Annotated in this window: 40 protein-coding genes, 1 tRNA gene and 1 pseudogene (1 of these 42 running past the window's edge); 27 read left to right on the top strand and 15 right to left on the bottom strand. The window is 71.4% G+C overall.

Annotated elements, in window-relative coordinates:
• Positions 1–108 (top strand): annotated as a pseudogene (locus ACIOC0_RS12965) (IS481 family transposase); the annotation flags it as partial.
• Between the two features lie 203 nt (positions 109–311).
• Here the strand turns inward: ACIOC0_RS12965 and ACIOC0_RS12960 are convergent.
• From ACIOC0_RS12960 to ACIOC0_RS12950, 3 genes are all read right to left on the bottom strand, one after another.
• Positions 312–1,922, bottom strand: coding sequence for a DUF262 domain-containing protein (locus ACIOC0_RS12960; RefSeq protein ID WP_402155069.1), 1,611 nt, complete (start codon positions 1,920–1,922; stop codon positions 312–314).
• Between the two features lie 202 nt (positions 1,923–2,124).
• Complete coding sequence (locus tag ACIOC0_RS12955) at positions 2,125–3,345, bottom strand: IS110 family transposase (RefSeq protein WP_402155068.1); 1,221 nt, start codon at positions 3,343–3,345, stop codon at positions 2,125–2,127.
• Positions 3,346–3,861: 516 nt separating this feature from the next.
• Positions 3,862–4,314 carry an NUDIX hydrolase gene (locus ACIOC0_RS12950; protein WP_402155067.1) on the bottom strand — a complete coding sequence of 151 codons (453 nt, stop codon included), beginning with the start codon at positions 4,312–4,314 and terminating at the stop codon, positions 3,862–3,864.
• 30 nt (positions 4,315–4,344) lie between these two features.
• Between ACIOC0_RS12950 and ACIOC0_RS12945 the strand changes: the two genes are divergently transcribed.
• The 12 genes from ACIOC0_RS12945 to ACIOC0_RS12890 all read left to right on the top strand — a co-directional run bounded on the left by ACIOC0_RS12945 (position 4,345) and on the right by ACIOC0_RS12890 (position 11,888).
• A complete protein-coding gene (locus ACIOC0_RS12945; protein WP_190154420.1) occupies positions 4,345–5,124 on the top strand; it encodes a GntR family transcriptional regulator in 780 nt (259 codons plus the stop codon).
• 139 nt (positions 5,125–5,263) lie between these two features.
• Positions 5,264–5,626, top strand: coding sequence for a hypothetical protein (locus tag ACIOC0_RS12940; RefSeq protein ID WP_402155066.1), 363 nt, complete (start codon positions 5,264–5,266; stop codon positions 5,624–5,626).
• Positions 5,627–5,628: 2 nt separating this feature from the next.
• Positions 5,629–6,984 (top strand): FtsK/SpoIIIE domain-containing protein, encoded by a 1,356-nt coding sequence (locus tag ACIOC0_RS12935; RefSeq protein ID WP_402155065.1) that lies wholly within the window; start codon positions 5,629–5,631, stop codon positions 6,982–6,984.
• Between the two features lie 87 nt (positions 6,985–7,071).
• Entirely contained in the window at positions 7,072–7,230 is a 159-nt protein-coding gene (locus ACIOC0_RS12930; protein ID WP_215207556.1) for a hypothetical protein, read from the top strand.
• Positions 7,230–7,892: a DUF2637 domain-containing protein gene (locus ACIOC0_RS12925; protein WP_402155064.1), complete on the top strand. Its 663-nt coding sequence runs from the start codon at positions 7,230–7,232 to the stop codon at positions 7,890–7,892. The genes ACIOC0_RS12930 and ACIOC0_RS12925 overlap by 1 nt, the downstream gene beginning before the upstream one ends.
• A 20-nt stretch (positions 7,893–7,912) precedes the next feature.
• On the top strand, positions 7,913–8,107 hold the full coding sequence (locus ACIOC0_RS12920; RefSeq protein ID WP_402155063.1) for a hypothetical protein: 195 nt from the start codon (positions 7,913–7,915) through the stop codon (positions 8,105–8,107).
• A 1-nt stretch (position 8,108) separates the two neighbouring features.
• Positions 8,109–8,300, top strand: coding sequence for a mobile element transfer protein (locus ACIOC0_RS12915; RefSeq protein WP_266717818.1), 192 nt, complete (start codon positions 8,109–8,111; stop codon positions 8,298–8,300).
• An 11-nt stretch (positions 8,301–8,311) separates the two neighbouring features.
• Positions 8,312–8,470, top strand: coding sequence for a hypothetical protein (locus tag ACIOC0_RS12910; RefSeq protein ID WP_190154412.1), 159 nt, complete (start codon positions 8,312–8,314; stop codon positions 8,468–8,470).
• 11 nt (positions 8,471–8,481) lie between these two features.
• Complete coding sequence (locus tag ACIOC0_RS12905; protein ID WP_402155062.1) at positions 8,482–8,799, top strand: SpdD-like protein; 318 nt, start codon at positions 8,482–8,484, stop codon at positions 8,797–8,799.
• A 91-nt stretch (positions 8,800–8,890) separates the two neighbouring features.
• On the top strand, positions 8,891–10,300 hold the full coding sequence (gene repSA, locus ACIOC0_RS12900) for a replication initiator protein RepSA (protein ID WP_402155061.1): 1,410 nt from the start codon (positions 8,891–8,893) through the stop codon (positions 10,298–10,300).
• A complete protein-coding gene (locus tag ACIOC0_RS12895; protein WP_257564444.1) occupies positions 10,297–10,494 on the top strand; it encodes an AlpA family transcriptional regulator in 198 nt (65 codons plus the stop codon). The genes repSA and ACIOC0_RS12895 overlap by 4 nt, the downstream gene beginning before the upstream one ends.
• Entirely contained in the window at positions 10,494–11,888 is a 1,395-nt protein-coding gene (locus ACIOC0_RS12890; RefSeq protein ID WP_402155060.1) for a tyrosine-type recombinase/integrase, read from the top strand. The genes ACIOC0_RS12895 and ACIOC0_RS12890 overlap by 1 nt, the downstream gene beginning before the upstream one ends.
• Positions 11,889–12,067: 179 nt before the next feature.
• On the opposite strand, the gene ACIOC0_RS12885 is transcribed toward ACIOC0_RS12890, so the two are convergent.
• A tRNA-Arg gene (locus ACIOC0_RS12885) sits at positions 12,068–12,140 on the bottom strand.
• A 321-nt stretch (positions 12,141–12,461) separates the two neighbouring features.
• On the opposite strand from ACIOC0_RS12885, the gene ACIOC0_RS12880 reads away from it, so the two are divergent.
• The 4 genes from ACIOC0_RS12880 to ACIOC0_RS12865 all read left to right on the top strand — a co-directional run bounded on the left by ACIOC0_RS12880 (position 12,462) and on the right by ACIOC0_RS12865 (position 19,116).
• Complete coding sequence (locus ACIOC0_RS12880) at positions 12,462–14,072, top strand: dynamin family protein (protein ID WP_402155059.1); 1,611 nt, start codon at positions 12,462–12,464, stop codon at positions 14,070–14,072.
• A gap of 3 nt (positions 14,073–14,075) precedes the next feature.
• The gene (locus ACIOC0_RS12875) at positions 14,076–16,538 is read left to right on the top strand and encodes a GTPase (RefSeq protein WP_402155058.1); all 2,463 of its coding nucleotides are present in this window, start codon (positions 14,076–14,078) and stop codon (positions 16,536–16,538) included.
• 266 nt (positions 16,539–16,804) lie between these two features.
• Positions 16,805–17,305, top strand: coding sequence for a single-stranded DNA-binding protein (locus ACIOC0_RS12870; RefSeq protein ID WP_402155057.1), 501 nt, complete (start codon positions 16,805–16,807; stop codon positions 17,303–17,305).
• Positions 17,306–17,709: 404 nt separating this feature from the next.
• Complete coding sequence (locus ACIOC0_RS12865; RefSeq protein ID WP_402155056.1) at positions 17,710–19,116, top strand: Cys-Gln thioester bond-forming surface protein; 1,407 nt, start codon at positions 17,710–17,712, stop codon at positions 19,114–19,116.
• 21 nt (positions 19,117–19,137) lie between these two features.
• Here the strand turns inward: ACIOC0_RS12865 and ACIOC0_RS12860 are convergent, their stop codons facing one another.
• Both ACIOC0_RS12860 and ACIOC0_RS12855 read right to left on the bottom strand, forming a co-directional pair.
• Positions 19,138–19,740 (bottom strand): hypothetical protein, encoded by a 603-nt coding sequence (locus ACIOC0_RS12860; protein ID WP_402155055.1) that lies wholly within the window; start codon positions 19,738–19,740, stop codon positions 19,138–19,140.
• 188 nt (positions 19,741–19,928) lie between these two features.
• Complete coding sequence (locus ACIOC0_RS12855) at positions 19,929–20,186, bottom strand: hypothetical protein (RefSeq protein WP_351090910.1); 258 nt, start codon at positions 20,184–20,186, stop codon at positions 19,929–19,931.
• A 571-nt stretch (positions 20,187–20,757) separates the two neighbouring features.
• Between ACIOC0_RS12855 and ACIOC0_RS12850 the strand changes: the two genes are divergently transcribed.
• The 4 genes from ACIOC0_RS12850 (at position 20,758) to ACIOC0_RS12835 (ending at position 24,123) form a co-directional block, all read left to right on the top strand.
• Positions 20,758–21,075, top strand: a complete 318-nt coding sequence (locus tag ACIOC0_RS12850; RefSeq protein WP_402155054.1) for a hypothetical protein — start codon at positions 20,758–20,760, stop codon at positions 21,073–21,075.
• Between the two features lie 262 nt (positions 21,076–21,337).
• Positions 21,338–23,002: an energy-dependent translational throttle protein EttA gene (ettA, locus tag ACIOC0_RS12845; RefSeq protein ID WP_130436729.1), complete on the top strand. Its 1,665-nt coding sequence runs from the start codon at positions 21,338–21,340 to the stop codon at positions 23,000–23,002.
• Positions 23,003–23,008: 6 nt separating this feature from the next.
• Complete coding sequence (locus ACIOC0_RS12840) at positions 23,009–23,419, top strand: acyl-CoA thioesterase (RefSeq protein ID WP_402155053.1); 411 nt, start codon at positions 23,009–23,011, stop codon at positions 23,417–23,419.
• Positions 23,416–24,123 carry a hypothetical protein gene (locus tag ACIOC0_RS12835; RefSeq protein WP_402155052.1) on the top strand — a complete coding sequence of 236 codons (708 nt, stop codon included), beginning with the start codon at positions 23,416–23,418 and terminating at the stop codon, positions 24,121–24,123. Before ACIOC0_RS12840 ends, ACIOC0_RS12835 begins: the two co-directional genes overlap by 4 nt.
• A gap of 90 nt (positions 24,124–24,213) precedes the next feature.
• Here the strand turns inward: ACIOC0_RS12835 and ACIOC0_RS12830 are convergent, their stop codons facing one another.
• The gene (locus ACIOC0_RS12830; protein ID WP_402155051.1) at positions 24,214–24,627 is read right to left on the bottom strand and encodes a globin; all 414 of its coding nucleotides are present in this window, start codon (positions 24,625–24,627) and stop codon (positions 24,214–24,216) included.
• Between the two features lie 101 nt (positions 24,628–24,728).
• Here ACIOC0_RS12830 and ACIOC0_RS12825 point away from each other — a divergent pair, with 101 nt between their 5' ends.
• On the top strand, positions 24,729–25,823 hold the full coding sequence (locus tag ACIOC0_RS12825) for a methyltransferase domain-containing protein (RefSeq protein ID WP_402155050.1): 1,095 nt from the start codon (positions 24,729–24,731) through the stop codon (positions 25,821–25,823).
• On the opposite strand, the gene ACIOC0_RS12820 is transcribed toward ACIOC0_RS12825, so the two are convergent.
• From ACIOC0_RS12820 to ACIOC0_RS12785, 8 genes are all read right to left on the bottom strand, one after another.
• Positions 25,804–27,555, bottom strand: coding sequence for an FHA domain-containing protein (locus ACIOC0_RS12820; RefSeq protein ID WP_402155049.1), 1,752 nt, complete (start codon positions 27,553–27,555; stop codon positions 25,804–25,806). The genes ACIOC0_RS12825 and ACIOC0_RS12820 overlap by 20 nt on opposite strands.
• A gap of 47 nt (positions 27,556–27,602) precedes the next feature.
• Entirely contained in the window at positions 27,603–28,949 is a 1,347-nt protein-coding gene (locus tag ACIOC0_RS12815) for a VWA domain-containing protein (protein WP_402155048.1), read from the bottom strand.
• 142 nt (positions 28,950–29,091) lie between these two features.
• Positions 29,092–30,663: a protein phosphatase 2C domain-containing protein gene (locus ACIOC0_RS12810; RefSeq protein WP_402155086.1), complete on the bottom strand. Its 1,572-nt coding sequence runs from the start codon at positions 30,661–30,663 to the stop codon at positions 29,092–29,094.
• 12 nt (positions 30,664–30,675) lie between these two features.
• Positions 30,676–33,147: a tetratricopeptide repeat protein gene (locus ACIOC0_RS12805; RefSeq protein WP_402155047.1), complete on the bottom strand. Its 2,472-nt coding sequence runs from the start codon at positions 33,145–33,147 to the stop codon at positions 30,676–30,678.
• Positions 33,144–34,466: a hypothetical protein gene (locus ACIOC0_RS12800; protein WP_402155046.1), complete on the bottom strand. Its 1,323-nt coding sequence runs from the start codon at positions 34,464–34,466 to the stop codon at positions 33,144–33,146. The genes ACIOC0_RS12805 and ACIOC0_RS12800 overlap by 4 nt, the downstream gene beginning before the upstream one ends.
• Positions 34,467–34,524: 58 nt before the next feature.
• On the bottom strand, positions 34,525–35,556 hold the full coding sequence (locus ACIOC0_RS12795) for a glutamate ABC transporter substrate-binding protein (RefSeq protein WP_402155045.1): 1,032 nt from the start codon (positions 35,554–35,556) through the stop codon (positions 34,525–34,527).
• Between the two features lie 14 nt (positions 35,557–35,570).
• On the bottom strand, positions 35,571–36,974 hold the full coding sequence (locus tag ACIOC0_RS12790; RefSeq protein WP_402155085.1) for a hypothetical protein: 1,404 nt from the start codon (positions 36,972–36,974) through the stop codon (positions 35,571–35,573).
• A gap of 248 nt (positions 36,975–37,222) precedes the next feature.
• Positions 37,223–38,326, bottom strand: a complete 1,104-nt coding sequence (locus ACIOC0_RS12785) for a mechanosensitive ion channel family protein (RefSeq protein ID WP_402155043.1) — start codon at positions 38,324–38,326, stop codon at positions 37,223–37,225.
• 314 nt (positions 38,327–38,640) lie between these two features.
• Here ACIOC0_RS12785 and ACIOC0_RS12780 point away from each other — a divergent pair, with 314 nt between their 5' ends.
• From ACIOC0_RS12780 to pepN, 5 genes are all read left to right on the top strand, one after another.
• Positions 38,641–39,177: an HNH endonuclease gene (locus tag ACIOC0_RS12780; RefSeq protein WP_130436740.1), complete on the top strand. Its 537-nt coding sequence runs from the start codon at positions 38,641–38,643 to the stop codon at positions 39,175–39,177.
• 401 nt (positions 39,178–39,578) lie between these two features.
• Positions 39,579–39,812: a hypothetical protein gene (locus ACIOC0_RS12775; RefSeq protein ID WP_130436744.1), complete on the top strand. Its 234-nt coding sequence runs from the start codon at positions 39,579–39,581 to the stop codon at positions 39,810–39,812.
• A complete protein-coding gene (gene malQ, locus ACIOC0_RS12770) occupies positions 39,813–41,927 on the top strand; it encodes a 4-alpha-glucanotransferase (RefSeq protein ID WP_402155042.1) in 2,115 nt (704 codons plus the stop codon).
• Between the two features lie 71 nt (positions 41,928–41,998).
• Positions 41,999–42,280: a hypothetical protein gene (locus ACIOC0_RS12765; RefSeq protein ID WP_402155041.1), complete on the top strand. Its 282-nt coding sequence runs from the start codon at positions 41,999–42,001 to the stop codon at positions 42,278–42,280.
• 168 nt (positions 42,281–42,448) lie between these two features.
• On the top strand, positions 42,449–43,499 hold the beginning of the coding sequence (gene pepN / locus ACIOC0_RS12760; RefSeq protein WP_402155040.1) for an aminopeptidase N. Its footprint extends 1,517 nt past the window's final position; only the first 1,051 of its 2,568 coding nucleotides appear in the window; its start codon is at positions 42,449–42,451; its stop codon lies beyond the right edge, outside the window.

The raw sequence follows: 43,499 nt of genomic DNA, 5'->3' as shown, positions 1-43,499 counted from the left end.
GCCCTCGACGACTTCCTCCACGGCTACAACTACCATCGCTGCCACACCGCACTCGGAGGCCAGCCACCCATCAGCCGTGTGAACAACGCTGCGGGTCAATACAACTAGGGCGTGCTCTGACGGCCAACCTGTGACCGCGGCGCTCCAGCCCCCAGCTTGGAGTTTGGGCGGCCCTGAGGGAGCGGCCCGTCTAACCTGCGGTGTGCCTGGTCTGCTGTCGGCATGGTCCCCGGTATTGCTCGTGGTTCTCCAACGTCCTGGCACGGGGTCGGCACCTTGACCGACCCCTATCCCACGAGGAGGAAGACAGCTCAGTGCGCGCCTGAGCACAGTCGAAAGATTTCACGTCTGACGATATCTACGCGAGCGTCGAAGAAAGTACTCAACTCGGCCATAGTGTAGTCGTATTCGTCTGCTGTGGGCATGAGATTGGACCGTAGGACATCGTCGGCATGAAGCCCCAAGTCGCCAATCAGCTCCGGCAAATAGTCCTTAGGGTTCCTGTCGCTGATCAGATTGTTATCTGCGGCTGCCAGCATGCAGAAGTTCAGCAGATTACTACGCTCTACCCCTGGTGCTGTGCGCTTTAGAAAGGCTTCCGGGAAGATGTGATGGAACTGCTTGCGATTGTAGACGGAAAGCGCCTCGGCGGTATCAATTGTATTTCCATTGGTCAGGTTCTTGGGGTTGTTTTTTGCTAGGGTCAGGATGAACGCCCTGGAGCGTGAATTGTTTTTCCGGAAGACCATTTTCTTGATCTCTGTATTGGTCAATCCAGTGCCGAAAATTTCCTCGCTCCCGTCCTCTCCTTCAAGGACAAAGTTCTTGATCGCCTGAAGGTCGCGGGTCACGAAGTCGTCAGGCGCACCGCGGTAGCGCTCGGAAAATGATGTGCGCCAAAACCATTGCCGGACCCTGCGAAGTGCCTGTGCGGAGAGATTTGGGTTGTTGGCGTAGATGTAAGTGAGGATTACTAGGTGTGCTTCGTAAGGGAGGAAGCTCAGAGAGTGGATCTTGAAATCGGTTGCCAGCTGGTCTACCGCTCGAAGCAGGGCCTTGCGGGTGCGGTCTACCAGGGAGTCCATCTTCTGTGGGTCCCCTTTGAAGCCGCGTAGCGCAATAACGCGCTCACGGTTTGCGGACTCATACTGGACCACGGAAAGACACTTGAGTACTGTGGTTCCCTTGATTTCGCCATAGTTCTTAGGCTCCAAGGAATAGGAAATCTCCTCAACTTTCTCGTTGAGGTCGAATCCCTTGGACCATGTAGCGGCTACCATCAGGTCGAAGGTCGAAAGGTCGGTCCCCGAACTGTTGATGCGCTCGAAGATCGGACAGACTTCCTCGATTGTGAGGTCTCTCAAGGTAACGACCGGGATTTGATAACCGCTGAATACTTCGATCAATGCATCAAATCGCTCTTGCAGTAGGTCTGCATTTTTGTGCGACTGGAGCGCGGTTCTGAAGTTGAGCAGCTTAGTCGTCTGATAGAGCCAGCGCATCGGAAAATGGTGCAGAGGTCGCTCGCCCGGCTTCTCCTCCAAAAACTTTTCTGCCTCTAGGTCGTAGACGGCGGAAAAACCTAGGCCCTCGTCCTCGGCTCCAAGTGCAGAATAAAGGACGGTCATGCGTTGCTGTCCGTCCAACACATAGTCAGTGGGAGTGAGATCTTCGGTTTCCGGTAGCTTAAACTCGCCGATATTCCTCTCTGTGGCAAGTTTGTCCGCAGTGCGCCAGAGGAGAAGGCTTCCGATGGGATAATTGTTGGCGACGCTATCAAGTAGGTCCAGTGCTTGAGCTACGCCCCACACAAATGGGCGCTGGAACTGCGGAACTTTGATCTCGCCTTTCCGTACCTGAGTGTTGAGGTCCTTGATGTACGGAGTGGCGGTTGAGAGACGACTACCTACGTGAGCGGCCATGATCGTAGGCTACGGTCAAGAGGCCGGAAGCGTGAGCTAGTTCTTCAAGTTGGGCGAACCAACGTTCTCTAGCGGACCCCCTCAGCCCTGAGCCGCGATGTATCCCTATCTTCGGCCTCAGGCGGCTGCTTTCTGAGCGCGCGGCACGGACGCCGGCCGGGCTGGAGCGGGGCGGAGACAGACATCCGATGCGGTTGATCAGTCAAGCGGTGTCGGGGAAGGCGGTCTGCTCGTCGTAGGGGATGCGGTGGGTGAGGCAGTGGTGCAGGCAGCCGAGCATGCGGTTGAACAGGTTGCGTTGTGCTGCGACGTGTCGTTCTTCGGTTGCTCGGCGGCGGTCGTAGTGGGCTCGTGCTCCGGGGGATGCTGTGAGGGCGGCGAAGGCCCAGTTGTAGCCGGCTGAAGCGAGGCGCTGGTTCTTGATGTGCCTGGCCAGGACGGTGGTCTTGCGTCCGGAGGATCTGGTGATGGGTGCGGATCCGGCGTAGGCCTTGAGTGCGCGGGCGGTGGCGAAGCGGGTGTGGTCGTCGCCGAGTTCGGCCAGGACGCGGGCGCCGGTGAGGTGGCCGAGGCCGGGGAAGCTGGTGATGATCTCGGCGTCCTTGTGGGCGGTGAAGGCGTCGACGACCGCGGCCTCCAGTTCGTCGGCGCTGGTGCAGGCGGCGTTGAACTGCCGGAGCAGGGCGAGGGTCTTGGTTCCCATCGCCTGTTCGACCACGGGTGGTTGGTGCATCTGGGGTTCGCGCAGTAAGCCGTGGAGGCGTTCGACCTCGTCGGTGATCTCGCGTTGGCGGCCGGCCTTTTTGAGGATGGCCCGGAGCTGGGGGCGGGTGAGCTGGGCGGCCTGCGTGGGCGTGGGGGCCGTGGCCAGCAGGGTGCGGCTGACGGGTGAGGCGAGGCCTTCGCGGAAGTGGCGGAAGACGGTGAGGAAGGCGGGGAAGTATTCGCGCAGGTGGGAGCGCAGTCGGTTGCCGGTCTGGACGCGGTCCCAGACGGCGTCCTGCTGGGCTCGGGCCAGGACGGTGATGGCCTGGGCGAGGTGGCTGTCGGCGGGCAGGGGGCGGTGTTCGGCCGGGTCGGTGCGCAGGATGTGGGCCAGGACTTTGGCGTCGAGGTGGTCGGACTTCTTGCGGCTGAGTGCGTAGCGGTCGCGGTAGCGGGCGGCGGTGAGCGGGTTGATGACGTAGATCGGCCGTCCGGTGGCGCGCAGGCAGGCGACCAGCAGTCCGTGGGAGGTCTCGATGGCGACGGGGATCGGGTTGTCGGGGGTGTCGCCGTGGCGGGCCAGGAGGTCGAGGAGCTGGGTGAGGCCTGTGGGGCTGTCGTCGATGCGGAGCTTGGCGAGGAGGGTGCCGCTCTCGTCGAGCAGGGCGATGTCGTGGTGGTCGGTGGCCCAGTCGATGCCGCAGAACACGCTGGTCATAGGGGTGTCCTCTGATTGGCGGTGGTGTGCTGGTCCTCGCTGGGCAGGGGTTGCGCGTCTTCCTAATGGCAGGGCTCAACGGCCCGTCATCCGATCAGTCGTTCGCAATCCCAGCGGTCGTCAGGGGTCTCGGTCAGCTGCGGAACTGGGCGTTCGCCGAGCGGTGAGAGGTGTTCCCTGGCGGCGGCTTGGACCACGGACCAACGATGCCGCTGTTGTGTCTTTCGGTGGAGGGGGCGGGGGCGGTCCGCGCGGGACGAAGGCAGGAGCGCGGGCCGCCCCCGCCCCCTCCACACGATGAGGAACGAACGAGCAGGCTGGCATGCGGGGCCGACTCTGTCTTGGGAGGTCAGGCCTCAGGAGCGGCTACGGATCACCGCATGCCAGCTCACTCAAGACGTTCGCCAGCAGGATCAAGACCAACGTCTTACGACGCCATTAGGAGCGCAGGCCCGGCCGGGGGCCGGGTCGCGCGCGGGGAGCGTAGCGAGCCGCCTTGATGAAGGAGAGAAAGTCTTATCCCGCTGGGATGAGGTGCTGTCCGTCATGGCTCCGTACGTGGGGGCCGTTGCCGTCCAAGGCGTCCAGGAGCCTGACTGCGTAGACCTCGGTCATGCGCTCGCTGACCTCGTCCGGAGTGAGCCAGGAAACGGCGCTGGACTCGCTGGAGGTGCGTTCCGTGCCGCCGGAGGGCTTGCAGCGGAAGACCAAGGCGACGACTCCGCGGATCATGTTCTTGTAGACGCCGGTGAGTTCGTCCACCTCGACGTGGATGCCCGTCTCCTCCAGGACCTCGCGAGCGACGCCGGCCTCTGGGGTCTCGTCGAGTTCGAGGATGCCGCCGGGGAGCTCCCATGTGCCGTTGTCGGCTCGGCGGATCGCCAGGAGGCGGCCGTCCTCGCGCACCACCACTCCCGCTACGGACACGGAGTGCAGGGGAGGCGGTGTCGCTTCCTGTGGTTGACTCATGTAGAGGAGCTTAGGAGGCAGAGAAGGACTATGGGAACTGCTGCTGGAGGGGGCACGGCCGGACCTCGGTACGTGCAGATCGCGGAAGAGATCGTGCAGCAGATCCGGGCGGGGGTCCTAAAGCCTGGTGACATGGTGCCGAGTGAATCCGAGCTGGTGGATCGCTACGGCGTGTCTGGCGGGACGATCCGTAAGGCGATGGCCGAGGTGCGGGCGAGTGGGCTCGTCGAGACCCGGCACGGCAAGGGCTCGATCGTGAAGAACCGGCCTCCTGTGCGGCACCGCTCCTCCGATCGCTTCCGGCGCTCGCTCCGGCAGGGAGGGCAGGCGGCCTACCTTGCCGAGTCCGCCCAGTCCGGCGCCACTGCAAAGGTGAGCGTCCTCTACATCGGGCCCATGGAGGCTCCCGAGGACGCAGCCCAGCGGCTGGGTGTCCCCGCCGGTACGCAGGTGCTGGCCCGCCGGCGCCTCTACTTCCGCAACGGCGTTCCGGTCGAGACCGCCACGTCCTACCTGCCGTGGGACGTCGTGAAGGAGATTCCGGAGCTGTTCGCCGAGAACCCCGGCGGCGGTGGCATCTACGCCCGGCTCGAAGACCACGGACACGAGTTCGCGGAGTTCGTCGAGACGCTGCAAGCGCGGCCGGCCTCGAAGGCAGAGGCCTCGGAGCTTGCGCTGAGCCCGGGTGCTGCCGTGGTTCATCTGATCCGGGAGGCCCGTACGACCGCGGGTCTCGTGGTCGAGGTGTGCGACACGCTCATGGCCGCTGACCAGTTCGTTTTCGAGTACCGCATCCCTGCCGACGACTGACGCCCGCTCAACTCCTCACAGCCCGTCGCGACTTCTTCTTCGCGGCGGGTTGACTCATGTATAGGAGTGATGCACTCTTCTTCATGTCACTCATATACATGAGTGACGGAGTCCAGCATCTATAGAGGAGTGCTCCGCTATGCGTCAGATTCCCGTCGACACCTCCGCCGCGATCGTGATGGTCGCCAAGACCCCGCAGCCCAAGGTCAAGGACCGCCGTACGGGCGAGATCGCCATGGACATCGAGTCCGGTTCGAAGCTGATGACGGTCGACGTGATGTTCGCGGTCAACGAGGAGGTGGAGATCCTGTCCATCACGGTCCCCGAGCCGGGGATCAGCGGTGAGCTGGCCATGGGAACGCCGGTCGCGCTCACCGGCCTGGTCGCGCGGCCGTGGGAGAACGACTTCAACGGCCAGAAGCGGCACGGCATCGCGTTCCGTGCGGTCGCGGTCACCTCGCTCGCCAACGTCAACGCCGCCGCAGGGCCGAAGGCGGCCTGATCATGACCGGCTTCACGGTCGCTCTGGTGCTGGTCGTCGCCGCCGCGGGGCTCCTGCGGTGGCGGCGTCCCACCTGGTACTGGCTGGTCTTCGGGGTCGCCCTGGCCACGCTGCGGGTTCTGGTCCGGTACGGCTCCGTCATGGACGCGTGCGGGCTGACCGTACCGCCCCCGAGATGGCGGCTCGCCCTGGCACGGGCCACGAACCGTCCTATGCCGGAGTCCCGTCCGCCGCGCATTCTGCGGCTCCGGCCGACTCGCACCGGCCTGGTCTTACGTCTCAAACTGCGCCCCGGACAGGACGCCTTCGACATCGCCGCTGCCTCGGACCGACTCCGGCACTCGTTCTCGATGTACGGCGTCACCTCGCGTGAGCTGCGGTCCGGCGTCGTAGAGGTGCGGATGACCGGCTATGACGTGCTCAAGCGGGTGCAGATGCCCGCCACGGCCGAGACCCGGCCCATGCGGGTTCCCGTAGCCCTACGGCAGGACGGTTCGGTGCACTACCGCGACTACCGGGCGATACCCCACGCCCTCACCCTCGGAGCCACGGAATCCGGCAAGTCCGTCTACCAACGCAACCTGGTTGTCGGACTCGCCCCGATGGACGTCGCGCTCGTCGGCATCGACTGCAAACAGGGGGTCGAGCTGTTCCCGCTGGCCCGCCGGTTCTCCGCCCTCGCCGACAACCCCGACACCGCCGCCGAACTGCTCGACGCGCTCGTGACTCGGATGGCAGACGTCTATCAGCTCATCCGTGCCCAGCAGCGGATCACGGTCGACGTGCCGGACGCGGAGATCGCCGCCGACATCTGGGATCTGCCCGACGAACTGCGTCCGACCCCGATCGTGGTCCTGGTCGACGAGGTCGCCGAACTCGCCCTGTTCGCCGGCAAGGAGGAGGAGAAGCGGCGCGACCGCATCATCACCGCCCTGGTCCGCCTCGCCCAGCTCGGCCGCGCGGCCGGCATCTATCTGGAGATCTGCGGACAGCGCTTCGGCTCCGAACTCGGCAAGGGCATCACCATGCTCCGCGCCCAGCTCACCGGCCGCACCGCCCACCGCGTCAACGACGAGACCAGCGCCAACATGGCCTTCGGCGACATCTCCCCGGACGCCGTCCTCGCCGCCATCCAGATCCCGGCCGAGTTGCGGGGGATCGCCATCGCGGGTGACTCCTCCGGTGGATGGCACCGCATCCGGGCTCCGCACACCTCGCTCCGCCAAGCCGTGAACCTCTGCAACCGGCACGCCGACCGCACCCCGACCCTGCCCGAACTGGCACCGTTCCGGCCCGCCTTCGCCGGGCCCGCCACCGAACCTGTGCCGTCGGTCAAGCCTTCTCCGGCCACCGCCTGATCTCTCGCTTGCCACTTCGGCCGACGCGACCGCACTTCGCGCCAAGTCCCTACCCCTGCCATGCCTGATGAAGGGAGAACCCGCGTCATGTGCCCCGACTGCGAGGACTTTGCCCGCACCGTCCTGCTCCTGGGCCAGCTCGCCCTCTACGCCGACACCAGCGGCGCCGACCTCGACTTCGTCGACGTCGTCAGCCCCTCCCTGGCCGCCTCGCTTCCCGAGCCGCCGACCGGGGAGGAGTCCTGATGGCCGCCCGTCGCGTCCTGCGTGTCGACGCCGTCCTGGTCCAGGCCGTGATTGCCGGTGCCCTGTCCTTCGCCCACCTGCACGACTTGGCCGCCGCTGCCGGACAGGACGGCTGGAAGGCCTGGGCCTACCCGGTCAGCGTGGATCTGCTCATGGTTGCCGCCTGGCGACGCCTCCGCGCTGACGGACCGTCCCGGCTGGCCTGGTGCTGGTTCCTCATCGCCCTGTTCGCCTCCCTCGGTGCCAACGTCGCCACCGCCGGATTCCTCGACCTGGCCGACCCGCCCGCCCTGCTGCGCCTGGGCATCGCCGGATGGCCCGCCCTCGCCTTCCTCGGCGGCACCCTCCTCGCCCACTCCGCCGACCACCGCCCCCCGGATGAGCAGGCACCCGCACCGGAAACCGACTCCGTCACAGACCCCGAGCCGGAAGCCGAACCCGTGCCGGACCCGGCGCCCACCCCGGCCCCGGTGGCGGAACCGCCGGCGCTTCCGCCCGCCGACCCGGCCCCCGCGGTTCCCGCCGTCCTCGTCGACCACGCCCGCAAAGTCGCTGCCGACTACCGCGACCGCACCGGTGCCCCGATCGACACCGACACCCTGCGCGCCCGCCTCGGCGTCCCGCCCCACCTCGCCGACGCCATCGCCGCCCAACTCACCTGACCCGGAAGCCAGGACGACAGATGACCTCCGACCCCGCCGACCTGACCGTCTCCGACTACCTCGACGGTGCCCGCGAGATGACCGCCGCCGACCGGCCCTACCTCGCCCACCTGCTCGCCGAGGAAGCCGCCCGGCGCACCACCGACCCGGCCACCGCCGCCGGCATCCGTGCCAGCTTCCCCGATCCCACCGCAACCCGTGAGGAGACCGACTGACATGCCCGCCCGCGACAACTTCCACTCCGTGATGCGGATCGGCCCCGTGCAGATCGGCACTCACCGCGACCGCAACGGCAGGACCGTGCACGCCGCCGTCTGCACCGCCGACCGCTGCGGCTGGTCCGCCGACTACTCCAGCGGCACCGCCGCCCAGCTCGCCGCCCGCACCCACCGCTGCCGCGTCCGCTAGGAGACACCGCAATGCAGGTCCCGCTCTGGTTCGCCCTCGCCGCCGTCGGCTACCTCGGCTGCAAGCTCTTCCGGCCGCCGCTCTGGCTGGTCCTGGTGCTGCTCCTCGGCGGCTATCTCATCGCCGACAGCCTCCTCGCCCCCGTCATCGACACCGCCATCACCAAGTAGGGAGCCCTGCCATGCTGCGCCCGAAGATCCCTACCATGCCCACCCCGACCGGACTCGTCTCCCGGCCCGTGATCGCCGAGCCGACCACCATCACCTCGTACACCCCGGTCCCGCTTCCGGCCCCCGTCGCCCCGGCCCCGTCCCGCCCGGTCGTCCAGCTCACCCCCGGCACCACCCTCGCGCTCGTCGGCGCTGGCACGGCTGTGGTCTTGGTCCTCGGTGCCGTCCTGGTCTCGCTGCTCCTGGCGGTCGCCGTCACCGGCGCGTCCGTCGCCGTCTGCGCCCTCGTCCTGCGTTCCCTGATCACCGCCGACGCCAAGCGTCGCTGACCGGCCCCCGGGCGGCCCTGATACCGCCAAGCATCCGCCGCCCGGGAGCCGTCCCCACCGATCGATCTCGCAACCGGAAGGAACCCTCAGCATGGCCCACCGGGCCTCATCCGCGACACCCAAGGTGCCCACGTCCGCCCACCCACTCGACCCGATCACGCTCGGAGACATCCTCCGGGTGGCCTCGGCCTCCGACTACACCCGCTGGGAGGACCAGATCCGCCGCACCGGCGGCTGCTCCGACCCGATCCACCTCACCGGCTGGACGCTCACCAAGGACAAGACCACCGGCGAGACGCTGCACCACTACTCCACCGAGAACGAGCCGGGCGGACGTCTTCGCCTCGCCTGCGGCAACCGCCGTGCCTCCCGCTGCCCGTCCTGCGCGTGGACGTACGCGGGCGACACCTACCACCTCATCCGGGCCGGCCTCGCAGGGGATGACCGCCGGGACATCTCCGCCGCCGTCCGCGATCACCCGCGCGTCTTCGTCACCCTCACGGCCCCCTCGTTCGGCCCGGTCCACAACCGGCCCGATCACGGCGGCCCCTGCCGCTGCGGCGACCGGCACGCGGCCGACGCCCCGGAGCTGGGCACCGCCCTCGACCCGGACGCCTACGACTACGCGGGCGCCGTCCTGTTCAACAACCACGCCGGACAGCTCTGGCAGCGCTTCACCACCCGGCTCCGCCGCGAACTCGCCGCCCGCCGCGGCCTGGCCCGCCGGGAGCTCGCCGATCACCTGCGCGTCTCGTATGGCAAGGTGGCGGAGTTTCAGAAGCGCGGGGCCCTGCACTTCCACGCCGTCGTGCGCCTCGACGGTCCCGAAGGCCCCGGCACACCGCCGCCCGCCTGGGCCACGGTCGACATGCTCACCGACGTGCTCCGGGCCGCCGCCGTGCACTCGTACACGTCCGTCTCGGTTCCGGCCGCCGCCGACCAGCCGGCCCGGACGTTCCGCTGGGGCCGACAGCTCGACGTCCGCCCGGTGAAGGCCTTCGGGGACGGCTCCGACATCACTGAACAGGCCGTCGCCTCGTACGTGGCCAAGTACGCCACCAAGGCCGCCGAGAACACCGGCACCCTGGACCGCCGCATCGGCGAACTCTCCGAACTCGACCGCCACGGCGTTCCCGACCACACCCGGCGGCTCATCACCGCGTGCCGCGACCTCGACGCGCTGTATCCGGACCGACGGCTCTGGGCCTGGGCGCACATGCTCGGCTTCCGCGGGCACTTCTCGTCCAAGTCGCGCGCCTACTCCACCACCCTCGGCGCCCTCCGCCAGGAACGCGCCGACTTCCGCGCCGCGCAGGAGGCGTCGGCCCTCGGCCTGGACGACCGCGAACCGGACACCGTCCTCGTCCTGACCGACTGGCAGTACGCCGGCCACGGCCACACCCCGGGTGAAGCCGCTCTCGCCGCGACCATCGCGCGCGAACTGCACACCAACCGAGAGACCGCCCGCGAGGCGCTCCGAAGCGAAGGGAACACGGAATGACCACGGCCGTCCGGTCGCGCACCATGCTGACCCTCGCGGAGGTCTGCGAGGAACTGGGCGTCTCGCGCTCGACCTTCTACGACTGGCGGGCGAAGCGGCGTGCGCCGCGCTGCATCAAGCTCCCGAACGGCGACCTCCGGATCCGGCGGAGCGATCTCGACCACTGGCTCGACGACCGCGAGGACGCCGCCTGATGGAAACCACGTACGACGTGAAGGTCTACAAGATCCTCACGTACAAGGGTGCCCGGAAGACCACGTACACCGTGCGCTGGGAGGTCGCGGGCAAGCGCTGGCGTGAGCCCTTCGGCACCGTCGCGCTCGCCGAGGGCTTCCGCTCCGAACTGATCCGGGCCACGGGCAAGGGCGAAGCCTTCGTCATCGCGACCGGGCTGCCGGTGTCCCACCGCTCCAAGTCGGCTTCGATGAGCTGGTACGCGTTCGCGGTCGGATACGTGGACGCCCGTTGGTCGGAACTCGGCGGCAACAGCCGTAAGAACACCGCCAAGACCCTCACTGCGGTCACCATCGCACTGCTGCGCGTCCAGCCGACCCAGTTCGCCCCGGTGGCCGTGCGGACCGCGCTGCGCGAGTGGGCGTTCAATGCGACACGCCGCGCGGACGCCCCGCGAGACGTGGTGACCATCCTCAGGTGGGTGGAGCGAAACTCCCTGCCGGTCTCGGTCTGGGAGGAGCCGGAAAGGGTCGATGAGGTCCTGCGAGCCGTCGATACGCGCCTCGACGGCAAACAGGCGGCGGCCTGGTCCCGAAAGCGCAACCGCCGGATCCTCAACGTCGTCATGAAGCACGCGATCCGGCGGCGCGTCCTGCGGACCAACCCCCTTCCCAAGGGGAAGGAGTCGACGGCCGTCACCAAGACCAGCACCGCCGTGGACAAGCGGTCCCTGATGAACGCGGATCAGGCGGCGGCGCTCCTCGGCTGGATTCGGTGCCGGCCGCGCGGGGGACCGCGGCTGCACGCGTTCTTCGCCACGCTGTACTACTGCGCTCTACGGCCGGAGGAAGCCGTAGCCATGCGAGTGCAGGACGTGACGCTTCCCGACCCCGACGTCCGGGACCAGTGGTGTGAGCTGCTGATCCACACGGCGACTCCGGAGGTCGGCAAGCAGTGGACCGACACCGGAGAGATCCACGAGGAGCGCGATCTGAAGGGCCGTGCCGAGGGTGAGACGCGCACCGTGCCGGGGCATCCCGCCCTGACGCGCATCCGGCGGCAGCACATTGAGGACGAACAGCTCAAGCCCGGTGATCTGCTGTTCCAGGGGGAGACGGGCGGCATCCTCGCCGGCTCGGTCATCCGCCGGGCGTGGCGCGGCGCGCGCAAGGCCGTGCTGCCCCCGCACGTCTTCGATTCGCCCACGGGGAGGCGGGTGTACGACAACCGGCACACGCGCCTCACCAAGTGGCTCAATGACGGGATCCCGCCCGCTCAGGTTGCCGAATGGGCCGGGAACAGCGTGCCGGTCCTGCTGGCCACTTACGCACGGTGTGTCGAGGGGCAGCTGCCTGACCTGAAGAGGCGGCTGGAGGCCGCGGGAGATCTCCCCGAGCCGGCCGACGCAGGCTGAGTCTTCTCGCCGAAAACTTCGACACGTATTCGACACAGCCACCCGCGAAAACCCGGTGACAGCCGGGCAGCCCCGGAACCTCCCCATGATCGTCGGGGGAGTGTCCGGGGCTTCGGCATGATGAGTGAAACGTGCGCTGACCAGCAAAAAGCCCTCCCCGGGGGGAGGGCGGAGACTTGCGCCCCCGGCAGGACTCGAACCTGCGGCCAAGCGCTTAGAAGGCGCCTGCTCTATCCACTGAGCTACGGGGGCCGGGTGTGTGGCCGCGTACCTGGTGCCCTGGTGGGGGCTGATCCGTGACGTTGCCGGGGACAAGGATAGGGCTCCCGGTTCCTTGTCCTGAGTGCTTCGCCTCCGTGGCTCGATGTGGAGGTTCAGTGAAGCGGTCCTGATAATCGCAGGCAGGTGCGAATCGTGCATCGCTTTTTGGTCCCCGGGGCCCCGGGTGTTGTGCACTCGTTATGCCTGCGCTGCGCCTCTGTCCCAGTCGCACCTTCCGTCCCTTGTGTCCTATCGGCGCGCAGGCATGTCTATATGCTTCATAAATCCCCCGAAATTGGGCATTCTTCGCATGTGGTGACCTTGGACGTACGGCCTCAGCTGCTCGACGCACTCTCCGCCCTGCGCGACCGTGTCGCCGACGCACGCTTCCCGCTGCCCCTGGCGGGGGCGCCACGCGCGCGTGCCAACCGCGACGAACTACTGGCCCAGCTGGACGACTACTTGGTGCCCCGGCTGCGGCAACCCGAAGCGCCGTTGCTGGCCGTGGTGGGCGGTTCCACCGGCGCCGGGAAGTCGACGCTCGTCAACTCCCTCGTCGGACGGCGCATCAGCGAGGCGGGCGTGCTGCGGCCGACGACACGGACCCCGGTGCTGGTGTGCCACCCGGAGGACCATCACTGGTTCAGCGGCATGCGGGTGCTGCCCGACCTCACCCGCGTGTGGATGCCCCATCAGGAGTCGAGCGACGACGACCTGTTGCTCCCCGGGCAGGACAGCAGACGGGTCCTGCGCATCGAGACCGCCGAGACCCTCCCGCCCGGCCTCGCCCTCCTCGACGCGCCCGACATCGACTCCCTCGTCGCCGACAACCGCTTCCTCGCCGCCCAGCTCCTCTGCGCCGCCGACATCTGGGTGATGGTCACCACGGCCGCGCGGTACGCCGACGCCATCCCCTGGCATCTGCTGCGTACGGCCAAGGAGTACGACGCGACGCTCGTGACCGTCCTGGACCGGGTACCCCACCAGGTCGTCGGCGAGGTGTCCCGCCAGTACGCGGCGCTGCTCACCAAGGCCGGACTCGGCCACCTCCCCCGCTTCACGGTGCCCGAACTGCCCGAGTCCGCCTGGGGCGGAGGCCTGCTCCCCGCCACCGCGGTGGCCCCGCTGCGCACCTGGCTCGTCGAACACGCCCAGGACGCCGCCGCCCGTAACGCGGTGATGGCGCGTACGGCGTACGGCGTCCTCGACTCGCTCAAGTCCCGGATGCCCGAGCTGGCCGGCGCCGCCGCCGCGCAGTACGCGGCCTCCCTGCGGCTCACCTCGGCCGTCGAGGGGGCCTACGACAGTGAGTACACGCGCGTGCGGGGCCGGCTGCAGAACGGGTCCGTCCTCGCCGGCGACGCGCTGAAACGCTGGCGCGCCTTCCCGCTGGACTGCACCGCAGGCGAACTCCTCGACGCCCTCATGGAGAGCCTGGCCGCGCTCCTGGTGTGCGCCGTCACCGCCGCCGACGAACGCGTCGACGAGGCCTGGCGCCGCGAACCGGCCGCGGCCGCGCCGGTCCTGCTGGACCGAGGCGACTCCCCGGAGACCGCCGAACACCGTATCGGCATGGCCGTACGGCGCTGGCGGCGGGAGCTGGAGGAGTGCGCCGAGGACGAGGTGCGCCAACTGGACCGCAGGGCCGCCTGCGACCCCGAGACGGTCGCCGCCCTCGTCGCCACCGCCCTGCTCGGCGCCCGCAGGGCTCGCACCGCGGGCGAGAGTCTCGCCGAACGACTCGGGGCGCACGGCGCGCTGCGGCTGCGCGACCGGGCCGGACGGCTGCTCTCCGAGTACCTCGACCGAGTGATGCACAACGAACGCGAGCGCCGCCTCGCCCCGCTCGACGGCCTCGACGTCCATGTCGAGCCGCAGGCTGAACTCATCGCCGCGCTGTCCGTACTGCAGAAGGAGAGGTGACCGGTGACCGCCGTCACAGACCAGGACCACACGGGAAACGCCGATCACGGTCCGGCGGGGTCCGGCGAAGGCGCCTCCGGCGGGGAAGCCGGGACGCAAGGCGCACCCGCGCGGGGCGAGGAAGCGCACGAGGGGGAGGAAACGGTCTCCGATGGTGACGGCGGCGAGGGCGCAGCGGACGCCGAGGGGCCGTCAGGTGCGGACCAGGACGCCTCACCGCCAGCGGACGACCATCCGTCCTCGCGGAAGGGCAAGGAGCACACCCGGGGACGGATGAGCGTCGGGTGGGCGCGCTGGCGTGAGGGCGACCGCGCCGCACGGAAGGGCGCGAGCGACCGCCAGGCCCGGACCCCGGCCGCCGACCGCGCGGCGCCGGGAAGCGACCGCCGTGAGGAGCGCTCCGCACACGCCCGGGACGACAACGGTTCCGTACGCGCCAAGGACGACGACCGCCACGCACGCGCGCGTGAGGGCGACGGCGACGTACGCATGAGGGACGACAGCGGCGGCGTACACGTGCGGAAGGTCGAAGGCGGCGCCCACGCGCGGAAGGTCGAAGGCGGCGTCCACGCGCGGGACGGTGCTTCCTCCTCCCGTGGTCGGAGCGACGAGCGCCCCGCGCGCGTGCGCCAAGGCGGCGGGCGGGTTCCCGCGGCGGTGCAGCCGTCGGCCGGAGATGCCTCCACGCCCCAGGACGGCGGCGAGTTCTGGGACGACGGACTCATCGCCCGCCGGGTGAACGAGGCCACGGCCGCCGAGCAGATCACCACCGCCACCGTCACCGCCCCCGGCGTCAGCGAGGTCCGTCCCGGCGGCGGCCCCCAGGCCGTTCCCCCACTCGCCTTCGACGGCCACCTGCGCTCCCGGCTCGAGGCCCTGCGCGAACTCGTCGGGCTCTCTCGCGCCCGGCTCGACAGCAAGACGCTCGCCGAGGCCGGCCGGGTCCTCGACGAGGCGGCGGCGCGCCGCAAGCTGTCCGGGCAGCACACGGTCGTCGCCATCGCCGGAGCCACCGGCAGCGGCAAGTCCCAGCTGTTCAACACACTCGCCGGGGTGAACATCTCGGAGACGGGCGTCCGCCGGCCGACCACCGCCGCTCCCATCGCGTGCAGCTGGAGCGACGGCGCGGCGAGCCTCATCGACCGGCTGGGCATCCCGGGACGGCTGCGCAGGCGTCCGGTGCAGAGCGCGGACGCGGAGGCGCAGCTGCAGGGGCTCGTCCTGATCGACCTGCCCGACCACGACTCGGCGGCCGTGCAGCACCGCGAGCAGGTGGACCGGATCCTGGCACTCGTGGACGCCGTCATCTGGGTCGTCGACCCGGAGAAGTACGCCGACGCCGTCCTCCATGAGCGCTATCTGCGGCCCATGGCGGGTCACGCGGAGGTCATGTTCATCGTCCTCAACCAGATCGACCGGCTGCCCGGCGAGGCCGCCGAGATGGTCCTCGACGACCTGCGGCGGCTGCTCGACGAGGACGGTGTGGCCCTCGGCGAGTACGGCGAGCCGGGCGCGACCGTCCTCGCGCTGTCCGGGCTCACCGGGGACGGTGTTGGCGAACTGCGCGAACTGCTTGGCCAGTTCGTCGCAGAGCGAGGTGCGGCGGCACGGCGGATCTCCGCCGACGTGGACGCCGCCGCGGGGGAGTTGCGGCCCGTCTACGTGACCGGGCGGAGCACCGGACTCAGCGAGGAGGCGCGGGACGAGTTCGCCGCCCGGCTCGCCGACGCGGTGGGCGCGGTCGCCGCGGGCGAGGCGGCTGAACGCGCCTGGCTGCGCAACGCCAACCGGGCGTGCGGCACGCCGTGGCTGCGGCTGTGGCGCTGGTACCAGGACCGGTACGACCCTCCGACCGGCCGGATGCCCTTCCGAACGCAGGCCGACGAGGAGGCTACGGCGCGGCAGCGTGTCGAACAGGCGGTGCGCACGGTGTCCGAGCGGGCCTCGGCGGGGCTGCCCGCGCCCTGGGCACAGGCGGTACGGGAAGCGGCCGTGCGCGGTGCGCAGGGGCTGCCGGAGGCGCTGGACGAGCTCGCGGCGCAGGCCGGGCTGCCACCGGGGCGTCCGCCGCGGCCGGGGTGGTGGCCGGCGGCGGTGATGGCGCAGGCGTCCATGACCATCCTTCAGGTCATCGGCGGCCTGTGGCTGTTCGGCCAGATCATCGGGGTGATGTCCCCGAACCTGGGCGTGCCCGTGCTGCTGATGCTGGCCGGGATCATCGGCGGGCCGCTGGTGGAGTGGGGCTGCCGGATGGCGGCGCGCGGCCCGGCGCGCAGATACGGCCAGGACGCGGAACGCAGACTGCGGGAGGCCGCCGCGAGCTGCGGCCGGGCGAGGGTCCTGGACTCCCTGGCCGCCGAGTTGCTGCGGTACCGGGAGGTCCGTGAGCAGTACGGGCGGGTGACCGGAATGACGAGTGCGACGGGAGTGACGAGCGCGACGGGGGTGGCCGCCGGGGCGGGGTGACGCACTCCTCGGCTCCGGGACCTCTGGTTTCACCGCTCGATCCCTCGATCGGGTGAGGGAGTTGTCCACAGGCGGACGGTGGTCCACAGAGCCCGGCGGGCCCGGCTCGGCGGAGGCAGTCTGGTTTCGCGGCGGTCGCGGTGACACGGCCGTCGCGGTGGGTGCGGCAGCCGCGGGAGTGCGGCTGGTGCGGCCGGACGCTTTCCGTACGGGACGGGCCCGTACGTGTGTCGGCCCGGCGTGGGCCGGGCGAGGGAGGGGCTCGAATGAACGAGACGATGGTGTGCGCGGTGGGGAACGTGGCGACGCAGCCGGTGTTCCGGGAGCTGGCGGCAGGGGCGTCGACGAGGTTCCGGCTGGCGGTGACCTCGCGCTACTGGGACCGGGAGAAGAGCGGCTGGACGGACGGGCACACCAACTTCTTCACGGTGTGGGCCAACCGACAGCTCGCCACGAACGCGATGGCCTCGCTGAACGTCGGCGACCCGGTGATCGTGCAGGGCAGGCTGAAGGTGCGCACGGAGACGCGTGAGGGGCAGCAGAGCTGGACCTCGGCCGACATCGACGCCGTGTCGATCGGCCACGACCTCGCACGGGGGACGGCGGCCTTCCGCCGCACGGTCAGGCCGGATCCGGCGGCCGCGGTGGCAGGGATGCCGGGGCCGGCGGCAGTGCAGCCCGAGCCCGAGCCCGACTGGTTGACACCGGCCGCGGACCACACGGAACGAGACGGCACCCGACACCGTGAACCGGCGGCGGTGACGTGAGCCGGCGGCGCCGACGTGAGCGGACGGCGGTGACCTGAACCGGCGGCGGTGACGTGAGCCGGCGGCGGTGACGTGAACCGGTGGCACTGACGTGAGCGGACGGCGGTGACCTGAACCGGCGGCGGTGACGGGATGTCAGCAGGCGCCACCTTCTGACCGCACACGGGCGAACAGCGGCTTATCGACCGGTCCGTGCCGGCCCGCTCCGGTGGATTTGTCGATAAGCCATGCCTGTTGACGATCTTCGGGATAACGATTCCGAGTCGGATCGCCCATCGGGTGAGCTTGTCGGGAAGGGTGGTGTGCCGCGTCCATAGGATGCCGAACAAAGCACAAGGGGCTCCTGATTCTGCTGGTGGGACCGTATCCCCCACGACAACCGGTCCTGCTCGAAGGGGAATTGCGTGATTTCTTCGTTCGCCGCGCCGTTCACGCGAGGTCGGGGCGCGGTGCGCCTCGCCGCCGGGACACTGGTGTCCGGTGTGGTCGCCGCCGGTGTCGTCGCCACCGCCGCGGGCACGGCGGTCGCCGACGAGACCCCGCAGGGCCAGGGCGGGGCGACGGCGACCATGGGAGGACTCAAGACCTACGGCACCGCCGTCCTCCATGCCGACGGCGGGGACCAGGAGGTCCCGGCGGGGCTCTTCGAGATGTCCGTCGAGGGCGGCGGCACGCTGCAGACGTACTGCGTCGACCTGCACACGCCCACGCAGCGGGACGCCAAGTACGGCGAGACGCCCTGGAGCGGCACCTCGCTCGGCGTCAACAAGCACGCCGGCAAGGTCCGTTGGATCCTGCAGAACTCCTACCCCCAGGTCAACGACCTGGCCACGCTGGCGAAGAAGGCCGGCATCGGCGGTGGCCTCAGCGAGCAGGACGCCGCCGCCGGTACCCAGGTGGCCATCTGGCGCTACTCCGACGGCGCGGACGTGGACGCCGTCGACCCGCAGGCCGAACGGCTCGCGGACTACCTTCAGAAGGCCGCCCGGGACGCGGCGGAACCCAGGGCCTCGCTCACCCTCGAAGGGGCCGCGGTGTCAGGCCGCCCCGGCGCACCGCTCGGCCCGGTGACCGTGCGCACCGACGCGAGCGCGGTCACGGTCGCGCCGCCGCCGGACGCCGCCATCAGCGGGGTGCGGATCGTCGGCAAGGACGGCAAGGCCGTCACTTCGGCGCAGGACGGCAGCCAGCTCTTCTTCGACGTGCCCGCCGACGCCGCCGCAGGGACGGCCGAGCTGACCGTGCAGGCCTCGACGACCGTCCCCGTCGGACGCGCCTTCACCTCGGAGAGCCGCAGCCAGACTCAGATACTGGCCGGCTCCAGTGAGTCCACCGTCTCCGCCGGGGCGAGGGCCACCTGGGCCGCCGGCGGTCCGATACCGGCGCTGTCCGCGGCGAAGAACTGCGCCGCGAACGGTGTCGACATCGCGGCGGCCAACCGGGGCGACGCGCCGTTCACCTTCGAGCTGATGGGCTTCGAGTACACGATCCCGGCAGGCGCCTCGCGGACGGTGACGATCCCCCTCCAGGAGGACCAGGCCTACGACTTCACCCTCCGCGGCACCCGCTTCACCGGTGTCCTCGACTGCCGGACCAGGTCCGCCGAGACCAGGACGGGCCTCACCACCCAGACCCTGTCCCAGCCCAGCCCCGCCACCGTGGGCGGCGGCTCCATCACCGCCACCAACCTGGCCGAGACGGGCGGCTCCAACGCCACCCCCTACATCGCGGGCACCGCGATAGGCCTGGTGGTGATCGGTGGAGCAGCCCTGGTGCTGGTCGGCCGCAAGGAGAACGAGGCGCGGGACTGAGAGGGTCCGCGCACCTCGGCGCTACGGACGGCGTCGCGGCCGGGGCGAGCTCTGCCGGGGCGCAAGGGTCAGGGTGATCTGCCGGACGAGTTGCTGCAGGCACGCCAGGCACGCGAGGGCGGGCAGGGCGGCCGCGGCGACGCCGGTGAAGGTCCTGTCGGCCTGGGCTACGCACAGCATCATCGCGACAGAGGAGAACATCAGCACGATCAACCAGGAGTGCCAGGCGCGGCGCTGGTGCAGGGCGGTGCGCAGAATGGACAGGGAGGCCACCGTCCAGGGCCCGTACACCAGGAGAGGCCACCAGGGAGTGACCCCGCTCTCCGGGTCCGACGTGATGTTCTGCAGAGGTTTGTAGGCGACCACGCCGCAGAAGACGCTGACCGCCGCCGCGATGACGGCGACGAACGCGATGATCACCAGGCTGCCCGTCTGCAGCCAGCCGCGCCGGAGCCTGTGCGCCCGGATCTTGCGATGTCCGGCGGGGGAACGCCGGATGGGCGGCAACTGGGCGGTGATGTGCGCCAGGTTCTCCATCGGGTCGGCGCTGTCGCCGCCGGGCGGCGACTCGCTGCGAGGAGCCGGCACCGTGGCCGTCTGCTCGGCCGGAACCGCCTCCTGCAAGAGGTAGGCGAGTTCCTCCACCGGGTCCCAGCCCGGGTCGGGAGGGGTGAGAGGAATGCCCGTGTGCGGCGCATCGACAGGACCGCCGGGCTGTCCGATACCCGGCCCATATGAATATGGGTCGGCATACCATTCATTCCGCAGAAAAGAGGGATCCGCGTACTCGTGATTCATGCACATCCGCCCCGTTACACGTGGTCCGCGCGGCAGCCGGGGTTCCCCTGCCTGTTCCACCGCTGATCGAGTTCGTTCTGCGCGGCCTCCAGGAGAGTCATGAACTCGCGCAGCAGCGAATCGGTGACCCGCGGTTCGGTCCGCGCGGCGCTCCCGCGCAGGATGCCGCACGCCTGGAGCGCCGAGCGCGTCACATCGGCGTACGCACGTCTCCCGGCCGCCGCGTCACGGGTCGCGGGCGGATCGCCCTCCCCCACCCCCCGGTGAGGCAAGCCATGGAACCTAGCTTTCGTCATGCCCCGCTAACGCGGCCCGCTGCGCTCCGGATACGTGGCGAATGAGTGACCCTGACGGTGAAAACATTGAGGATGGCGTTTCTTCATTAATGTCAGATTCACCGCCAGTAGGCCCGTCCCGCAGAAAAATCCTCACGTATGACACACGCCCGGCGCCGCCCGCCCCCCGGGGTCTGCCGGGGGGCCTTGAGGAACCGGCCGGGCCCCCGGGACCGCTCGACGACGCCCCTCAGTGACCGCCGCCGGACAGCCGCCCCCACCTGCGGCGGCGAAAGCCCAGGTCGGCGCCCACCTCCCCCAGGGGTGGCCGTCCGACAGGATGGCGCCCGGGCCTCGTGGCGCCTGATCCGCCCCCCGCAGTAGGCCGGCGCGGGACAGTCCGCCGGATCCTTTGACCACCTCGCATAATCGGAGTAGTCATTGCAAACAGGACCGGTCAACCACGACAGGGCTCCCTCGAGGAGTACCTGTCGGGCACCGGCCAGGTCCCCGGCGACTTCTGAGATACGAGTAGTGGGTTGATCGGAAATTTCCGGGGACCGTCTGTGTGCACGATGCCCTCAGTAGCGAGCGTGCGGCCGACGTCATCCGCCGGGCAGACGCCGAGATCGCGCTGCACCTCGAGGACCGCGACCAGGCTGTGGCCTCCATGTGGTTCTACGAGCACGTCCTCGGCCTGGCCCGCGCGACTGACGTCACGAACACCGCCTGCCGGGAGATCCTGAGCAAGGCGCTGTACGGCATCGACCGGAGGCGCACCGAGAGCGGGCACTACGAGCTGTGGCCCGTCCCCGACGTCACCGGCCCGGAACTGGTGAAGCTCGCCGAAGGGACCGGGGTGCCGCGCGTCGGTGTCGTCGGCTGAGGTTCAGGCGGGCGGCGTCGAAGGTGTCCGTCGTCGACAACCGGCCGAACGGTGATGATCAATCCTGGGCCGTCTCTGGGCCGTGCGAGGTTGCCCGAGGCCGACCGACGGTGACCGAAAGTGACAGGCGAGCCGGAGGGGCCACCAGCGAAACGCCAGCTCACAGCCCCCGACCCGGACGGGTTTCCCCCCAGGGGTGGCCGTCCGGCAAGATGGGGTGTATCTGCCCACTGCCAGATTTCAAGCTGCCGGACGGTTTCTCTTGGCTGAGTACATCTACACCATGCGCAAGACGCGCAAGGCACACGGCGACAAGGTCATCCTTGACGACGTCTCGCTGAACTTCCTGCCCGGCGCGAAGATCGGTGTGGTCGGCCCGAACGGCGCCGGTAAGTCGACCGTTCTGAAGATCATGGCGGGGCTGGAGCAGCCCTCGAACGGTGACGCGTTCATCTCGCCCGGGTACAGCGTCGGCATCCTGATGCAGGAGCCCAAGCTGAACGACGAGAAGACCGTCCTGGAGAACGTCCAGGAGGGCGTCGCCGAGGTCAAGGGCAAGCTCGACCGGTTCAACGAGATCGCCGAGCTGATGGCGACCGACTACTCCGACGCGCTGCTCGACGAGATGGGCAAGCTCCAGGAGGAGCTCGACCACGCCAACGCCTGGGATCTCGACGCCCAGCTCGAGCAGGCCATGGACGCGCTCGGGTGCCCCCCGGGCGACTGGCGGGTCGTCAACCTCTCCGGTGGTGAGAAGCGCCGCGTCGCGCTCTGCAAGCTCCTGCTGGAGCAGCCCGACCTGCTGCTTCTCGACGAGCCCACCAACCACCTCGACGCCGAGTCCGTGAACTGGCTGGAGCAGCACCTCGCCAAGTACCCGGGCACCGTCGTGGCGATCACCCACGACCGGTACTTCCTCGACAACGTCGCCGAGTGGATCCTCGAGCTCGACCGCGGTCGCGCCTACCCCTACGAGGGCAACTACTCCACCTACCTGGAGACCAAGCAGACCCGTCTGAAGGTCGAGGGCCAGAAGGACGCCAAGCGCGCCAAGCGGCTCAAGGAAGAGCTGGAGTGGGTGCGGTCCAACGCCAAGGGGCGTCAGGCCAAGTCCAAGGCGCGTCTCGCCCGCTACGAGGAGATGGCGGCCGAGGCCGAGAAGATGCGGAAGCTGGACTTCGAGGAGATCCAGATCCCGCCGGGCCCGCGCCTGGGCAACGTCGTCGTCGAGGTCAGCAAGCTGAACAAGGCCTTCGGTGAGAAGGTCCTCATCGACGACCTGAGCTTCACCCTGCCGCGCAACGGCATCGTCGGCGTCATCGGCCCGAACGGCGCCGGCAAGACCACGCTGTTCAAGATGATCCAGGGGCTCGAGACGCCCGACGCCGGCGACATCAAGGTCGGCGAGACCGTCAAGATCTCCTACGTCGACCAGAGCCGCGAGAACATCGACCCGAAGAAGACCCTCTGGGCGGTCGTCTCCGACGAGCTCGACTACATCAACGTCGGCCAGGTGGAGATGCCGAGCCGCGCCTACGTCTCGGCCTTCGGCTTCAAGGGCCCCGACCAGCAGAAGCCGGCCGGCGTGCTCTCCGGCGGTGAGCGCAACCGCCTCAACCTCGCGCTCACTCTCAAGCAGGGCGGCAACCTGCTGCTCCTCGACGAGCCGACCAACGACCTCGACGTCGAGACGCTGTCCTCGCTGGAGAACGCGCTGCTGGAGTTCCCCGGCTGCGCCGTCGTCGTCTCCCACGACCGCTGGTTCCTCGACCGGGTCGCCACGCACATCCTCGCCTACGAGGGCGACTCCAAGTGGTTCTGGTTCGAGGGCAACTTCGAGTCGTACGAGAAGAACAAGATCGAGCGGCTCGGACCGGACGCCGCGCGTCCGCACCGTGCCACCTACAAGAAGCTGACCCGGGGCTGATCGGTCTTGCGGCACATCTACCGCTGCCCGCTGCGCTGGGCGGACATGGACGCGTACGGCCACGTCAACAACGTGGTCTTCCTCCGCTACCTGGAGGAAGCCCGTATCGACTTCCTGTTCCGCCCGGAGAAGGACTTCCAGCAGGGGTCCGTGGTGGCGCGCCACGAGATCGACTACAAGCGACAGCTCGTACACCGGCACACGCCCGTGGACATCGAGCTGTGGGTCACGGAGGTCAAGGCGGCGTCCTTCACCATCGCCTACGAGGTGAAGGACGGCGACCACGTCTACGTCACCGCCTCGACGGTGATCGTGCCGTTCGACTTCGCGGCACAGCGCCCGCGCCGCATCACGGCCGAGGAACGGGAGTTCCTGGCGGAGTACCGGGACGACGCCGAGGAGGCCGTCGCCGCATGACGGTGCTCCACCTCGCAGACGAGGGGGAGGCGGCGGACCTCGCGGCCTTCCTCTCCCGGCTGCTCCACTACGACCGTTCCGCCGCGGTCCGCCTCCAGGCGGCCGGCACCGCGCTCGCCGTCTTCGGACGGCCGCCGTCCTTCGAGGTGCTGGCGGTGCGCGCGGTGGGGCTGGCGAAGCCGTTCGAGAGCGGGCTGGACGTCACGCTCGACGTGACGGTGTCCGCCGGTGAGCTGCTGGAGGGCGTGGCGGAGACGGCGGCGACCGCGGCCGTGCCCGCCGCGGTCACAGGACCGCCGTGGGCGGGCGTGCTGCCGCCGCGCGGCGACTGGCGTCCCGAGGCCGGGCTTCCGGCGGCCGGCGAGCTGCGGGCGATGGTCGGCGCGGCGGTCGGCGAGTTCCGGCGGCGCACGGAGGAGCTGGCGCCCGAGCGGCGTACCCGGGCCGAACTCGACCGGATCGGCCGCGACATCTGGTCCCGGACGGTCGGCGACACCGGGCTCCCCGTGCGGGCGGTGCACGCCGCCCAGGCCCTCGGCTTCCTGCGGCCGACCGTCGGCCCGGCCGCCGCGGGCGGGACACGGGGCGCTGCGCAGGACGCGGGACTCTTCTCGTCCGGGGCATGGCTGCGGCTGCGGACGCCGTACGGGTCGATCGCCGTACGGCGGGCGGGGACCGGGGGACTGGGCCTCAGCGTGCGCTGAAGCGGGCGCCCTGACGGGTTCGTTCAGCCTCGGCCCCAGCCCGGCCAACCCCAGCCCGGCCAGTCCAAGGCCCGGCCGGTCCCGGCCCGTTCACTCCGGGGTGTTCACCATCGACGCCGCCGCGTACGTCAGGTAGTTCCACAGCGTCTGCTCGTGCTCCTCGGAGAGCCCGAGGCTGTCCACCGCGTCCCGCATGTGCTTCAGCCAGGCGTCGTGCGCCGCCCGGTCGACGGTGAACGGGGCGTGGCGCATCCGCAGCCGCGGATGGCCGCGGTTCTCGCTGTACGTCGTCGGGCCGCCCCAGTACTGCATCAGGAACAGCACCAGGCGCTCCTCCGCCGGGCCCAGGTCCTCCTCGGGGTACATGGGCCGCAGGACCGGGTCCTCGGCCACTCCCGCGTAGAAACGGTGGACCAGCCGGCGGAAGGTCTCCTCCCCGCCGACCTGCTCGTAGAAGGTCTGCTCCTGAAGCGTGCCGCGCCGAATCTCTTTCACGCCCTCCATGCTCTCAGACGCGCCGACCGAGGTCTCCAGCCCTAGGACCCGGCGGTCCTGAGCGAGCTGCAATGTTCGCGCGAGGCCTTCCGCCGCAGGACAGTGGAGGCATGGGCATGGACGCGCTCGGCGACGGCGGCGGGGAGTTCGCGGTGCTCGCCGCGTCGGAGCGGGCGGCGATGGTGCGTCGGATCGAGGCCGACGGGGCCTTCGCGGCCGACCCGGGGTGGATGGAGGCCTTCGCGGCGGTGCCGCGCCACCTCTTCGTGCCGTACTACTACGTGGCCGGCCCCCGCGGCTACGAGCGGCGGTGGGCCGGGAGCCCGGACCCGCGCAGCCGTGAGCGCTGGCTGCGGGGCGCGTACGAGGACGTCCCGCTGGCCACCCGGGTGCGTGACGGCGAGCTGCTGTCCTCCAGCAGCCAGCCCTCCCTGATGGCGCTGATGCTGGCCGCGCTGCGGGTCGGGAACGGCGACCGGGTGCTGGAGATCGGCGCCGGCACCGGCTACAACGCGGCGCTGCTGTCGTACCGGCTCGGCGAGGAGAACGTGACCACCGTCGACCTGGACCCGGAGATCACCGAGTCGGCGCGCCGGCATCTCGCCGAGGCCGGCCACCATCCGGCCGTCGTCACCGGTGACGGGGCGCGCGGGGTGCCGGAGCGGGCGCCCTTCGACCGGATCATCGCGACGTGCACCCTGACGACGATCCCGCGCGCGTGGACGGCCCAGTGCCGTCCGGGCGGGCTCGTGCTCGCGCCGCTGGCCACCGGCCTGGTCGCGCTCACGGTCCACGACGCCGCGCACGCCGAGGGTCGCTTCCTGCACACCCCGGCCTACTTCGTGCCGTTGCGCGGGGGCGGGCGGCCCGAGCCGGAACCGGTGCCGCTGGGCGGGGTGCCGCAGCGGGCCCGGGAGAGCGACCTGTTCCGGTTCCTGCTGACCCTGACCCGGGGCGCCCTCGACCCGCAGGCGGCGTACGCGCTGTGGGAACGGGAGGACAGGCCCGGGCGGGAGCGGTACGGCGTCACGGTCGACGGCGAGCACGCGTGGGCGTGGCTGGACGCCCCCGACGGTCCGTACGCCTGGGCCCTCCCGGCACCGCTCGGGTCGGAACCGCTCGGGTCGGAACCGGTCGCCGCGCAGGGGTCGGACCCCGGCCAGGGACCCGACCCCGGGAAGGGACCTAACCCCGGCGGACCGTGATCGTCGTCCACGCGCCGACGTGCACGCGGTCGCCGTCCCGCAGCGGCACCGGCACGAACGGCTGGATGGGCTCCTCGCCGCCGTTGACCGTCGTGCCGTTCGTCGAGTTCTGGTCGACGACCGCCCAGCTGCCGTCCGGCTGCTGCACCAGCACCGCGTGCTGGTGCGAGACGCCCGGGTCCTCCGGCGGCACCGACAGGTCGATGTCTGGGGTCTCGCCGGTGGAGTGGCGCCGGCGGCCGATGGTGATCTGGTTGCCGGTGAGCGTGCGCTGCTGCTCGGGGGAGTACGCGGGCAGGTTCAGGCCGGCGGCCTCGGGACCCGAGCGGTGCATCATCGCCATGAAGTACTCGCGGTCGGGGCCTATCGTCGCCGTCCACGTCGCAGGCTGCTGCGGGAACGCCGGGCCGGACGGGGGCGGGGCCTGCGTCGCGCCGGTCTGGGGGTAGCCGTAGCCGCCGCCCTGTGCACCGCCGGGACCACCTGGTCCACCGGGTCCGCTCGGGCCGGTGTGCGACGGCGGGGAGAGCACCCAGTCGTCGTCACCGCCGCCGAAGGGCTGCCCGGGGGGAGCGGACGGACCGCCGCCCGGCTGCGTCCGGCCGGTCTCCTGCGGGAAGCCGGACGGCTGGTAGGCCTGCGGAATGCCGGGACCGCCGGGACCCGTACCCGGGCCGCCCGGGCCGCCTGGGCCGCCCGAACCGCCCGGGCCACCGGGACCGCCGAAGCCGGACGGACCGCCCGGGCCGCCGCCGGGACCGGAGGGACCCGCGCCGGGCGGACCCGGAGGACGGCCGCCCGGCGCGGACGGCCCACGCGAGAAGAGGTCGCCGGACGGGCCGCCCGAGGGCTCCCGCCGGAACGGGTCACCGGGAGAGGGGGCGGAGGGATCGCGCCGGAACGGATCGCCGCCCGGACCGCCGGAGGGCTCCCGCCCGAAGGGGTTGCCGGAGGGGCCGGAAGGACCGCCCGGGTCGGCGGGGCCGCGCCTGAAGGGGTCGCCGCCCGAGCCGGAGGGCTCGCGGCCGAACGGGGGCTGTCCGCCGCCCGGGCCGCCCTGGCCCTGCGGGCGCGACGGCTCGCCGCCGAACGGCGGGCCCGGCGGGATCGGCTCGGCGGGACGGTTCACCTGGGAAGGACGGGAGCTCTGGTACTCGAAGGAGTCGCTGCCACCGAACGACGGGGGCGGCGGCTGGAACCGCTCACCCGGACCACCGCCGGGACCACCGGGACCACCGGGACGCCCGGGCCCGCCGGGACCGCCGGGACCACCAGGCCCACCGGGACCGCCGAAGCCTGGGCCCCCGGGCCCGCCGGGGCCGGCCCCCGGACCGCCGAAGCCCCCGCGGGGCCCGCCCGGACCCGCGGGGCCACCAGGCCCACCAGGTCCACCCGCGCCACCAGGACCACCCACGCCACCGGGCCCGCCCGGACGCGGCGCGGCCGGGGTGTACGAGGTCGCCGTGTTGGTCAGGAAGTTCCAGCGGCACTCCTCGCAGAACGGCGCACCGCCCTCACGCGGCGTGCGGCACTGCGGGCACAGCTCGGGCTCGGTCGGCACACCGGGCTGCTGACGGCCGCCGGGGCCGGGCGGGGCCGGCGGGAAGCCGTACCCCCCGCCGGCCGGAGGGGGCGGGGGCGTAGGCGGGGGTACGGCACCGGCCATGCGGTGACCGCAGACCTCGCACCAGTCGTCGGAACCCGACTGGTGTCCGTTCGGGCAGGTCGGCATGTCGGCGCGTCCCCCTTCCTTCTGCGTCCCACTGGCGTCGGACCAGGTCACTTCTTCACACGGACAGTCTTGGTGGACCGGGTTTCGAGCGTCATCTCGTCGGCCTCCGCGACCTTCGTCTTCAGTCGCACAGTACCTGTCGTGGCATCGACCACGTCCACCACCTTCGCAAGCAGTTTCGCAGTATCCGCGTTGCCCGACGCGCTCGCGAGCTGGACCGCCCTGCCCAGTTTGGCCGTCGCTCCATCCATATCACCCGCTTTGCGCAGGTCCAGTCCCTGCTGGATCGCCTGGGCCAGTTCCGCCTGACCCGTGTAGTGCGCGACCTGCGGGTTGATGGAGGTGGAGGCGGCCATGTCGTCGGTCCACACGGCTCTCACGAGGCCCTGCGCGCCCAGGCTCTGCGCCGCCCCCTCGGGCTGCGGGATGACCAGGGAGACCCGTGCGGCCAGCATCTCCTGGCCGATGTGGGCGGCCGGGACCTCGACGCACACGTGGTAGTCGCGGGACTCGTCGCCCCAGGAGCCGGTGGGGTAGTCCCCGGAGCGCGGACCGGACTCGGTGCGGCGGTCGGTCAACTCCGCGACCGTCGGGGCGACTTGCTTGACGAACTTGATCGTGGTGCCGACCGGGGTCCACAGCCGCAGGGCGACGTCCGCGACCTCCTTGCCCATCGCCGTCTCCATCATCTGCGTGAAGTCGGCGGCGAGGCCGGCCGGGTCGGCGACGATGTCGGCGGTGCCGAGCAGGGCGGAGGCGATCCCTGTGACTTCTTTCACTTCCCAGTCGGTGCCCACGCCGCGGGCGTCACACGTGAAACGGCCGGCGCAGGAGTCGAGGGCCGCCTTGAGATCCTTGGGCGACTCGTGCTCGTTGCGGCCGTCGGTGAGCAGGATGCCGTGCCGGATGGCGACGTCGGTGGTGGACAGCAGCCGGTCGGCCAGCCGCAGCCAGGTGCCGATCGCGGTGCCGCCGCCCGCGCTGAGCCGGCGCAGGGCCTTCTTGGCCTCCTCGCGGGTGCGGGCGTCTGCGACCGCGAGACGGCCGCCGCCCGGATACACCTCCTTGGCCACGTGCGTGCCGCCGATCACCGCGAAGTGCACGCCGTCGCGCAAGGTGTCGACCGCGGCGGCCGTGGCGTCCCGGGCGTTGCGCATCTTGGTGGGCGGGTAGTCCATCGATCCCGAGCAGTCCACCATGATCGCCACGGCGGCGGACGGGCCCTCGCCGGGCGAGTACAGGTGCGGCGCGGAGACGGCGGTGCCGACCGTGCCGCCGCCGGTGGCGCTGACCGTCACGATCGCGTTGACCTCGCGGCCGCCCTCCGGCAGGTACTCGTTCTGGTAGACGTCCACCGAGAACTGCGGCACGTTCGACTTCGAGAAATTGGCCATGCCTACTCACATCCCCCTCGCGAACCCCACGGCCGTGGGGTGACGACTGTGGGCGGACCGGTCCCCTCCGGTCCGCCCGGCTTCCCCGTGTCATGAGCCAGGTGTACGGCTGTGCGCGCCGAGTCGCGTCCAGCGCGCGGCCTCAGGCCGATCCTGCCCCCTGGGCGGGGGCGGGGAACGGGACGACGGCCACTGTTACGTTGTCGTGCCCGCCCCCGTCGAGCGCGTGTCCGACCAGGACGCGGGCGCTGTGCAGCGGCCGTACCGAGGCGTCGAGGGGCAGCGCCTCGGCCATCTCCTCGGCGGCCTCCGCGTAGTTCCACAGGCCGTCGGTGCACACGACGACCACACCGGGCCGGTCGGGTTTGAACGCGGCCGTGTGCGGCTCCAGTTCGTAGGCGTCCGCGCCCAGCCAGCCGGTGATCGCGTGGGCGCGGTCGTCGGCGTACGCCTCGGCCTCGTTCATCAGGCCCGCGGCGACCATCTGGGCGGCCCAGGAGTCGTCCTCGGTGAGCCGGGCCGGGGCCGAACTGCGGTCCGCCGGCACCCAGTAGACGCGGCTGTCGCCGACCCAGCCGACGACCAGCAGGCCTGCGGTGACGATCGCGCCGACGATGGTGCAGGCGGGGGCGTTCTGGTGCGGGGCGTGCTCGCGGGCGGTGGCCGGTTCCTGGGCGAGGGCGTTGACGGCGTGGGAGGCGGCGACGATCGCCTCGTGCATGGCCTGCTGCGGGTGCGTGCCCTGCGGCAGGGCGGCCAGCACCGAGCGGCTGGCCGCCTGGGAGGCCGCGAGCGAGGCGTCGTCGGGGCGGGTCGCGGAGGACACGCCGTCGCAGACGATCGCGACGAGCGCGGGGGCGCCGTCGGGCAGCGCGGTCCGGCCGATGCCGAAGGCGTCCTCGTTGCGGTGGTGGCGCAGGCCGCGGTCGCTGACGGCGGCGACCGGGCCCGCCTCCTGCTCCATGTGGTCGCGTTCGCGGGGCTGGGCGTGGCCGCAGTTCTCGCAGTAGCCGTCGTCGTCGACCCGGCCCGCCCGGCAGGCCACGCACACCTTGACGGCCTCGGCGGCCACCCGGGGATCGGGGGCCTGCAGCGGGTATTCCTCGGGCTCGGCCGGCCGGTCGAACCGCACCCCGGAGCCCTGTCCCGCGGCCGGCACGGCGGGGGCCCCGTCCGCCCCCGGGGGCACCTGCCCGCCGTGCGGCACGACACCGCCGGGCGACGTGTGCGGCCCCGGCCCGGCCTGCCCGCCGGCCGGCGCCGGGGAACCGGGCGGCATCGGCGCCCCGCCCTGGGGCGACCCGCCTCCCGGCGCGCCCGCTCCCGACGACGGCTCCCCGTGCCCGCCCGCATCCGACTGAGCCAAGCCACTCACCTCCGACCCTGCAGACGGCGCTCGGGTGGACCCCGCTCCCGCCGCGTCGTGGGACACGTCCCGAAGTTGCGCCCGAGCCGCCGGCACTCCCCGGACCTGGAACTCCGCGCCCGCGCCCGGCGGTTGCGGGAGATCGGTCCCCGGCGACGGGGTCCCCGTGTACGGCGCCCCGTCGAACCCTCTGCCCGCTCCCCGCCCGCTCATGGTCAGCGTGGGACTGTCGACCGCGTGCGGTGGCGGGGAGGACAGGTCGAAGCCGCAGGCGCCGCAGAAGCGGTCGGTCGCTTCGAGCGGCTCCGTGCAGCTCGGACAGGTCGGCAGGGCGGCCTGCCGGGGCATCTGGGACATCAACTACACCCACGTCCGGGGGCGGTAACGGTTGGCACGTTCCACCAGGTCGATTCTCTCCTCACCGCCGGTCGCCAGCCGGGCCAGCGTGCGGTACGAGCGCTCCAGGCCGAAGCGGAGCCCCCGCTCGTCCAGGTCGCTGCCGAGCAGCACCCGCCGGGCGCCGGGGCCGCCCTGGCCACCGGAGAGTATCCAGTCCAGGGCCGAACCGAGCACCTCGGCCGACAGCTGCTCGCGCCGCGTCGCGTCCAGCCCGTACGCGTCCAGCGCCTCGACCTGTGCCGCGGCGGCGGTGAGGTCTTCCAGGAAGGGTACGTCGGACGCGGCCGCCGTCCGCTGCCGGAGGCGGGCCCGCACGGCCGCGACCCGGGCGGCGGTGTAGTGGATGGAGGACTCCGGCACCGACTCCAACGTCCTCACGGCGCGCCCGCGGTCGCCCGCCGCGAGCTGCACGCGGGCCAGCCCGAACGCCGCGCTCACATAGCTCGGGTCGGTCGACCAGACGAGGCCGTAGTACTCGGCTGCGTTGTCCAACTGGCCCAGCACCTCCGCGCACAGCCCGAGCGCCAGCTTGGGCGCGGGCTCGCCCGGGAAGGCGTCGTAGATCGCGTCGAAGGCGAGCGCGGCGCCCTCGTGGTCGCCGGTGACCAGACAGGCCACGCCCCGGTACCACACCACCCGCCAGTCGTCGGGCCGTTCGCCCTCCAGCTGGGTCAGGGCGGCGACGGCGGCGTCGAAGTCGCCGTTCTCCAGCCGCGCGCGGACCTGCCGCAGCCGGGTCTCCACGGACGGCGCCGGCGCGGCCGCGAGAGCGGTGATCAGCTCACCCGGCGCGGAGGTCAACAGGCCTGCCAGGAAGCCCGCGTTGGGGTCGGACGGGTCGACGTGCGGGACGGGCAGTGCGAGCGCGGCGGCGGGCGCGTCCACGGCCCGGACCAGGGACGGCGCTGCGGCGGAGGCGGTACCGGGCCCGACGGGGGACGTCTTCGCGCGCGCCCCCAGCCGGCTCACCTCTGTGTCCAGTCGCGGGAACAACTCCGTGTCGGTGGCCCTGATCTCGGACCCGAACAACGTGGACAGCGCGGGCCTCGCCCGCCCGGTCTGCAGCGAGACGACCTCGCGCAGCACGCCCGTCAGCTGCTCGGCCATCTCCTGCGCGGAGGCGAACCGGCGGGCCGGGTCGGGGTCGGTGGAGCGGACCAGCAGCCGGTAGAACGACTCGTACCGGCGGAACACCTCGATGCTGTCCGGGTCCGGCAGCGAGTCGGCGTAGGCGGTGGTGTAGCCCTGGAAGTCGAAGGTGAGGACGGCGAGCGTACGGCCGACGGTGTACAGGTCACTGGCGACGGACGGGCCGACGTCGGCGACCTCGGGCGCCTGGTAGCCGACCGTGCCGTAGATCGCCGACTCGTCGTCGTCCATGCGGCGCACCGCGCCCATGTCGATCAGCTTGAGCTGGTCCTCGGTCTGGATGGCGTTGTCGACCTTGAAGTCGCAGTACAGCAGGTTGCGGCTGTGCAGATGGCCGAGCGCCTCCAGCGCCTCGATGCCGTACGCGCACGCCTGTTCCACCGGCAGGGGGTCGCGCTTGCCGTCCGCCGTGCGGCGGGCGTTGGCGATCTCCTTGAGGGACTTGCCGCCGACGTACTCCATGACGATGTAGCCGTCCAGCGAGCCGGTGCGCTGGTCGAGGTGCTCGACGAAGTTGTAGATCCGCACGATGTTGGCGTGCTCGATCTCGGCGAGGAAGCGCCGCTCCGAGATCGCCGCGGCCATCGCGTCCTGGTCGCCGGTGTCCAGCAGGCCCTTGAGCACCACCCAGCGGTCGGAGACCGCGCGGTCCACGGCGAGGTAGATCCAGCCCAGACCGCCGTGCGCGAGACAGCCCACGACCTCGTACTGGCCGTGCACGACGTCGCCGGCCTTCAACTTCGGCACGAAGGAGTACGGGTGGCCGCACTTGGTGCAGAAGCCCTCCGTGCGCCCGGGCCGCTCACCGCGCGAACGGCCCACCGGGGCACCGCAGTCGGAGCGCGAGCAGAACCGCTTGCGCTCGGGCACCTCGGGGTTGTCGAGGACCATCGCGCGCGGGTCCGGCCTCGGCACCTGCGGCACCGCGACCAGCCCGACGCCCAGCCGAGCCCGCCCCGAGGAGCCCGCCGTGGAGCCGGAGCTGCGCACCGACACCGAGCGGCCCGTCGAGGCCCCCGAGAGCGAGCGGGAGAGCCGCCCGGACACCGAGCGGCGCGACTTCGACGACTGCGAGGACGTACGCGAGCTGCGGGCGCTGCGCGCGCTGGAGCGCGAACTGCCGCTCCCCGCGCCGACCTTGCCACCGCCCGCCGAGGACGCCGGCGAGCCCGCCGAGACGACGGGGGCCAGACCGCAGGTGTCGCAGTACAGTTCGCCGCCGCCCACGTCGTCGTACGACCCGTCGCAGCCCGGCCGCTGGCATGTCTGGCCTGCCTGACTCATGACCTCGCCCCCCTGTGGTCCTCGGGCTCGCCCTGCTCCGGCACGCTCGGCGCGGCGAGCAGTTCGGCGGCCGCCTGCTGGTAGCGCAGCACGGCCTGTTCGGCGACGCGCAGATCGCAGGGCGCGCTCCACAGCATCCGCCGGGCCGCGTCGTAGCGCTCGATGAGGAACGGGTCCTCCGCGAGGCCGTGCCGGGCGACCTTCGCCTTGTACGCGTCGAGACGGCCGCGCAGCTCCGCGCGGACCGCCAGCGGCGCGGTGACCGCGGTCAACGACTCGCGGGCGCGCAGCAGTTCGTCGTCCGCCTTCTCCTCCAGCGACTCCAGCAGCGGGGACAGCCGGTTCCACTGGGCCTGCCTGCGGTACTCGGCGGCCGTCGCCAGCTGCTCCTGGAGCGCGGTCGGCGGGCCGCTGACCACCGGCACCTCCGTCGCCGCGATCTTCGCCAGCACCTCGCCGCGCGCGGTCCGCGCCTCCGCGAGCGTGCGGTCCGCGCGCGAGAGGACGTCCCGCAGCCGCACCAGCCGCTTCTCCGCGTCCTGACGGACCGTCAGCACGGCGTCGATCTCCCGGCGTACGTCCTCCAGCGCCCGCGCCTGGCGGTCGTAGACCGTGGTGTCGGGGCGGCCGCCGCCGGGAGCCGAACTGCCCTGCGCGGGCGTCCAGAAGGCCAGCGGGTCGCTGATCACCTGCTCGCGCAGCTGCGTCAGGGTGCCGGTGATGCGCTCCAGGTCGTCGCCCGCCGGATGCTCGCCCGGGCGCACCCCGACGGAGTGAGCGAGCTGCCGGGTGCGCTGGAGCTCCGCGGCCAGCAGATCGATCCGGGCGGGCAGCGCCGACCACACCGCGTCGGCGGCGACGACCATGTCGAGGGAGGAGGCGTACAGCTCGTTCATCCGCTCGACGAGCGCGGCCAGCGAGAAGCTCTGGCTGAGCCGGCCCGTGCCGTGGAGCGTGGGCGCGGAGGCCAGCGCCGACCCCGCCACGGTGACGGACTCGCCGCGCAGCAGCTCGGTCAGCTCCACCAGGTCCTCACGGCTGGACCAGCGGCGCCGCGAGCGGATCTCCCGGGCGGAGCGCAACGCGCCCGAGTAGGCGTCGAAGCAGGCCCACAGCAGCGTGATCGACGCCTCCGCGGCCGTCCAGCGCTCCTCGGTGACGCCGGTCAGGCGCGCGCCTTCGAGGAGCCTGCGGCCCGCGTGGTCCTGCAGGGCGAGGAGGGAGGTCTCGATCGCCTCGTGCTCCGCGCCGAGCCGCGCCAGCGCACGGTCGACCTCGTCCCGGTCCATCACCGGCCCGGGGGGTCCCGTGACGCCCATCGATCACCTCTCGCTGCTGAGTCGGTCGTTCACTCGGTCCGTGCCCGCGGCCGGCCGGTCAGCCGGTGCGCAGGTACTGCGTCGGCGCGGGCGGCGTCGACGTCGCCGCGTTCGCCCCCAGTGTCGCCGAGAGCCACTTGTCGTACGACGCCTGCCAGCCGTCGGCCCGGTACCGCTCGAGGATCTGGTTGACCCGGCGCACCAGGTCGTCGGCGTCCTTCTTCATCGCCACCCCGTAGTACTCGGCTGTGAACGGGTTGCCCTTGAGCTCCACCGTCGGATCCTGCGCGGCCTGGCTCGCGGCGAGCGCGCCGTCGGTGACCACCGCGTCGACCTCGCCGAGCTGCAACCGCACCAGGCAGTCGAGCTGGTTGGGGACGGTGGTGGAGATGTCGGCGCTCGCTGCCAGCCGGCCCGCCCGGCGGTCGTCGGTGAGCTTGGTGTTGGCGGTCGAACCGGCCGCGGTGCAGATCCGCTTCCTCGCCAGCGAGGCGTCGTAGCCGGTGACCGTCGAGGACTTGGGGGCGAGGACCTGCTGACCCGTCCTGAAGTACGGAGCGGAGAACGCGACGTCCTTGATGCGGGCGCAGCTGATCGTCATGGTGCGCACGACCATGTCGACCCGGCCCTCCTGGATCGCGGGGATGCGCTGGTTGGTCGGGATCGCCTTGAACTGGACGGCGTCCGGGTCGCCGAGGATGTCCTGGGCGATGCGGCGCACCAGGTCGATGTCGAAACCCTCCAGCGCCGCACCGGAGTTGTTCGGGTCGCGGTAACCCCACCGGTAGCTGTTCTGGTCGACGCCGACGACCAGCTTGCGCTTCTCGCCCTGCCGGGCCTTGATCGCGCTGATCGTCGGTCCGTCCGCGGCCGACGGCGCGAGGGTCTGCTTCTCCGGGTCCTTGCACGCCGCGTCGACCGCCTGACCGGCCTCGGCCAGGCCCCGGCCGCCCGCCCCGGCGGCGCCGCCGCCGTGGGACTGGGTCCACGGCAGCAGCAGCGCGAAGGCCAGCGCCAGGGCGCACACGATCGCCATCGCGCCTACTCCGCCCCAGCCCTTCAGGCCGGCCCGCATTCGTCGCACATGCATCGTCACGCCCCCTTTCACCGGTACTCCGACAGCCTGCGGCCGATGCCGAGGACGGCGCCCGCCGCGCCCAGGACGGCGAGGACGGCCGCGCCCAGCGGCAGACCGCCCATCGCGTCCCGGCCGTCGCCGGCCGCCTGCCTGAACTCGTTCTGCTCGTGGGTGAGCGCCCTCGCCAGGTTGGCGTCCACGCTGTCGAAGCACTCGCCGGTCGCGCCCTTGGCGCCGATCACGAGGGCGAGCGCCTGTTCGTAGTTGCCGTTGTCGTCCTGGGCGCGGGCCGCGGTGTGGCGCTTGCGCCACTCCGCCATGTTGCCCTCGGCCGAGGTGACCGGCTTCTCGCCCGCCTGGTCGTCGGCGAGTCTCGCCGCGGCGGCGAGGCCCTTGCCGAGGGCGGCGATGTTCTCGGTGAAGCCGTGGTCGTAGGCGTCGAGCGTCAACTCCTCGCCGTCCGCGGTCACCTTGACGGTCTCGGCGCCGCGGGCCACCAGGGTGAGGTTCTCGTCGCCGCGCGCCTTGAGGGAGGCGATCCGGGCGTCGTGCAGGACGTTCAGGGAACGCACGCCGTGCTCGTAGGAGTCGTTCAGGCCCGCCCGGGCCAGGCTGTGGCCGACGACCAGCCACAGCAGCACGACGGTGGCGGTCGCGGTGGCGGCGACCAGGCCGTGGTTGAACACCCGGTTGGTACGGCGGTAGGTGCGGTGCTGCATCCATGCCAGCGCGGCCAGCGCCAGGACGCCCAGCGCGATCGCCGCCCACGGATAGGGCCTGGCGTCGGCGTAGTCGTCCTGGAGGCGCTGGTTCTCCTTCTTGTAGAGGTCCTCGGCCGCCGGGAGCATCTCCTGCTGCATCTTCTGGTTGGCGTAGCGCAGGTAGGCGCCGCCGACGGGGAAGCCCTGCCGGTTGTAGGTGCGGGCGCGCTCGACCAGGCCCTTGTACTCCGGGAGGAGCTTGTTCAGCTTGGTGATCGCGGCGGTGGAGGGGGAGCCGGGGTCGGCGTTGCTCGCGGCGGTGACGAGCCCCGCGGCGGCCGTGTCGATGTCGTCCTCGTAGCGCTTGCGGGACTCGGCGCTCTCCTGGCCGCCCGCCAGGAAACCGCCGGAGGCGGTGGTGTTGGCGTCGGCGAGGGAGCGGTAGATGGAGGCGGCCGCCGAGGTCAGCGGCTGGCTCTTGTTCAGCACGTCGTCGGCGGCGGCCGCGCGTTCCGTCATCTGCCAGGCGGTGACGGCTCCGAAGGCGACGACGAGGACGGCGAGCACGGCGCCGATGATCCGCAGCCGGCCCGGCTCGGTCGTCGCGGCGGCGCGCACCCGGTCGACGCCCTCGGCGAACGCGGTACGGCGCGCGGGCGTGCCCGGCGGCCGGGCGGTGACGGGGGTGAGGGGCTCGCTGGGCCCCGGCTGGGGCGGGACGGCCGGCATGGTGGGCATGCCGGATCCCGGTGGCGCCGTGCTGCTCTTCGGCGGGTGTGTCACTGGCTGACCTCCCCCATGGTCATGTGTCGCCGCAAGTATCGCCACAAAGCACGGCAGCGCGCACCGGGCTTGGCTGGATCTTGATCAGATCGCAAGTCACCGCTGAGGGTGAACACGCGGTGAGCGGCTGTCCGGTTCCGGGCGCGGGGGAGGGGGCGCCGGTGCGAGAGCCCGAACGGGCGTGCTGTTTCAGGTCACTTCATGGGGGCCGCCGCTCCCGGCTGAGCGAGCGGGGTGGCCGCCTGGGCCTGCGCGGAGGCGGTGTTGGCGTACACCGAGGGGGCCGCCACGGCGGCGGTCGGGTCGGCGTCCGGGTCGGCCTCCGGGGGGACGGTCGCGCCGCCGACGATGCGGATGTCGGCCGCGTCGAAGGCCCGCTTGATCCGCCAGCGCAGCTCGCGCTCGACGGTGAGGGACTTGCCGGGCATCGTCTTGGCGGAGACCCGGACCACCATCGAGTCCAGCAGCACGCTGTCCAGGCCGAGCACCTCGATCGGGCTCCACAGGAGCTCGTTCCAGGGTTCTTCCTTGCTCATCTTCTCGGCGACCTCGTTCAGCGTGGCCTTGACCCGGTCGAGGTCCTCGTTCGCCTTCACCGTCACGTCGACGCCGGCCGTCGCCCAGCCCTGCGAGAGGTTGCCGATGCGCTTGACCTCGCCGTTGCGGACGTACCAGATCTCGCCGCTGTCGCCGCGCAGCTTGGTCACCCTGAGGCCCACCTCGATGACCTCGCCGGTGGCGACGCCCGCGTCGATCTGGTCGCCGACGCCGTACTGGTCCTCCAGGATCATGAACACGCCGGAGAGGAAGTCGGTGACCAGGTTGCGGGCGCCGAAGCCGATGGCCACGCCCGCGACGCCGGCCGACGCCAGCAGCGGCGCCAGGTTGATCTCGAAGGTGCCGAGGACCATCAGCCCGGCCGTGCCGAGGATCAGGAAGCTCGCCACCGAGCGCAGCACCGAGCCGATCGCCTGGGAGCGCTGGCGGCGCCGCTCGGCGTTGACCAGCAGCCCCCCGAGGGCCGTGCCGTCGACCGCCTGGACCGTGCGGTTCATCCGGTCGATCAGCTTGGTGATCGACCGCCGCACCACCACTCTCAGGATCCCGGCGATGACGACGATCAGCAGGACCCGCAGACCGATCGCGAGCCACGTCGACCAGTTCTGCTCGACCCAGCTCGCGGCGTTCGTCGCGCTCTCCTGGGCGTCCTGGAGCGTCGGGACCGTCACCGTCGGCGACTGCGAGGGGGTCGGCGAGGGCGACGGGCCGGCGGCCAGTAGGACGGCGGACAAGGACACGGCAGGTACCTCCAGGTGCTGCACTGCTCCGTCCGGCGCGGCGGTCATGGTGGCCTAGGTCACGAAAAGGTCACCGAGCGGGCAGGGTCACCACACTAACGGGGCATTGTGTGTGCATCGCCCGAATGCTCGAAGGAGAGACCGTGTTCACGCGCGCTTGAACAGGTCGTCGAGCTGGGGATGCATCTCGTGTGGTCGAAAACACTCCCAGCCCGTTACCGGGAGATGGTGGCGCGTCCACCGGCCATGAGGGGAGACTGACTGCAGATCGTCCCGGCGCGAGCCACGCGCCGCCGACGCCCGAGGAGGCATCCGTGCCGCATGTCCTGGTCCTGAACGCGTCGTACGAGCCGCTCGGCGTCGTACCGCTCCGCCGCGCGCTCGTCCTCGTCCTGGAGAACAAGGCCGTCTCCCTCGAGGAATCCGGCGCCTTCATGCACAGCGCGACCGTCACAGTCCCCGCCCCCAGCGTGGTCCGGCTCAAGCGATTCGTCCGGGTCCCCTATCGGGGGCCCGTTCCTCTCACCCGGCGGGCGCTGTTCGCGCGGGACGGCGGCCGGTGCATGTACTGCGGTGGCGTCGCGACCAGCGTCGACCACGTCGTCCCCCGCAGCCGCGGGGGCCAGCACGTGTGGGACAACGTCGTGGCGTCCTGCCGGCGCTGCAACCATGTCAAGGCCGACCGGCATCTCGTCGAGATCGGCTGGCGGCTGCGCCACAAACCGGCCCCGCCCACCGGTCTGGCCTGGCGCATCATCGGGACCGGCCACAGGGATCCGCGCTGGCTGCCCTACTTGCAGCCGTTCGGCGCGGACGACGCCATGGCCCGGATCGACGGCATATCGGCCTGACGATCCGGGCCTTCGCGCAGGTGCGGACAGGGCTCGGGGCCGGCCGTGACGCCGTCGGCCCCGCCGGCACGCCGCGGGCGCCTCAGGAAGCGACGTCGTGGCTTCTCAGCATCACCGTGACGCGGTGCTGTGCGCTGGGCGCCGAGCACGCCTGTCACGGCGACGACGGCCGCAAGGGCGACCCGCACCGCACGCCGGCCGAAGGGCAGCCAGAGGATCATCAGCCCGACGGCGACGCCGACCGCCGGCACAAGCGGTACGCCGCGACCGGCAGGCGCAGGCCGTCGAGGCTCGCGGACCCGGCTTCGCGGGGGACGGGGCGACCGAAGATGTGAGTCCTCGCATCCGCTGGGTAGGGCTCACAAGTAACCCGTCCGAATCTCGACGACAAGGAGGCCACCGTGGTCGCAACGACGTACCCCCTGCTCCCGGCCGCCCGTTCCAAACGCCCGGCGGATGTTTCCGCCGTCCTGGAAGAGCCCCGCGTGTGCGTGTTCAGCGCGGAGGGAACCTGCGCCGAGGCCCCGCTGACCAGCGAGCCGCCGCTGCCCTACGCCGAACCGCTGACCAGCGAACCGCCCCTCACCAGCGAGCCGCCCCTCGCCGCCGCGGACCCCGACTTCATGAGGCCGTAGATGACCGCACCCCGGCCGGCCGACCCCTGCGACGAAGACCTGGCCCGCCTCGCCGGACTGCACGGCGTGGCGACCTCCTACCGGCCCTCGCCGGACCGCACGGTGACGGCCTCGGCCGCCGCGGTCGTCCGCGTCCTGGCCGCCCTCGGCGTCGACGCGGGCACCCCGCAGGCCGCCCGCGCCGCGCTCGCCGCCCGGGAGGAAGAACTCGCGGGACGACTGCTGCCGCCGACCGTGGTGCTGTGGAGCGAGGGCGGGGACGGCGGGACGACCGCGGTCCCCGCCGCCGTCGCCTCACTCCCCGAGGGAACCCGGCTGGAGGTCGGGACCGAACAAGGGGAGAGCCGGGCGTCGACCGACCCGCGGGACGCCCTCGACGGACTGCCGCCCGGCGTCCACGCCCTCACCGCCGTCGCACCCGACGGGCGCACCGCACGCACCCACCTCGTCGTGGCCCCGCCCCGGCTCCCCACGCCCGCCGGACGCTCCCACGGCCTGCTCGTCCAGCTCTACTCCCTCCTCTCCCACCGCTCCTGGGGCATGGGCGACCTCGGCGACCTCGCCGAGCTGACCGCCTGGGCCGGCCGGACGCTCGGCACGGGCTTCGTGCAGGTCAACCCGCTGCACGCGGCGGTGCCCGGCGCCCCCACCGACCCCTCCCCGTACCGGCCCTCCTCCCGTCGCTTCCCCGACCCGGTCCACCTGCGCGTCGAGGACGTGCCCGAGTTCGCCCACCTCGACGCGCCCGAGAAGGTGCGGGCACTGCGCGAGCGGGCCGGGCGACTGCGGGAGAGCGTGCTCGACGAGGGCGCGCTGATCGACCGCGACGCCGTCTGGGAGCTCAAGCGCGAGGCCCTCGCACTCGTCGCCGGGGTCCCGCTCGGCCCCGGCCGGCGCGCCGCCTACTGCGACTTCCTCGCCGAGGAGGGCCAGGCGCTGGAGGACCACGCCACCTGGTACGCCCTCGCCGAGGTCCACGGCCCCGACTGGCACCGCTGGCCCGCCCCCCTGCGCGACCCCCGCTCCCCGGAGACCGCCCGAGCCCGCACCGAACTGAGGGAACGCGTCGACTTCCACTCCTGGCTGGCCTGGCTCACCGACACCCAGCTCACCGCCGCCCAGCGCACCGCCCGCGAGGCGGGCATGCCACTCGGGGTGGTGCACGACCTGGCCGTCGGAGTGCACCCCGGCGGCGCCGACGCCTGGGCCCAGCAGGATTACTTCGCGGCCGGCATGTCGGTCGGCGCGCCCCCCGACGCCTTCAACGCGCGCGGCCAGGACTGGGGTCTGCCGCCCTGGCGCCCCGACCGGCTGGCCGCCTCCGGCTACGAGCCGTTCCGACGGCTGCTGCGCGCCCTGTTCCGCTACGCCGGCGCGCTGCGCATCGACCACGTCATGGGCCTGTTCCGGCTCTGGTGGGTCCCCCAGGGCGAGCCGCCCACCGAGGGCGCCTACGTCCGCCACGACGCCGAGGCCATGCTCGCCGTCCTGGTACTGGAGGCCTCGCGGGCGGGCGCGGTGGTCATCGGCGAGGACCTCGGCACCGTCGAGCCGGGTGTGCGGGAGGCGCTGCGCGAACGCGGGGTGCTCGGCACGTCCGTCCTGTGGTTCGAGCGCGACTGGGACGGCGACGGACGCCCGCTGCCGCCCGAGGACTGGCGCGCCGACTGCCTGGCCACCGCCACCACGCACGACCTGCCGTCCACGGCCGCCCGGCTCACCGGCGAGCACGTGGAACTCCGCGACCGCCTCGGCCTGCTGACCCGTCCGCTGGAGGTGGAGCGCGCGGAGGCCGCCGCCGACACCGCGGAGTGGCTGGAGGCCCTCACCCGGCTCGGCCTCCTCCACGGCGCGGGCGGAGGCGGCGACACCTCCTCGGAGGAGGCCGGGATCCAGGCCGTCCACCGCTTCCTGCTGCGCACCCCCGCCCGCATGATCGGCGTCTGGCTCCCGGACGGCGTCGGCGACCGCCGCCCACAGAACCTCCCCGGCACCTGGGACCAGTACCCGAACTGGCGGCTGCCGATCGCCGACGGGCAGGGCCGCCCGGTGACGCTGGAGCAGTTGGCCGCGTCGCCGAGACTGCGTGCGCTGATGGAGGTGCTGCGGGGGTGAGGGGGGTGGCCGGAGCCGGCATAAGGCACCCCGGACGCGCGTCCTCCCCCCGCGTTCGCTACTTTTGCACCGTGGACAAGAAGAACGCCCTGCGCGCCGGCACCCTGGCGGCCGGTACGACGCTGATGATGCTGCTCCTGTCGTCCCCCGCGCTCGCTGTCACCCGCGACGACGGCGACGACCCCGGTCCGGGCCTGAGCGTCGGCGAGACGCTGGGCCTCTACGTGGTGACGCCGCTCGCGCTGTTCGCGATCATCGCCGGCCTGGTGTGGGTCCTGGACCGTTCCAAGGACCGTCACGACGACACCAGCTCCAACATCACGGTCAAGGGCGAGGCGAGCGCCAAGGCCTGAGCCGCGCCGGTCCGAGCCCCCCGCCGGACCCACTGGACGCTTCCCGAGGGCCCCGGAGCCGCGCATGTCACGCGTGACCCGGGGCCTTCGGTCGTGTCCGCGGTCGTCGCCCCGGGCGGTCCCTCCGTGGAAGGATGACGCAACCACTCATACCGAGGAGATGACCGCGTGCCTGGCACAAACCTGACTCGCGAAGAGGCGCAGCAGCGGGCGAAGCTGCTCACCGTTGACTCGTACGAGATCGATCTCGACCTCTCCGGCGCGCAGGAGGGCGGCACCTACCGGTCCGCGACCACGGTGCGCTTCGACGTCTCGGAAGGCGGCGCCGAGTCCTTCATCGACCTGGTCGCCCCCACCGTCCACGAGGTGACGCTGAACGGCGAGTCCCTGGACCCGGCCCAGGTCTTCGCCGACTCCCGGATCGCTCTGCCCTCCCTGCTGGAGGGCCGCAACGTCCTGCGCGTCGTCGCCGACTGCGCCTACACCAACACCGGTGAGGGACTGCACCGGTTCGTCGACCCCGTCGACGAACAGGCCTACCTGTACACCCAGTTCGAGGTCCCGGACGCCCGCCGCGTCTTCGCCTCCTTCGAACAGCCAGACCTCAAGGGCACCTTCCAGTTCACGGTGAAGGCGCCGAGCGGCTGGACCGTCGTCTCCAACTCCCCGACGCCCGAACCCAAGGACGACGTCTGGGTCTTCGAGCCGACGCCCCGCATCTCGACGTACATCACGGCGCTCATCGTCGGGCCGTACCACTCCGTGCACAGCGTGTACGAGAAGGACGGGCAGTCGGTGCCGCTCGGCATCTACTGCCGGCCCTCCCTCGCCGAGTTCCTCGACTCCGACGCGATCTTCGAGGTCACCCGGCAGGGCTTCGACTGGTTCCAGGAGAAGTTCGACTTCCGTTACCCCTTCGGGAAGTACGACCAGCTGTTCGTGCCGGAGTTCAACGCGGGCGCGATGGAGAACGCGGGCGCGGTCACCATCCGCGACCAGTACGTGTTCCGCTCGAAGGTGACGGACGCGGCGTACGAGCTGCGCGCCGAGACCATCCTGCACGAGCTGGCCCACATGTGGTTCGGCGACCTGGTCACCATGGAGTGGTGGAACGACCTGTGGCTCAACGAGTCGTTCGCCACCTACACCTCGATCGCCTGCCAGGCCTACGCGCCGGACAGCCGCTGGCCGCACTCCTGGACCACCTTCGCCAACTCGA

It is taken from the genome of Streptomyces sp. NPDC088254, from assembly GCF_044740925.1.
Lineage (GTDB): Bacteria > Actinomycetota > Actinomycetes > Streptomycetales > Streptomycetaceae > Streptomyces.
The sequence above is the reverse complement of the archived record's forward strand: the minus strand, read 5'-3'. Positions and strand labels throughout refer to the sequence as shown.

What these genes read in the sequence shown, in the direction of transcription:
- ACIOC0_RS12960 (WP_402155069.1), bottom strand. Translation starts at nt 1,922, where the DNA reads ATGGCCGCTCACGTAGGTAGTCGTCTCTCAACCGCCACTCCGTACATC.
- ACIOC0_RS12955 (WP_402155068.1), bottom strand. Translation starts at nt 3,345, where the DNA reads ATGACCAGCGTGTTCTGCGGCATCGACTGGGCCACCGACCACCACGAC.
- ACIOC0_RS12950 (WP_402155067.1), bottom strand. Translation starts at nt 4,314, where the DNA reads ATGAGTCAACCACAGGAAGCGACACCGCCTCCCCTGCACTCCGTGTCC.
- ACIOC0_RS12945 (WP_190154420.1), top strand. Translation starts at nt 4,345, where the DNA reads ATGGGAACTGCTGCTGGAGGGGGCACGGCCGGACCTCGGTACGTGCAG.
- ACIOC0_RS12940 (WP_402155066.1), top strand. Translation starts at nt 5,264, where the DNA reads ATGCGTCAGATTCCCGTCGACACCTCCGCCGCGATCGTGATGGTCGCC.
- ACIOC0_RS12935 (WP_402155065.1), top strand. Translation starts at nt 5,629, where the DNA reads ATGACCGGCTTCACGGTCGCTCTGGTGCTGGTCGTCGCCGCCGCGGGG.
- ACIOC0_RS12930 (WP_215207556.1), top strand. Translation starts at nt 7,072, where the DNA reads ATGTGCCCCGACTGCGAGGACTTTGCCCGCACCGTCCTGCTCCTGGGC.
- ACIOC0_RS12925 (WP_402155064.1), top strand. Translation starts at nt 7,230, where the DNA reads ATGGCCGCCCGTCGCGTCCTGCGTGTCGACGCCGTCCTGGTCCAGGCC.
- ACIOC0_RS12920 (WP_402155063.1), top strand. Translation starts at nt 7,913, where the DNA reads ATGACCTCCGACCCCGCCGACCTGACCGTCTCCGACTACCTCGACGGT.
- ACIOC0_RS12915 (WP_266717818.1), top strand. Translation starts at nt 8,109, where the DNA reads ATGCCCGCCCGCGACAACTTCCACTCCGTGATGCGGATCGGCCCCGTG.
- ACIOC0_RS12910 (WP_190154412.1), top strand. Translation starts at nt 8,312, where the DNA reads ATGCAGGTCCCGCTCTGGTTCGCCCTCGCCGCCGTCGGCTACCTCGGC.
- ACIOC0_RS12905 (WP_402155062.1), top strand. Translation starts at nt 8,482, where the DNA reads ATGCTGCGCCCGAAGATCCCTACCATGCCCACCCCGACCGGACTCGTC.
- repSA (WP_402155061.1), top strand. Translation starts at nt 8,891, where the DNA reads ATGGCCCACCGGGCCTCATCCGCGACACCCAAGGTGCCCACGTCCGCC.
- ACIOC0_RS12895 (WP_257564444.1), top strand. Translation starts at nt 10,297, where the DNA reads ATGACCACGGCCGTCCGGTCGCGCACCATGCTGACCCTCGCGGAGGTC.
- ACIOC0_RS12890 (WP_402155060.1), top strand. Translation starts at nt 10,494, where the DNA reads ATGGAAACCACGTACGACGTGAAGGTCTACAAGATCCTCACGTACAAG.
- ACIOC0_RS12870 (WP_402155057.1), top strand. Translation starts at nt 16,805, where the DNA reads ATGAACGAGACGATGGTGTGCGCGGTGGGGAACGTGGCGACGCAGCCG.
- ACIOC0_RS12835 (WP_402155052.1), top strand. Translation starts at nt 23,416, where the DNA reads ATGACGGTGCTCCACCTCGCAGACGAGGGGGAGGCGGCGGACCTCGCG.
- ACIOC0_RS12830 (WP_402155051.1), bottom strand. Translation starts at nt 24,627, where the DNA reads ATGGAGGGCGTGAAAGAGATTCGGCGCGGCACGCTTCAGGAGCAGACC.
- ACIOC0_RS12825 (WP_402155050.1), top strand. Translation starts at nt 24,729, where the DNA reads ATGGGCATGGACGCGCTCGGCGACGGCGGCGGGGAGTTCGCGGTGCTC.
- ACIOC0_RS12820 (WP_402155049.1), bottom strand. Translation starts at nt 27,555, where the DNA reads ATGCCGACCTGCCCGAACGGACACCAGTCGGGTTCCGACGACTGGTGC.
- ACIOC0_RS12815 (WP_402155048.1), bottom strand. Translation starts at nt 28,949, where the DNA reads ATGGCCAATTTCTCGAAGTCGAACGTGCCGCAGTTCTCGGTGGACGTC.
- ACIOC0_RS12810 (WP_402155086.1), bottom strand. Translation starts at nt 30,663, where the DNA reads ATGCCCCGGCAGGCCGCCCTGCCGACCTGTCCGAGCTGCACGGAGCCG.
- ACIOC0_RS12805 (WP_402155047.1), bottom strand. Translation starts at nt 33,147, where the DNA reads ATGAGTCAGGCAGGCCAGACATGCCAGCGGCCGGGCTGCGACGGGTCG.
- ACIOC0_RS12800 (WP_402155046.1), bottom strand. Translation starts at nt 34,466, where the DNA reads ATGGGCGTCACGGGACCCCCCGGGCCGGTGATGGACCGGGACGAGGTC.
- ACIOC0_RS12795 (WP_402155045.1), bottom strand. Translation starts at nt 35,556, where the DNA reads ATGCATGTGCGACGAATGCGGGCCGGCCTGAAGGGCTGGGGCGGAGTA.
- ACIOC0_RS12790 (WP_402155085.1), bottom strand. Translation starts at nt 36,974, where the DNA reads ATGCCGGCCGTCCCGCCCCAGCCGGGGCCCAGCGAGCCCCTCACCCCC.
- malQ (WP_402155042.1), top strand. Translation starts at nt 39,813, where the DNA reads ATGACCGCACCCCGGCCGGCCGACCCCTGCGACGAAGACCTGGCCCGC.